The following is a 56,756-nucleotide window of genomic DNA, read 5'->3' on the forward strand; positions in this document are numbered from 1 at the left end:
ATCGAATTGCCGAGCATCACCCGGATCGCGCCAAGCAGCGCCTCGCCGCGCTCCAGATAGCGCCCGAGCCAGTAGAAATTGTCCGCCACCCGGCTCGGCAACGTGCCCGGATTGCGGCGGACGTGGAGCGAATCGGGTGCGGTCAGCAGCGACACGGGCGCGACCGGCTCCGCGCCGTAGATGCAGACGTCCGCAGACCAGATCCCTTCGCCCATCACCGCCGCCCGCGCGTCAGGATGCTCGCCAATCCGCGCGAATCCGCCGGGGAGGACGGTCCATTCGCCGTCGCCGTTACGCGCCGCGAACACGCGCAGGGTGAAGGGGCGGGGGACCAGCGCGTCGCCAACGACGACCGGCATGGTCGAGAGTTGGACCAGTTCCTGCCCGACATAATCCTGCGGCCTGTTCGCCATGTCGGCGAGCAGGCGCGTCCGGGCCTCGCCGGTGATGTCTGCGCCGGTGGTCGGGCCGCCGGTCATCCCGAGTGGGCGCGCGTGGAAAGCGGGCCCGATCAGCAGGCGATCGAAATTGGCGTCGACCTGCGCGCGCGCGCCGTCCTGCCCACACCACCACGTCGCGATGTTGGGGAGCAGCAGGTCTTCCCCAAGCAGCGATTTCGCCAGCTGCGGCAGGAACGCCGAGAACGCCGGCGCCTCCAGCACGGCCGAGCCCGGCGCGTTCGACAGCACGACGTTGCCGGCTGCGTACGCGTCGATCAGCCCGGGCACGCCGATCTGCGAATGCGTGTCGAACGCCAGCGGATCGAGCAGCCGCGGGTCGAGCCGCCGCCACAGCGCATCGATACGCTTGAGCCCACCGATGGTGCGGACATAGACCTTGTCCTCGAGCGCGGCGAGATCGGCGCCCTCGACCAGCAGCAGTCCAAGATAGCGCGCGAGGTGTGCCTGTTCGGGATAGCTCGGGTTGAACCGGCCGGGCGTGAGCAGCCCGATCCGCGGGTCGGTCCGCTTGCACATCGCCGCGATCCCGGCGCGGAACGCGGCGAAGAACGGCGCGTGGCGCTGGACGTTGAGCCGATCCTGCAACCCGCCGAGCGTGCGGCTGACGGCGATGCGGTTCTCCAGCGCATATCCCGCGCCGGCGGGGGCGCGGAGGTGATCGGCGAGCACGCGCCACTCGCCGGTCGGCCCGCGGCCGAGATCGATCGCGATGAAATCGAGATGGCGGCCGCCGGGCGGGTCGAGCCCGACCATCGGGCGGAGGAAGAACGGGCTGCCGGTGACGAGCGCGGCGGGGATGTGGCCGTCGGCGACCAGCTTTCCCTCGCCGTAGAGGTCGGCGATCACCGTTTCCATCAGCGTCGCACGCTGGATCACGCCGCGCGCTATGCCGGCCCATTCGCCGGCTTCGATCAGCAAGGGTACGGGCGAGACGGGCCAGGGGCGCTCGTCCGGTTCGTCGGCGATGCGGAAGCCGGTGCCGATGTCGACCGCGTGGCGCTGGACGCGTTCGCGGATGTGGCCGAGGTCGTCCGAAGCGACGGTCGCGAGCTCGGCGAACATCGCCGCCCAGGCGGGGTCGGCGTCTTCGCAGAGCACGTCCGCGCTGGTGCTGCGCGCGCAATAGTCGGCGATCCAGCGCTCGGCGTGGATCATCGCGTCGAAAAGGGGCGCGGTTTGCGTCGCCGTGTCCAATGCCTCAAGCCCCCGAATGCAGGCGGCGGTGTTTCACCTTTCGACGCGGCGGTGCAACATAAATTGTTGCAGAGGCGGATGCGCTTCGCCGTATCGGTTGGACGATCGTAGCCATCCCCACCCGTCGCTCGTCACTCACTCCAGCCCCACCCGTCATCCCAGCGAAAGCTGGGATATTCTGCTTGGCGGACGCGACGCTCGCCCCATGAATATCCCAGCTTTCGCTGGGATGACGGGTGGGGAGGGGGCGCAGCTGGGTAGGGTAGGGCTGGGTAAAAGTGAAAGACTCCCCACGCGCTCAACCACCCCGGTGGAGGCCGGGGCCCAATTGGGGGACGGCGATAATGAAGGGCATCGCGCCGTTACGACTAACTTTCCAATTGGGCCCCGGCCTTCGCCGGGGTGGTTGTGCGTTGGGAGGGGCGGCCGCTCACAAATCCGGTAGAACCTGATCCGCCACACCCCAACCCGCCAACGCCCGCGACCCAGCCCGCGCGATCAACTCCGCCCCATCCCTTACACCCCAGCGCGCCGCCGTCTCGATATCGCGCAACTCGGTCCACGATACCGGTGCCGCTACCGGCGCGCCCGCTCTCGCCCGCGCCGAATACGGCATTACCGCGGTTGCGCCGCGCTGGTTGCGGAGCCAGTCGATGAAGATGCGGCCCTTGCGCTTGGCCTTCGCCATCGTCGCGACGAAGCGCTCGGGCTCGGCGCCCGCCATCGCTCGCGCGAAGCGGTCTGCGAAGTCCTTCACCGCCGGCCATTCGGCGTCAGGCGTGAGCGGCACGACGACGTGCACGCCCTTGCCGCCCGACAGCATCGGGAAGCTGACCAGCCCCAGTTCGGCGAGCTGGTTCTTCAGATGCTCGGCCGCCTTTTTCGTATCACCGAAGTCGAGCCCCTCGTCGGGATCGAGATCGAACACGAGGCGGTCGGGCTTCTCCAAGGTCGCATTCGACGAGCCCCAGCCGTGGAACTCGATCGTTCCCATTTGCACGCACGCGACCAGCCCGTCCGCGTCGTCGACATAGAGATAATCTTCGGTCGAGCCGTCCTTCTCGCGGATCGGCACTTGGTGGACCGCGTCGCCGAAGCTGCCAGCGTCGTGTTTCTGGAAGAAGCACGCGCGCGAGCGGCCTTGCGGGCAGCGGACTAGGCTGACTGGCCGGTTGGCGGCGAACGGCAGCATGATGCCCGAGACTGCGACGTAATAATCCGCCAGATCGCCCTTGGTGACGTCGGACTTGTCGAAGATCACGCGGTCGCGGCTGCTGACCTTTATGTTGGTCTCCGGTGCGGCGGTCTCTTCCACCTCCGGCAGCGGGGCGGGCGTCTCGGCGACGACGTCCTTCGCCGCCTTGTCCTCGCGCAGGCCGATGAAGCTCGAATGGCGCAGCACGCCGTCGGGCGTGACTTCGGCGTAGGCGACCTCCGCGACGAGTTTCGGCGTGACCCATTTCGCACCGCGGACGGCGGCTTTGGGGGCCTCGACGGTCGGCGTCTTGCGATCGAGCGCGTCGAGCTTGTCGCGGATCTCGTCCATCAGCGCCTGGTCGAACCCGGTGCCGACCTTGCCGGCGTACCGATAGCCTTTGCCCTCGCGGACGCCGAGCAGCAGCGACTTGAACCCGCGTTTCTTGTCGGATGGGAGCCAGCCCACGATCACGAATTCCTGGCGGTGCGTGCATTTGACCTTGAGCCACGCCTTGGTACGCTTGCCCGCATAGGGCGCGTCGGCGCGTTTCGAGACGATGCCCTCCAGGCCTTCGCGGCACATCGTCTCGAACAATTGCTCGCCCGCGCCGATGACGTGGTCGGAGTAGCGGAGGCGGTCCTCGTCCTCGGGGATAAGAGGTTGGAGGCGCGCCTTGCGGTCGAGGTTGGAGAGGCCGGTCAGGTCTTCGCCATCGAGGGCGAGCAGGTCGAACGCGAACAGCGTCATGTCGCCGCCCGCGGAGATCGCGTCCTTCAGCGTCGAGAAGTCAGGGTGGCCGTCCTTGAACGCGACGATCTCGCCGTCGATCAGCGCGGATTTTACCGGGAGTTTGGCGGCGGCCTCGGCGATTGCGGCGAACTTGTCGGTCCAGTCGAGGCCAGTGCGGGTGAAGACCTTGGCCTTGGCATTGGCGACGGAGATCAGTGCGCGGTAGCCGTCGTATTTTACCTCGTGCAGCCAGGCGGAGCCGGTGGGGACGGCGTCGACGAGGGTGCAGAGTTGCAGGTCCTGAAATTCCTCCCCGGCACGGGGAGGGGGACCGCCGCGACCTTTCGCGGGGGTGGAGGGGGGCTTGCCGTTGGCGACACCTTTACGGCTGGCGGTACTCTTGCGGCCCGCCCCCTCCACCAGCTTCGCTGGTCCCCCTCCCCGTGCCGGGGAGGATTTGCCTTCTTCGATCTCGATCATCGTGCGGCCGGTCGAGACGCTGGTCAGGGCTTCCTCGACCAGCGTGTCGGTGCCGCCGGCCGCGGCGTCGTCGATCTTGCGGAGGAGCCAGTTCTCGCGCTTCTCCTCTGCGCGGGGCTTCAGGCGGATGAGCAGCCATTCGCCTTTCATCCGCTCGCCATCGAGGACGAAGTGGAGGTGGCCCTTGTCGAGATCCTTCGCCGACTTGCCCTTGATCGGCGACCAGGTGCCGCGGTCCCACAGCATTACCGTGCCGCCGCCATATTCGCCGGCGGGGATCGTACCTTCGAAGGTGGCGTAGCTGAGCGGGTGGTCCTCGGTGCGGACAGCGAGGCGCTTTTCGTTGGGGTCGAGGCTGGGGCCTCGGGTGACCGCCCAGCTTTTGAGGACGCCGTCGATTTCGAGGCGGAAATCCCAGTGGAGGCGGGTCGCGTCGTGCTTCTGGACCATGAACGAATTGCCGTTGCCAGGGGCTAGCGTGCCCGCGGGTTCGGCGGTCTTGGTGAAGTTCCGCTTGGAATTGTAGAGCGCGAGGGGATCGACAGCCATCTACTCCCCTCCCGCAAGCGGGAGGGGCTGGGGGTGGGCTCGCGCCATCGCCAACCGCTCCGTTCGAGGAGAGCGCGAGCCCACCCCCGACCCCTCCCGCTCACGGGAGGGGAGGAGAATAAGGCTATGCACGCTTTTTTGCCGCGACGGGCTTGTTCGCAGCGGCCTTCGCAGGCGCCTTCTTGGCCGGCGTCTTCTTCTCCGCAGCCTTGGCCGGCTCCTTCGCCGCCATCGACTTCTTCAACGCCGCCATCAGGTCGACCACGTTCGAGCCCGTCTTCCCGCCGGTGTCCTTGTCCTCGATGATCTTCTTCCCGTTCGACTTGCGCTTGCGTTCGATCAGATCCTTCAGCGCGTCGACGTAGCGATCGTGGAACTCCTGCGGGTGGAAATCGCCGCTCCGCTTCCCGATCAGCGCCTCGGCCAGTTCCAGCAATTCCTCGGACGGCTTGTCATCAGGGATATCGCGGAAATACCCCTGCGCCTTGTGCACCTCGTCGGCATAGCGCAGCGTCTCCAGCACCATGCCGCGCCCGCACGGTTTCAGGCTGACGACATATTCGCGGCCGCGCATTGCGAGCTGGCCTAGGCCGACTTTCTTCGTCCGCTTCAACGCCTCGCGCAGAACGATGAACGCTTCCTCCGCGAGGTCATCCGCGGGCACCACGAAATAAGGCTTCTCGTAATAGAGCACGTCGATCTCGCTCGCATCGACGAACTGCGTCAGCTCCAGCGTCTTCTTCGACTCGAGCTTCACCGCGTCGATCTCGTCCTGGTCGAGCAGGACGTATTCGCCCTTCGAAACCTCGTATCCCTTCATGATCTCGTCGGCATCGACCGGGCCGACGCCGGTGACCACCTTGTCGTAATGGATCGGCTGGCCCGACGGCTCGTGGATCTGCTTGAACGACACCGCCGCGCCGGATTTCGTCGCGGAATAGATCTCGACCGGGATCGAGACGAGGGCCAGCCGGATCTGCCCCTGCCAATATGCGCGTGCTGCCACTTGGCGTCCCTTCGTTGCGGAAACGATTCGATTACCTGGGTCAATCATCGGCACGGTAGAGTCGTTCCCAAGTTTCGTTCCGCGCCGAATCCCGCTAAGGCGCGCGCATGTCAGACGATCCTTTCACGCTGTTCGATAGCTGGTACGCCGAAGCCAAGCAGTCCGAGCCGAACGATCCGAATGCGGTCGCGCTTGCGACGGCGGATGCCGAGGGGCGGCCTTCGGTGCGCATGGTGCTGTTGAAGGGCCACGGTCCGGACGGTTTCGTGATCTATACCAACCGCGAGAGCCGCAAGGCGGGCGAACTGGCGGCCAATCCGCAGGGTGCGCTGCTGTTCCACTGGAAGTCGCTGCGCCGGCAGATCCGCATCGAGGGGCCGGTATCATGGGCGACCGACGAAGAGTCGGACGCCTATTTCGCCTCTCGCGGTCGTGATTCGCAGCTGGGCGCGTGGGCGTCGGAGCAGTCCCGGCCGCTCGACAGTCGCGAGACGTTCGAGCAGCGCTTTGCCGAAATGACCGCGAAGTTCGAGGGGCAGGACGTGCCAAGGCCGCCGCATTGGGGTGGCTACCGCGTGACGCCGACGCGGATCGAGTTCTGGCAGGACCGCGCGCATCGTCTTCACGAGCGCCGGCTGTTTACGCGTCAGGACGGCGGCTGGAGCGAAGGGCTGCTGTTCCCATGACGCAGGACGAACGTCGCAGGGTCATACCCCTCGCAACCCGCGCGGCGCTCGCCAGCGTCGCGATGGCGTGTTTCCTGCTGCTGCTGAAGGGCTTTGCGGCGTGGTCGACGGGCTCGGTGGCAATGCTGGGGTCGCTCGCCGACACCGCGCTCGACCTGCTCGCGTCGCTGGTCACGCTGTACGGCGTGCGGCTCGCGGCGACGCCGGCGGATCACGACCACCGCTTTGGCCACGGCAAGGCGGAGGCGCTGGCTGCGCTGTTCCAGGTCATGCTGATCACCGCTTCCGCTGTCGGCATCGCTTGGCGCGCGATCCTGGCGTTCGGTGATCCGCAGCCGACCACCGGCGCCGATTTCGGCATCGGCGTGTCGGTGATCGCGATCGTCGCGACGGTGTTCCTGCTGTCCTATCAGCGCCGGATCATACGCCAGACCGGCTCGGTCGCGATCCTCGCGGACAACGTGCATTACCAGTCCGACGTGCTGCTCAACGGATCGGTGATCGTTGCGCTGGTGCTCGATCAATATGTCGGGTGGAGCGGCGCGGATCCGATCTTCGGCATCGTCATCGCGCTGTGGCTCGCCTGGGGTGCGTTCCAGGCGTCGTCGAACGCGATCGACCAGTTGATGGACAAGGAATGGCCCGAGGATCTGCGGTCGCAGTTCCTCGATGTCGCCGCGCGGCAGCCCGGCATCCGCGGTATCCACGATTTCCGCACGCGGCGCTCGGGGAGCCACGACTTCGCGCAGTTCCACATGGAGGTCGCTCGCGACCTGACGGTGGCCAACGCGCACGACATCGTCGAGGCGGTCGAGCGCAATTTGCGCACCGCGTTCCCGAAGGTCGAGGTGCTGATCCATCTCGATCCGGAGGGGCACGTCGATACCGACAATCCGCTGGTCGAGGCGGACGTGACGCCGCACTGGTTCGGCAAGCGGGTATAACCCGCTTGGGGTTCGGTAAGCGGGTATAACCCGCTCGGGGTTCGGCAAGCGGGTCTAAGGGGCTTCAGACATGAGAATACCGTTCGCGCAGATCGATGCGTTTTCCGACACGCCGTTCGGCGGCAACCAGGCGGCGGTGATGCCGCTGTCCTCGTGGCTCGACGACGACGTGCTGTTGAACATCGCGCAGGAGAACAACCTGAGCGAGACGGCGTTCATCGTCGCGTCGGATGACGAAGGCGTCGATTTCGACCTGCGCTGGTTTACGCCGGGGGCGGAGGTTGCGCTGTGTGGTCACGCGACGCTGGCGAGCGGGCATTTCGTGCTGTCGTCGGATACCGCGCTCGACTGCGTGCGGTTCCGGACTCGGCAGGCGGGGATGCTGGAGGTTGCGCGGGCGGATAGCGGGTACACGCTGGAGCTGCCGGCTTGGGGGCCGAGTCCGAAGGCGATCCCGGAGATCGTCGCGGCGTTGAACATTGCATCGCCGGTCGAGACGTTGTGGCACGAGAAGGGGTATGCGCTCGTGATCGTCGAGAACGAGGGCATCGTGCGTGACCTGAAGCCGGACTTCGCGGCGCTGGCGAAGTTCCCGATCGTCGCGATCGTCGCGGCGCGGGGGGAGGCGACCGACATCGTCAGCCGGGTGTTCACGCCGTATTATGCGATCGACGAGGATCCGGTGACGGGCTCGGCGCATGCGGTGATGGTGCCGTATTGGGCGCCTATGCTGGGCGACAGCTTTACCGCGTATCAGGCGAGTGCGCGGGGTGGGAAGCTGTCGTGTCGGCTCGAGGGGGACCGGGTGGTGCTTGGGGGATCGTGCGTTACGACGATCGAGGGCACGTTCCTGCTGCCTTGAGTGCCTAGTGCCCTTTTTTGATCCTCCCCCGCCAGGGGGAGGTGGCTGGCGCTTGCCAGTCGGAGGGGGAGGACGCGAACCCGACGTGATCGCTTACCGCCCCCTCCGTCGCCTTCGGCGCCACCTCCCCCTGGCGGGGGAGGATTGCACGATCGGGACGTCATTTCGGATTACCGCTTGCGCCCCCTGGTCATCGGATCGGGTTTTTTCGGTTTTACCCAGCCTGGCGGCGGCGTCATGCGCTGCTGGCTGGTGCCGAGTCCCATCGCACCCGGTTGTTGCCGGGTCAGCCCAGCCGTGTCCGCGACCTCGCCGCCACCGCGCAACACGCTGATCTGATCGCGCAACTTGCCCGCCGTCTCGAAGTCCATCGCGGCGGCGGCGGCTTCCATCTGGCGGCGCAAGGTTTCGATATCCATGCCGCCTCAACGCGTCAGGCGGCGGCGAGTGCCGCCTCGGTCTCCGCGATCCAGCCACCGCCAAGCACGCGCTCGCCGGCATAGAGCACCGCCGCCTGGCCGGGGGCGACGCCGTATTCGGGCGCATCGAACACTACCCGGTCGCCGACCAGGCGAGCAGGGACGGGTTTGGCCATCGATCGAACCTTCGCAGTGAGCGGCCCGGTGAAGTCGCCGCCCAACCAGTTGATATCGGTCATCCGCGCCGCCCCGACCGCGAGCGCGCGTCGGGGGCCGACGACGACGCGTTTCGTCTCGGGTTCGACGCGGACGACATAGAGCGGCTCGGGACTGCCGCCGATCTCCAGGCCGCGGCGCTGGCCAACGGTGAAGTGGATCAGCCCACGATGCTCGCCGAGCTTCGCGCCGCCAAGATCGACGATGTCGCCCGCGGTCTCGGCCGCTTCGGGCCGCAGCTTCTTCACCAGCCCGGCATAATCGCCATCGGGCACGAAGCAGATGTCCTGGCTGTCCGGCTTGGCGGCAACGCCGAGCCCTAGCTCTGCCGCGATCTCGCGCACGCGTGCTTTCGGCAGGCCACCCAGCGGAAAACGCAGATAGTCGAGCTGCGTCTGCGTGGTCGCGAACAGGAAATAGCTCTGGTCGCGCGCGGGATCCGCGCCGCGGTGGAGTTCGGCGCCGTGCACGCCCTCGACCCGCCGGACGTAATGCCCGGTCGCGAGGCAGTCGGCGCCGAGGTCCCGCGCGAGCTTCAGCAGGTCGGTGAATTTCGGCCCCATATTGCACTGGACGCAAGGGATGGGGGTCCGGCCCGCGAGATATTCGTCGGCGAACTTGTCCACCACCTGCTCGCGAAAGCTGGTTTCGTGATCGAACACGTAATGCGCGATCCCGAGCCGGTCGCACACCGCACGCGCATCGCGGATATCGCGGCCCGCGCAACACGACCCGGCGCGACCGACCGCCTCGCCGTGATCGTAGAGTTGCAGCGTCACGCCGATCGTCTCGGCACCGGTGGCATGCGCCAGCGCTGCGACGACCGAGCTGTCGACGCCCCCCGACATCGCCACGACGATGCGCTTTCCGGCCATATCTGGCCCGAGCTGAAAATCGGTCTGATCCATGCACGTCATATAAGCGGCACGGCATCCGGTTGCAAAAAGATGCATTCGTTAACGTCGATCAAGCCGAAATGGTTGAAAAACGCGACCGGCGATTGGAAAAAAGCGACAAGTTCACGAACTCTTTCGCCGAGTTTTACGGTCCCTTCACCCCCTCGCGCTAGACCGGGCTTCCCAGACGTTGTGCGAGTATCCCGTTGGACCTGAGTTTTTCCCGTTTCGATCGTGACGCAGAGATTACCGCTCTCCCCGGTGATCTGGCCGTCCTGATCGTCGGTATCGCCGCCCGGCAGGCGGCGAGCCCGACCGCGGCGGTACAGGCCGGCTTTGCCCGCGCGACGATTGATCCGAAGCTGTTCGAGCCGCTGCACGGTGCGTTCAATGGGCCGATGGCGGCGGCCTTAACCCGGTGGAAGGACGAATGAAGATGCTGTTTACCGCGGCGTTTCAGCCGATCTTCAAACCCTGCGACTATGTGTCGTGTGTGCGTATCGAGAGGGGGCCCCCCGCCCCGACCAGAGGTTTCAAATGATCGAGAACCAGAAGATTCGTCCCGGCAAGGTCATTGGGCCGCTTGGTGAGCAGCTTACCCTGGACAGCCTGCCGCCGCCGAGCACGACGCGCTGGGTGGTGCGCCGCAAGGCCGAGGTGGTCGCTGCCGTCAATGGCGGTCTTCTCAGCGTCGATGATGTCTGCGCGCGCTACGGCCTGACGGTCGAGGAATTCGCCGGTTGGCAACGCGCGATCGATCGCTCCGGCATGCCCGGTCTCCGGGTGACGCGCATTCAACACTATAAGTCATTGTACGAACGCCAACAAAAGTATTGATCGGCAAAACCTGGACCAGATTCAAAACGCGGGCGGAACAAAAATAACCGCTCGCTCGTCTTTCCGCCATCGCCCGGATACGGGTTCAACGGAGGGAAAATATCATGGGTCTCATTCTTTGGCTGATCATCGGCGGCGTCATCGGCTGGATCGCCAGCATGATCATGCGCACCGACGCGCAGCAGGGTATCTTCCTGAACATCATCGTCGGCATCGTCGGTGCGTTCATCGGCGGCCTGATCCTGTCGGGTGGCTCGATCAACAACGCACCGCTCACGCTGACCTCGTTCATCGTGTCGCTGCTGGGCGCCATCGTCCTGCTCGCGATCGTGAACCTCGTGCGTCGCGGTAGCGTTCGCTAAGAGTTCGCTTCCGACGCGAATTGAAAGGGCCGTCCGGGCAACCGGGCGGCCCTTTTCGCGTGCGCGGTACAGACGGAGCATGGCTCTTCCGTCATGCCGGGCTTGTTCCGGCATCCACCGTTCCGCGCATCCTCTGCCCGTAGATTTCGCGGAACGGTGGACCCCGGAACAAGTCCGGGGTGACGAAGCAAGGGGTCAGTTCAGCAAGAACCGCACCGACAGCGTCACCGTCACGTCCTTCTCGCCCGGCGCGATCTGCGTGCTGTCCTTGGCCATCGCCGCGCGCGCCATGAACATCGGCTGCGGCGAGCCACCCGCATCCTGGCCCGACTCGGCAATCGACACGATCCGCGACACGCGCAGCCCCGCTGCTTTGGCGTAGAGGTCGGCGCGACGCTTGGCCTGTGCGATCGCATCGGTCCGCGCTTCGTCGAGTGCCGCCTCGGGCTTGTCGATCGACAGGTTCGGCCCGTCGATCTGGTTGGCGCCCTCCGCCACCAGCGCATCGAGGATCGTGCCGGACTTGGCCACGTCGCGGAACCGGATCGAGACGGTGTTTGTCGCCTGATATCCGGTGATCACCGGCGGCTGATTGTCCGCATAGCGATATTGCGGCGCCAACTGCACCGAGGACGTGGCGATATCGCGCGGTGCAACGTTGGCACGCTTCAGCGCGGCCAGCACCTTCGCCATATGCTGCGCATTGTCGGTGAGCGCGGCGGCGGCAGTCGTCGACTGCGAGACGACGCCGGCGCGAATCGTCGCCAGATCGGGGACGCGAGTCGTACGGCCCTCGGCGGTGACGTCGAGCACGGTGCCGGCGGCCGGGACCATCGGCTCGACAGTCGTCGGCGCGGTCTGGGCGATGGCGGCGGCGCCCGGCAGCGCGACGGCGGCAAGCGCGGTAAGGAACACGGCGGTCTTCATGGATATCTCTCCCGGGGAACGATGCCACCGCGTGTCGCGCAGATGACGTCAACGCAAGCTGAACGGTCGCGGAAACCTGTAGCCCTAAACGCCGGCCGAAACTCTTCGAACATCATTGCGAATGGATCGGATTCGAAGCATGTCTCCGGCCTGCGTTGGTCGGGGGGCTTGAGCACGGTGACTTATTCAGATAACACAGCTTGCGAACGATGGTGCGGGTCGAGACAAGACCGGTCGAAATTGGGATTGTGACGCGCATGAATTACGAGACGAAGATGGCCGGTCACAGTGGCGCCAGCGAGAGCGACGACCAGCTGGCGCTGCCCGACTATAGCGTACCGTCGCATCGTCGCCGCACTATCATCATCGCCGTCCTGGTCGTGCTGGCGATCGCCGCCGCGGTGTTCGCGTTCAAGTCCGGCAAGAAGGATGCCGCGGCCGGCCCGGTGGTCGAGCAGGTGCCGACCGTCTCCGTAGTCGTGCCCGGTCGCAAGACGATCGATCGCACGATTTCCGCCACCGGCACGATCGCGGCGCGTCGCGAAATGCCGGTCGGCGTCGCGGGCGAGGGCGGGATGATCACCCGCGTGCTGGTCGAGCCGGGCCAGTGGGTATCGGCCGGCCAGGTGCTGGCGACGGTCGACCGCTCGGTCCAGACCGAGACCGCGGCGTCGCTGGCCGCCTCGGTCAGCGTCGCACGTTCGGACGAGACGATCGCACAGGCCGAACTCGATCGCGCCCAGCAGCTGGTCGATCGCGGGTTCATCTCGAAGGCCGATCTCCAGCGCAAGGCGGCGACTCGCGATGCCGCCGCGGCGCGCGTGAAGGTGGCGCAGGCGACGCTCGGCGAGGCGCGGGCGCGCAACGGCCGGCTCGATATCCGGGCGCCCGCCGCGGGGCTGGTCCTCACGCGCGGTGTCGAATCGGGTCAGGTCGTCGGCGCGGGCACCGGCGTGCTGTTCCGCATGGCGGCGGACGGCCAGATGGAGATGCGCGCGCAATTGAGCGAGGCGGATCTTGCAGGGCTCCATGCCGGTGCGCGCGCGACCGTGGTGCCGGTCGGCACGACGCAAGGGTTTCCCGGCCAGGTATGGCAGGTGTCGCCGGTGATCGATCCGCAGAGCCGCCAGGGCATCGCACGGATCGCGGTGGCCTATGATCCGGCGCTGCGGCCGGGCGGTTTCGCCGCGGCGACGATCGTCGGTGGTGCGAGCCAGGCACCGCTGCTCCCCGATTCGGCGCTGCAGAGCGACGAGAAGGGCAGTTTCGTGTATGTCGTCGGCGCAAATGACAAGGTGGTCCGGCGCGATATCATGATCGGCCAGGTTTCCGATGCCGGCGTGACGATCCTGGGCGGGCTCGACGGTACGGAGCGCGTGGTATTGTCCGCGGGCGGCTTCCTCGCCCCCGGCCAGAAGGTGAAGCCGGTCACGAAGTCCCTCCCGCAAAAGGCGAGCTGAGGTCATGAACTTCCGCAACATCTCGGCCTGGGCGATCCGCAACCCGGTGCCGCCGATCGTGCTGTTCCTCGCGCTGACGCTGGCGGGTGTCGTCAGTTTCATGCGGATGGACGTGAACAACGATCCGGACATCGATTTCCCGATCGCCATCGTCGTCATCAACCAGCCGGGTGCGGCGCCGACCGAGCTCGAAACGCAGGTCACGCAGCGCGTCGAGGCGGCAGTGCGCTCGATCCAGGGCATCGACGAGATCAATTCGACGGTCACCGAAGGCCAGTCGCAGACCGTCGTCCAGCTCAGCATCGGCACGCCGATCGACCGCGCCGTCACCGACGTCCGCGACGCGATCGCGCAGATCCGCAGCGACCTGCCCGAGGGCATCCTCGAGCCGCAGGTGTTCCGCGCGAACACCACCGACAACGATCTCGCCAGCTACTCGGTGATCGCCAAGGACATGACGGTCGAACAGCTCAGCTGGTACATCGACAACAACGTCGCCAAGGAACTGCTGTCGGTGCCGGGCATGGCCGCGGTCAATCGCAACGGCGGCGTCAGCCGCGAAATCCGCGTCATCCTCGATCCGCTCAAGCTGCAGAGCCAGGGCCTCACCGCGAGCCAGGTCAACGCCCAGCTTCGCCAGGTCAATCTGAACGCCGCGGGTGGCCGCGCCGAGATCGCCGGCTCCGAACAGTCGGTCCGCGTGCTCGGCAACGCCAAGGACGCGGTCGCGCTCGCGCAGACTCAGATCAACGTCGGCAATGGCCGGACGGTACGACTGGCCGACATCGCGCAGGTCCGCGATCTCTACGCCGAACAGCGCAGCCGTGCCGCGATCGACGGTCGCCAGACGATCAGCTTCGATTTCCAGCGCTCCAAGGGCTCGTCGGACGTCACCGTCTTCAACGAGGCGGTGAAGAAGCTCGCGGCGATGGAAAAGCGCAATCCGAACGTGCATTTCGTGCTGCGCTCGAACAGCGTCAAATACACCGAGATGCAGTATGAGAGCGCGATCCACGCGATGATCGAGGGCGCGGTGCTCGCGGTGATCGTGGTGTTCCTGTTCCTGCGCGACTGGCGTGCGACGGTAATCTCGTCGCTCGCGATCCCGCTGTCGGCGATCCCGGCGTTCTGGTTCATGGACCTGCTCGGCTTCAACCTGAACCAGATGACGTTGCTTGCGCTCAGCCTGGTCGCGGGCGTGCTGGTCGACGACGCGATCGTCGAGATCGAGAACATCGTCCGGCACATGCGGATGGGCAAGTCCGCGTACCAGGCCTCGATCGATGCCGCCGACGAGATCGGTCTCGCGGTGCTGGCAACCACCATGGCGATCGTCGCGGTGTTCCTGCCGGTCGGCCTGATGCCGGGTATCTCGGGGCAGTTCTTCAAGAATTTCGGCCTCACGGTCGTTGCCTCGGTGCTGATGAGCCTCGCGGTCGCGCGCCTCGTCACACCGATGCTCGCCGCCTATTTCCTCAAGTCCGCGGGGCCTGCGACGCACGGCGAAGGCGTGTTGATGGACGGCTATATGGCCACGCTGAAATGGACGCTGGAAACGGGCAAGGCCAAGGCTTCGGCGGCGCGCGGCGGGTTCCACCGTTTTACCGGCCGGTTCCGTGACCACCGCTTCTGGGTGCTGGGGCTCGGCGTGTTCGCGTTCCTGATGACGATCGTGATGTTCGGCGTGCTGCCGATGACGTTCCAGCCGGCGCAGGACAACGACACCTCGATGGCGGTGATCGACATGGTGCCGGGCACGACGCTGTCGCAGACCGAAGCGGTGGTGACCAAGGTCGCCGCGCTGATCGGCTCGCAGCCCGACGTGCAATCGGTCTATGCACGCAGCGGAGCCAACGGGTCGGTCAATTCCGGACGCGTCACTGCGACGCTGAAGGACGATCGCAAGATGAAGAGCACGGAGTTCGAGCGTAATCTCGCGCCCCAGCTCGCCGCGATCCCCGATGCACGCGTCTCGTTCCGTTCGCAGAATGGCTGGGGCGGCAGCACGCGCGACATGAGCGTGACGCTTGGCGGCGACGATCCCAAGCTGCTCGATGCGACGGCGCAGAAGATCGTGACCGAGATGTCGCGCCTGCCGAGTCTGGTGGCACCGCGGGTCGCGGGCAATCTGCAGCGCCCGGAAATCGTGATCAAGCCGCGCTTCGATCTCGCCGCGAACCTGGGCGTGACCACGCAGGCGCTGTCGTCGGCGATCCGCATCGCGACCCTGGGTGACATCGACCAGAATTCCGCGCGGTTCTCGCTCTCCGATCGCCAGATCCCGATCCGCGTGGCGCTCGATCAGGGTGCGCGCAGCGAGCTTTCGACGATCCAGAACCTGCCGGTGTCGACCGCGTCGGGCGGATCGGTGCCGCTCAATCTGGTGGCGGAGATCACGCTCGGCTCCGGCCCGACCAAGATCGATCGCGTCAATCAACAGCGTCAGCTGACGATCGGTGCCGATCTCGCGCCCGGCATCGTCTCGGGTGTCGCGCAGAAGCAGATCGATGCGCTGCCGACGATGATGAACCTGCCGACCGGTGTGAACAAGCTCGTGCTCGGCCAGTCGAAGTTCCAGGCGGAGATGATCAACAATTTCATCCTCGCCGTGATCGCCGGTACGTTCCTCGTCTTCGCGGTGCTGGTGCTGCTGTACCGCCGCGCGCTGCCGCCGTTCGTCAACATGGGCTCGCTTCTGCTGGCGCCGCTTGGCGGATTGCTGGCGCTGTGGGCGACCGGAAATCCGGTGTCGATGCCGGTGTTCATCGGTATCCTCATGCTGCTCGGCATCGTCGCCAAGAATTCGATCCTGTTGATCGACTTCGCGCTGGAGGAGATGGGCAAGGGCATCGACGTCTGGACCGCGGTGGTCGATGCCGGCCACAAGCGTGCGCAGCCGATCGTGATGACCACGGTGGCGATGGTCGCCGGCATGATCCCCACCGCGCTGTCGATCGGCGGCGATGGATCGTGGCGCGCGCCGATGGGCATCGTCGTGATCGGCGGGCTCGTCCTGTCGACGATCCTGACGCTGCTGATCGTCCCGGCGGCGTTCAGCCTGGCGGTCGGCATCGAACGGTATATCGGGCCGCGGCTCGGCAGCCGGCTGCTGACCTATCGTCCCGGTGACGATGGCAGCGAGGTTATCGGGCTGGCGGGACCATCGGGGCCCCGGCTCGGGCCGGCAACGCCCAAGCTTGGCGACGGCACGCAGCCGGCGGAATGACGCGCTTTCCCCGTTCGTGCTGAGCGCCGTCGAAGCACCCCGGTTCGGGGCGACCCTTCGACGTCATGCAGCGCGAACGGGCTTGGTCGAATCGCACTTGGTGCCGGCGCGACTGAACTATCCCCGCGCTCGCGGATTGTTTCGGGTATGACTGTTTCTTCCCGTACGCGCCCGGTCGGCGAAGCTGCCCCGGCCGCGCTGGTCCGCATGCGGGTAGTTGCGACCGGACTGCTCGTGTTCATGGCGGCGACGTTTTTCGTCAGCCGTGCGCTGGTGTCGGTCCACCCCGCATTCGCCTTTATCCGCGCATTTGCCGAAGCAGCGATGGTCGGCGGTCTGGCCGACTGGTTCGCGGTAACGGCGTTGTTCCGTCACCCACTCGGCCTGCCGATCCCCCACACCGCGATCGTGCCGCGCAACAAGGATCGGATCGGTGATACGCTGGCGCAGTTTCTCCGCGATAATTTCCTGATTCCCGTCGTCGTTGCCCGGCGGACCCGCCGGCTCGACGTGGCCGGCGCGATCGCGCGCTGGCTGACCGATCCACCGGAGGGAGCAGGGGGCCGTTTTCGCCAGGGCGCATCGCGGCTGGTGGCGCAGGTCTTGGAAGGGCTCGATCCGGCGCGGTTAGGCGGCATGGTGAAGGCCGGCATCGGCACGCGCCTGCGCCAGACCGAAGTTTCGCCGATTCTGGGACAGCTTCTGAAGGCTGCGATCGCTGAGCGCCGCCACGCGCCGTTGCTCGAAAGCGCGATCCGCTGGGCGGCGAAGACGCTGGCGGCGAACGATCACCTCGTCCGCGCAATGGTCCATGACAAGGCCGGTTCGATCCTGCGCTGGACCGGGCTCGACACGACCGTCGCGGACAAGCTCATCAGTGGGTTCGACCGACTGCTAGCGGAGATGGCGGAGGATCCCGAACATCCGCTGCGGCTGAAAGCGGAGGAGGGGCTCGATCGGCTTGCCTGGGACCTGCAATATGACCGCCGCATGCGCGAGCGTGTCGAGACGATGAAGAACGAGCTGCTCGACAATCCGGCGATGCAGCGCTGGCTCGATGGGTTGTGGGAACAGGCACGCGGCGCGCTGCTCGCGATCGCGCGCGATCCGGAGCGGGCGATGGCGGGCAAGCTCGGCGACATCCTCCGCCAGCTCGGCGAGACCTTGCAGCACGACCCGCGCATGTCGCGGACGATCAACCGCTTCGTGCGTCGCGCGGCGGTGGGAGCCGCGGCGGATTACGGCGACGGCATCGTCAAGCTCGTATCGGAGACGGTACGCAGCTGGGATGCGAACACGATCACGCGGCGGCTGGAGAATGCGGTCGGGCGCGACCTGCAATATATCCGCGTCAACGGGACGATCGTCGGCGGGCTGGTGGGGTTGGTGATCCACAGTGTGGATGTGCTGCTGTAGGCGCGCGTCTCCCTCTACCCTCCGGGGAGAGGGAAGGAGGAGCCGTAGGCGACGGGAGAGTGAGGGGTGGTTGGGCGCGCGCCATAGCCTCAAGCCCCTCACCCTCCCACGCGCAAGAGCGCGCGGGCCCCTCCCTCTCCCCGGAGGGTAGAGGGGAAGGGTGCCTTGTCGCGTTCGCGGGAGAACACAGCGGTGCGGCCTCTGGCTCAAGTTCACCACCCCGGCGAAGGCCGGGGCCCAATTGGCAAGGTCACAGTAACGGCGCGCAACGATTATCAGTACCGTTTCCCAATTGGGCCCCGGCCTCCGCCGGGGTGGTGTTGGTGCAACGTGTCCGAAATTGCGATCCTATTCCTGTCGCAGAAGCAGACGCTGCACCTACCGCTCCCAATCCGGCATCGCCCAACCCTTGGCCTTCGCCAGCAACCGCAAAGGCCCATGCGCATTCACCGCAAACGGCTCGTCCGACCACGCAAAGGTCGGCGCGTCCGAAACATGATCGGAGTAGAACCGCACATGCGCCGCGCTCCGGTCGATCTGCTCGCGCGCCATCCACGCCTCGATCATCCGCAGTTTCGCCGGGCCGTAGCAATTCTCGCCCTCGATCCCCGCCAGCAGGACGCCGTCCGCGTCGCGCACGCTCTCCGTTCCGATCACCGCGTCGAAGCCAAGTCGCTCGGCGATCGCCTCGACATAAAACCGGTACGACGCGGTCGCCATCACGAGGCGGTACCCCGCGGCACGGTCCGCTTCGATCTGCGTCCGCGCACTCGCGAACACGCCGTCGCGCATGATCCGGTCGGCGAATGCGTCCGCCGCGCGCCGTTCCTCGGCCAGCGACATGCGTTTCCCCAGCATCATCCGTTGCATCACATATTTCAGGCGTCCCCGGCTGATCAGCTTGCCGACATAACCGAGCGCCGCAACGCCCGCGAAGGGTACCAGCGCCAGCCGCCACGGAGCGCCGCCGCGCCGGGCCGTATGGAGCAGGAACGGCGTCCAGGTCGGCGCATGCGTGATGGTCTTGTCCATGTCGTAGATCGCGAGACGGACCAGCGACGCGTTTGGCCGGGAGGGCGATGGCGGGGCGTCTGCGGCAGAAGGGGGGGGTGAAGAAAAAGTCATCATCGTTGCTTACGCCGCATTCATCTTGCCGATCCAGTCACTTTGCCGCAAAGGGGAACCCGATGAGCGCGATGGCCGATTTTCAGCAGGACGGTGCCGATACCGGCACGCTTCGCTTTACCGGCGATCTGTCGCTCGCAAAGATCGGCAATTTGCCCGATCGGCTCGAGGCCGTCGATGCGTCTTCGGTGAAGCATGTCGATCTCAGCGGTGTCGACCGGATCGATACGATAGGCGCCTGGGTCGTCCACCGCTTCGCCGCCCGCAATGACGCGACGATCGCCGGGCTCGACGAGGATGGGCAGGCGCTGTTCGACCAGGTCGTCGCTTCGGATCAGCCGGTTGCCGTCCGACCGGTCAAGGTGAACGCGATCAGTCGCGTGGTCGGCGAGATCGGCGATGCGGTGGTCATCACTGGCAAGACGATGCTCGGCCTGCTCGCGTTTCTGGGTTCTACCACGATCGCGTTCGGCAGCGTCATCCGTCATCCGCGCCGTTTCCGGTTCAACGCCGTCGTCCAGCGGTTCGAGGTGGTCGGGGTGGCCGCGCTCGGCATCGTCGGGCTGATGAGCTTCCTGATCGGCATGGTCATCGCGCAGCAGGGCGCGGTCCAGCTGCGTCAGTTTGGCGCCGAAGTGTTCACGATCAACCTCGTCGGCCGCCTGACGATCCGCGAACTCGGCCTGCTGATGACCGCGATCATGGTCGCGGGGCGTTCGGGCTCGGCGTTCGCGGCACAGCTCGGCACGATGAAACTGACCGAAGAGATCGATGCGATGCGGACGATCGGCGTGTCGCCGATGGAGGCGCTGGTGCTGCCGCGCGTGCTGGCCGCGATCGTGATGATGCCGCTGCTCGGCTTCTACGCGTCGGTGATCGCGATCATCGGCGGTGGCCTGCTCTGCTGGGTCCAGCTTGGTATACCGCCGGTCACCTTCATCGCGCGGATTCGCGAAGTCGTGCCGATCACCGATCTCTATATCTCGCTGATCAAGGCGCCGGTGTTCGGCGCGATCATCGCGATCGCCGGCTGTTTCCAGGGAATGCAGGTCGAATCGGACGCCGAACAGGTTGGCCTGCGCACCACTTCGGCGGTGGTTCAGGGCATCTTCCTGGTGATCGTCCTCGACGCGTTCTTCGCGGTATTCTTCACATGGCTAGGCTGGGACTGATGCCCCGCAAGGACGACACCAAGGCCGACGACTTCATCATCTCCGTGAAGGGGCTGAAGAACGCGTTCGGCGACTCCGTGGTGCACGAGGGGCTCGACCTCGACGTGCGGCGCGGCGAGATCCTCGGCGTGGTCGGTGGCTCGGGTACCGGCAAGTCGGTGCTGATGCGCTCGATCATCGGCCTGCAGACTCCGGTCGCGGGTGAGATCACGGTGTTCGGCGAGCCCAATATCGGCCGTGAAGAGACCGAGGCGACCGAGATCCGCAAGCGCTGGGGCGTGCTGTTCCAGGGCGGTGCGCTGTTCTCGACGCTGACGGTGGCCGAGAACGTCGAAGTGCCGTTGCGCGAATTCTATCCGGATTTGTCGCCGGCGCTGCTCGCCGAGATCGCGTCGTACAAGGTGGTGATGACGGGCTTGCCGGCGGATGCGGCAAACAAGTTTCCCGCCGAGCTTTCGGGCGGCATGAAGAAGCGTGCCGGCCTTGCCCGCGCGCTCGCTCTCGATCCGGAGCTCCTGTTTCTCGACGAGCCGACCGCGGGGCTCGATCCGATCGGTGCTGCTGCGTTCGACGGGCTGACCCAGTCGTTGCAGAAGACGCTGGGCCTGACGGTGTTCCTGATCACGCACGATCTGGATACGCTGTACGCGATCTGTGACCGGGTGGCGGTGCTGGCCGACAAGAAGGTCATCGCGGTTGGCACGATCGACGAACTGATCGCGCTCGATCACCCGTGGATCGAGGAATATTTCAAGGGGCCCCGCGGCCGTGCCGCGGTCGCGACGCAGGAGGCGCACGAGCGCGCCGACGAGCAAGCAGCCCGACACCCTACTGAGGTCCAGTCCAAGCAGTCCGCGCCGGACGACGCCGACGCGACATACGCCGAGAAAGAAGCAAGGACGCGCTGATGGAAACCCGTTCGAACCACGTCCTAGTCGGCGCCGTCGTGCTGATCCTGCTGGCCCTGCTGGCGCTGTTCACCGTGTGGATCGCGCGGATCGGCGGCAAGGAAGAGAAGGAATACGACATCTTCTTCCGCCAGTCGGTCGACGGGCTCGCGCGCGGCTCTGCCGTGACGTTCTCGGGCGTGCCGTCGGGACAGGTAAAGACGATCTCGCTGTGGAAGAACGATCCGCAGTTCGTCCGCGTCCGGATCAGCGTCAACGACGAGACGCCGGTGCTGCAGGGCACGACCGCGTCGATCTCGGGCGTCGGCTTCACGGGCGTCAGCCAGATCTCGCTCGATGGCGCGCGCAAGGGTGCGCCGGCGATCGGCTGCCCCGAAACGAAGACGCCGACCGAATGCCCGTATGGCGTGCCGGTGATCCCGACCAAGCTGGGCGGGCTGGGTGCGATCCTGAACTCGGCCCCGCAGCTGCTCGAGCGTCTGTCGACGTTGACGGAGCGCCTGACCGGCTTGCTGACCGACAAGAACCAGGCGTCGATCGCCGGGATTCTCGAGAACACCAACCGCCTGACCGACGCACTTGCGGACCGTGGTCCCGAGATTGCCGCGACGCTGGCGCAGACCCGCGTGGCGATCCAGCAGGCGGGCGATGCCGCGCAGCAGTTCGGCGTTCTGGCGCAGACCACCAACGGTGTGCTGTCGGAAGAGGTAAAGCCGGCGATGGCGAACCTGAACAAGGCGATCACGTCTGCACAGCAAAGCGCCGAAACGCTGAACGCGGCGATCGGCGATGCGCGTCCGGGCCTGCAGGCGTTCTCGAAAACGACCATCCCCGAGGCCAACCGTCTGGTCCACGACCTGCGGACGACCGCGGCGGCATTGTCGTCGGTCGCCGAGAAGGTCGACCAGCAGGGTGCAAGTTCGCTGATCGGGCAGCAGAAGCTCCCGGATTACAAGGGTAAGTGAGGCACGCCATGAAGACACCGCTCATCCTGATCGCGATGCTGCCACTTGCCGGGTGCATCAGCTTCGGCGCGAAACCGCCGCCCACGCTGCTGACGCTGACGAGTTCTTCGTCGGTGCCGGTCGGCCAGAACCAGGATTCGGCGACCGCGAAGTCGATCACGATCCAGGTGCCGGTCGTTCCGCAGTCGCTCGCGACCGCGCGCGTGCCCGTGCAGGCGACGCCGACGTCGATCGCCTATGTCACCGACGCGCAATGGGCGGAGCCGCCGGCGCGGCTGTTCGCACGGCTCGTGTCGGACACGGTCGCGTCGCGGACCGGGCTGGTCGTGCTGTCGACGGCACAGTCGATCGGCGATCCGGGCGGGTTGCTCGGTGGCGAATTGCGGTCGTTCGGGCTCGATGCGACGACCCGCGAGGCTGTGGTGACGTTCGATGCGTCGCTGACCCGGGTCGGCAAGACGTCGGTCGAGAAGCGCCGCTTCGAGGCTCGCGTGCCGGTGTCGGCGATCGATGCGACGTCCGCCGCGGCGGGGATCAACCAGGCGGCCAACCAGGTCGCGACCGAAGTGGCGGACTGGATCGGCCGCTGAACGTCGTGTCGGCCTGAGCGTTGAGGCTCTCTGACGAGGAGAGCTGCGATGCCACAGGGCGACAAGGACGCGTATACCGACAAGCAGAAGCGCAAGGCCGCGCATATTGCCGACGGCTATGAAGCAAAGGGTGTTCCCGAGCCTGAGGCCGAGGCGCGTGCGTGGGCTACGGTGAACAAGGATTCGGGCGGGGGCAACAAGTCCGGGTCGGGTCGGGGGAAGCCCGATACGCAGGCGTCGGCGCGGAGTGGCGATCGGTCCGCGGCGGCAAGGAAGGGTTGGGAAACCCGACGGAAGAAGGCTTCGGGCTAGCCCGCGTCTTCCTGTCCTTCTCCCCTTTGGGGAGAAGGTGGCGCGGCAGCGTCGGATGAGGGGCTTTTCCACGACACCCCTCACCCTCCCAACTGCCAAGCGGCAGTCGGGCCCTCCCTCTTCCGCAAGGGGAGAGGGGTTACAGGGCCAGCACTGCTTCCGCCTCGGCCAGATGCAGTCGCTCGACCATCTGGCCATCCAGCCGGATCGCGCCCTTGTCCGCGTTCTCCGGCTTGGCGAAGGCCGCGACGATCGCCCACGCCCACGCCAGTTCGTCGTCGCTGGGACCAAAGCCGGCATTCGCCGCGTCGATCTGCGACGGATGGATCAACGTCTTCCCCTCGAACCCCAGCATCGCCCCTTGCGCACATTCCGCACCAAACCGCGGCGGGTCGTCGAGCGCATTACAGACGCCATCGAGCGCAACTATCCCAGCCGCCCGCGCCGCGATCACGATCGATGCGAGCGCCGGGATCAGCGGCGTGCGATCCGGGCCGAGACGACACCGCATTTCCTTGGCGAGATCGTTGGTGCCGGCGATCAGCGCCGTCAGCCGCGTAGTTGATGCCGACTGGGACAAGGCCGGCAGCGAGAGGATTGCGGCACAGGTCTCGATCATCGCCCAGATCGGCGGGCCTGCTTCGCCCAGCGACGTGCGGATTTCCTCCAGATCGGACGGGTAGGACACTTTGGGCACGAGCACGGCGTCGATGCCTGTGCCGCGTAGCGCAGCGATGTCGTCATTGTACCACGGCGTGCCGAGGCCGTTGATCCGCACCACGAGTTCGCGCGCGCCGAACCCGCCTTCGCGCACCGCCTCGACGACGCGGTCGCGCGCGGCGGCCTTCTCGTCCGGCGCGACCGCATCCTCCAGGTCGAGAATGACGACGTCGCAATCGAGCGTCCGGGCCTTGGCGATGGCGCGCGCGTTCGATGCCGGCATGTAGAGCGCGCTGCGGCGGCGGCGCGTCACGGGCGGCTCTCCATAAGCGCCCGCGTGACCCCGTTGGTCCAGCCGAAGCCGTCCTGGTTGGGATATTCGCCGCCGCCGCCCGGCTTGCGCTCGACCACGTCGTATTTCTCGAGCAGCTTGCCGCTTGCCTGATATTCGCGGTCGACCGAGGCGAGCCAGGCCTTGGTGATCCGGTCCGCAAGCGCAGTCTCGCCGTAGCTGGCCAGACCTTGGATAGCGATCCATTGGAGTGGGGCCCAGCCGTTCGGGTCATCCCATTGCTGGCCGCTGCCGATCAGGGTCGTTCGCACGCCACCTTCGCCGACGAACGGGGCGAGCGCGGTGGCGGTCGTCTTCGCCTGAGCCGGTGTCGCTACCTTGGCGAACAGCGGGAACGCCATTGCGGCGCTCGCGAAGTCGTTCGGGCGGTTCGTGTCGAGGTCATAGTCGGCGAAGAACCGGTCGTTCCACAGATGCTGGCGGATCGCGGCGGCGCGAGCGGTCGCCTGCGCCGTGTAGGACGTCGCGCAAGCGGTGTCGCCGAGCGTCCGGCAGTTACCGGCTATCGCCTGCTCCATGCCGACCATCAGGCTGTTGAGGTCGACCGGTGCGAACCGCGTGGTGCGGATCGTCGCGAGCGTGCGGCCATCCGCCAGCCAGCGGGACGAGAAGTCCCAGCCGCTTTCCGCCGCCGCCCTCAGGTCGCGAAAGAGTTCTCCGCGGTTGCGTGACGGCGTACGGTCGGCGAGCTCCGCGTCCTCGCGGTAGCTTTCGTCGCGGGGATCGTCGCGGTCGTCCCAGTAGCGGTTGAGCAGCGCCCCGTCGGGGAGGCGGACCGCGCGGCGCGATTGCTGGCCGGGCTTGAGCGTCTCGGCGCCGGCCATCCAGAACGCGTGTTCGGCGCGGAGCTGGCGGGTGCGGGTAGCGAGTGTCTTTCGATCGCGCGAGAGGCCGGCGATCAGGTAGAAGAACGGCGGTTGCGAACGGCTGAGATAGTAGGTGCGCGTGCCGTTGGGGATGTGGCCGTAGCGATCGATCAGGCTGCCGAAATCGACGATCATGTCCTCGACCAGATCCTGCCGCCCGGAGCGCTGGACGCCGAGCATCGTGAAATAGCTGTCCCAGTAATACATCTCGCGGAAACGGCCGCCGGGGACGACGTAGCGCTTCGGCAGGGTCAGCGCAGAGGAGCCTGCGGGGACACTCGTCTGGGTGCGTGTGAGTTGCGGCCAGAGCGCGTCGATATGGGCCTTCAGTGTCAGCCGCTCGGACGATGGCGGCGCGGCGGGCGTGGTCGGGATCGTGAAGTTCGCCGCGACGAACTGCCGAAGCGCCGGATGTGTATCGCAGCGGCATTTCGCATAGTCGGCGATGATGGCCTTCGCCGGCCGCTTGGGCGTCGCGTCGGCGAAGGTCTTCGAATCCGGGAACAGCCCGCGCATTTGCACCGCCTTGTAGAGCGGGCCGAATAGTTGCGCGGGGGACCGCGGCGCGGGCGAGGCCGCGACCAGCAACGACGAGAGCGCGAGCAGGCCGTAACGACGCATCAGGTGACGACGTCCGGCGCGGTGCGGCCGGTGTGCTCGGCGATGCCTGCGATCGTTTCCGCGGCGGCGACGATGCTGGCGAGCATCTCGCCGGTGTCGCGGTCAAGGTCGCCGCCGACCGGCTCGTAGCGTTCGAGGTAGACGCGCAGTGTCGCGCCGGTGGTGCCGGTGCCCGACAGGCGGAACACGACGCGGCTGCCGCCTGCGAACAGGATGCGGACGCCCTGGTTGCGGCTGATCGAGCCGTCGGTCGGGTCGGTATAGGCGAACTCGTCCGCGGTCTCGACGGTGAGGTCGCCGAACTGCTGGCCGGGGAGGGTGGCGAGGCTTGCACGAAGCGCGGCCATCAACGCGTCGGCGCGCGGGGTCTCGACGCCTTCGTAATCGTGGCGGGCGTAATAGTTGCGGCCGAACTTCGCCCAGTGATCGCGCGCGATCGTGTCGACGCTGTCGCCGCGGACCGCGAGGATGTTGAGCCACAGGAGGACCGCCCACAGGCCGTCTTTCTCGCGGACATGGTCGGAGCCGGTACCGGCGCTTTCCTCGCCGCAGATCGTCGCCATGCCGGCGTCGAGCAGGTTGCCGAAGAACTTCCAGCCGGTCGGCGTCTCGTGGGCTGGGATGCCCAAGGCCTCAGCCACGCGGTCGGCGGCGGCGCTGGTCGGCATCGAACGGGCGATGCCCTTGAGGCCGCCTGCGTAACCGGGCGCGAGGTGCGCGTTGGCGGCCAGCATCGCGAGGCTGTCCGAGGGGGTGACGAAGCGGTGCCTGCCGATGATCAGGTTGCGGTCGCCGTCGCCATCCGAGGCCGCGCCGAAATCGGGGGCGTTGGGCGCCATCATCGTCTCGTACAAGGCGTGGGCGTGGACGAGGTTGGGATCGGGGTGGTGGCCGCCGAAATCGGGGAGGGGTTCGCCGTTGCGGACCGTGCCCGCCGCAAAGCCGAGGCGGCGTTCGAGGATCTCGGTCGCGTACGGCCCGGTGACTGCGCTCATCGCGTCGAATGCCATCGTCAGCTTTGCCCCGCGGATCGCGTCGAAGTCGAACAGCGTTTCCATGAGCGCGGCGTAGTCCTCGACCGGATCGACCACCTCGACGGGCATCGCGCCGACGGTGACTTCGCCGTCGATGTCGAGGTCGATATCGTCGGCATCGACGGTCAGCCAGCGATCGATCTCGAGCGTGCGTGCGTTGATCGCGTCGGTCACGGACTCGGGGGCGGGGCCGCCATTGGCGGTGTTGTACTTGATCCCGAAATCCTCGTCGGGACCGCCGGGGTTGTGGCTGGCAGAGAGGACGAGGCCGCCGATCGCGCCACGCTTGCGGATCATGTGGCTCGCGGCGGGGGTCGACAGGATGCCGCCGCGGCCGACGATGACGCGGCCGAAGCCGTTCGCCGCGGCCATGCGGATCGCGACCTGGATGACTTCGCGGTTGAGGAAGCGACCGTCGCCGCCGATCACCAGCGTCGCGCCGGTCTTGTCCGCCACCACGTCGAACACGCTCTGGACGAAATTCTCGGCGTAGTTGGGCTGCTGGAAGACCTTCACTTTCTTGCGCAGACCGGACGTGCCGGGCTTCTGGTCGGTGTACGGCGTGGTCGAAACGGTGCGGATCATGCGGGTTCCAGGAGGCTTGAATAGAGGTTTGCGTAGCGGCGGCCGCTCTCGTCCCACGAGAAGTCCGCGCGCATCGCGTTGCGCTGCAACATGGCCCAGCGATCGGGGCGTGCATAGAGCGCGATCGTTCGGCGCAGCGCGTGGCTGAGCGCTTCCGGCGTGACGCCGTCGTGCTGGATGCCGGTGGCGACGCCCGCGGCGATCGCGGCTTCGTTGGCGTCGATCACGGTGTCGGCAAGACCACCGGTGCGCGCGACGACGGGAATGCAGCCGTAAGCGAGGCCGTAGAGTTGCGTCAGGCCGCAGGGTTCGAACCGCGACGGGATCAGGATCGCATCGGCACCGCCTTGCAGCAGGTGCGAGACAGGCTCGTCATAACCGATGCGGACGCCGATCCGACCGGGGTGGCGTTCGGCGGCGGCAAGGAAGGCGAGTTCCAGGGCGGTGTCGCCCGAGCCGAGCAGCGCGAGACGGCCGCCGAGTGCGACGAGTTCGTCGAGCGAACCGGCGAGGACGTCCATGCCTTTCTGCCAGGTGAGGCGGCTGATGACGGTGAAGATCGGGCCGTCACCGGTGTCGAGGCCGAACAGGGTTTCAATCGCGCGCTTGTTGGTGCGGCGGCGGGCTAGCGTGCGGGCCGTGTAGCGGGCGGGGAGGGACGCGTCGGTCTCGGGGTTCCAGACGGCGGGATCGATGCCGTTGACGATCCCGGTGACGCGGCCGGCGCGGTCGTTGATGAGGCCTTCGAGGCCCATGCCGAACTCGCCGCGGCGGATTTCTGCGGCGTAGGTCGGGCTGACGGTGGTGATCGCGTCGGCGGCTTCGAGCCCGGCTTTCAGGAAGCCGACGCCGCCGTAATATTCGACGCCGTCGAGCGCGAAGGCTTCGTCGGGGAGCGCGAGGTCGGCGAAGATGTCGTGGCCATAGCGTCCCTGGAACGCGATGTTGTGGATCGTGACGACCGTCTTGGCGGGTTTGGCGGGGCCGGGGGCGTAGCGGAGGTAGGCGGGGGCCATCGCTGCCTGCCAGTCGTGCGCGTGGAGGATGTCGAATGCGTAGCCGGGGACGGCGCCAGAGGCGAGATCGGCGGCGGCGCGGCTGAACGCGGCGAAGCGGCGCCAGTTGTCGGACCAGTCCGCGCCGGTCGCGTCGCCGTACGGGCCGCCGCCTCTGGCGAACAGCGCGGGGGCGTCGAGGACCAGCAGGGGCTGATCGCCGATTTTCGTCTTGAGGATGCGGGCTTCGGTGCCGAGCAGGTCTGTGTAGCGGTGGACGACTTTCGCGCGCTTGGTGACGGCTGCGAGGGCGGGGTAGCCGGGGAGGAAGGTGGTCAGCATAACGTCATGCGGCGCTAGCGCGGACGGGAGCGCGCCGACCACGTCTGCGAGACCGCCGGTTTTTATGAGGGGATAGGCTTCGGAGGCGACGGACAGGACGCGCATCAAATCCTCCCCGGCACGGGGAGGGGGACCATGCATCGCATGGTGGAGGGGGGCTTCCGCAAACGGTACGCGCGCGGTTGCAGACGGTATGCTCGAAGGCGGTACGCTTGCGGTCGCACCCGGTGCGCTCGCGGTGAGCCCCTTCCACCCTTCGCCGATGGCGAACGGTCCCCCTCCCCGTGCCGGGGAGGATTTGTGTTCGTCATCACGCGGTTAGCCGGTCGATCATGGATTTGGTTACGAGCACTACGCCGTTGTCGGTGCGGCGGAAGCGTTGGGCGTCGGATTCGGCGTCCTCGCCGACCACCAGGCCGTCGGGAATTTCCACGCCGCGATCTACCACCACCTTCGACAACCGCGCGCCGCGGCCAATCACGCAGTGCGGGAGGATCACCGCTTGATCCAGCATGGAATAGCTGTGCGCGCGGGTGCCGGTGAAGATCAGACTGCGGTGGATCGAGGAGCCGGAGATGATGCAGTCGCCCGAGACCAGCGACGACACCGCCTCGCCGCGGCGACCGTCGTCAGCGTGGACGAACTTGGCCGGTGGCGTGACCTCCGAATAGGTCCAGAGCGGCCAGCTTCGGTCGTAGAGGTCGAGCTTGGGCACGACATCGGTGAGGTCGATATTCGCCTCCCAATAGGCGTCGACCGTGCCGACATCGCGCCAATAGGCCTCGACCTCGAGCCCCGAGCGCACGCAGCTGTCGGAGAAGCGGTGCGCGACCGCCTTGCCGTGCTTGACGAGGTACGGGATGATGTCCTTGCCGAAATCGCGCGACGATCCGGGCGTTTCCGCATCGCGGCGGAGTTCGTCGAACAGCAATTTGGTGTGGAAGACATAGATCCCCATCGACGCCAGCGCGATGTCCGGGTTGCCGGGGATCGCGGGCGGATCGGCGGGCTTCTCGACGAACGCGGTGACGTTGTCGTGTTCGTCGACGGCCATCACGCCGAAGCCGACCGCCTCCATCCGCGGCACTTCGAGGCAGGCGATCGTGACGTCCGCGCCGGTCTCGCAATGCTGTTGCAGGATCAGCTCGTAATCCATCTTGTAGATGTGGTCGCCGGCCAGGATGACCATGTATTCGGGCGCGTGGCTCTCGATGATGTCGATGTTCTGGTACACGGCATCCGCGGTGCCCTCGTACCATTGGAATTCGCTGATGCGCTGCGAGGCGGGCAGGATGTCGAAGCTCTCGTTGCGTTCCGAGCGCAGGAAGTTCCAGCCGCTCTGCAGATGGCGGATCAGCGAATGCGCCTTGTACTGCGTCGCGACGCCGATCCGGCGGATGCCCGAGTTGATCGCGTTGGACAGCGCGAAATCGATGATGCGCGCCTTGCCGCCGAAATACACCGCGGGTTTCGCGCGCGTATCGGTCAGTTCCATCAGGCGACTGCCGCGGCCGCCGGCCAGCACATACGCCATCGCGTCGCGCGCCAATGGCTGTCCCCGCCGTTCCACCATGTCCGTCTCTCCCGTTGTCCGTCTTGTTCGTCGCTATAACTCCCCGTCACCCCGGACTTGTTCCGGGGTCCACCGTTCCGCGTATTTTCAGACCGTTGATTTCGCGGAACGGTGGATGCCGGAACAAGCCCGGCATGACGGGTGGATGGGCTAGGTCACTCTTCAAATTCCAGCATGATCGTCGCCAGCGGGGGCAGCGTGACCCAGGCCGCGCCATCCTTGGCCACGACGCCGCCGAGATTGCCGAGGCCACTGCCCCAATAGTCGCGCGCATCGCTGTTGATGATCTCGCACCAGCGGCCGTCATGCGGCAAGGGTATGCGATAGGGTGCGCGGGCGATCGGCGTCATGTTGGCGATGATCGCGATCGGCTTCGCACCGGGCGCCTTGCGCAACCACGCGAATACCGAATTGGCGGCATCGTCGGCGATCAGCCATTCGAAGCCTTCGCCTTCGCAATCGCGCGCGTGCAATGCCGGCTTCTCGCGGTAGACGGTGTTCAGGTCGCGGACGAGGTTGCGGACCCCCTCGTGGCTGCGACTGTTGCGCAGGCACCAGTCGAGTGCGCGCGCTTCCGACCATTCGCGGCGCTGCGCGAATTCCTGCCCCATGAAGAGCAGCTTCTTGCCCGGATAGCCCCACATGAACGCGTAATAGGCGCGCAGGTTGGCGAATTGCTGCCAGTCGTCGCCGGGCATCTTGGTCAGCAGCGAGCCCTTGCCGTGCACGACCTCGTCATGGCTCAAGGGCAGGACGAAATTCTCGCTGAACGCATAGACGAGCCCGAAATTGATCTCGCCGTGATGATGCTTCCGGTGCAGCGGATCGCGCGCCATGTACTGGAGCGTGTCGTGCATGAAGCCCATGTTCCATTTGAACCCGAACCCGAGCCCGCCGCTCTTGCCGTCGTCGCTCACCGGCGCCGAGACGCCCGGCCATGAGGTCGATTCCTCGGCGATCGTGAAGACGCCGGGGTGCTGGCCGTAAATCTCGCGGTTCATGTCGCGAAGGAACGCGACGGCTTCCCAATTCTCGCGACCGCCGTCTGCGTTGGGGATCCATTCGCCGTTTTTACGCGAATAATCGCGGTACAGCATCGACGCGACCGCATCCACGCGGAGGCCGTCGATGTGATAGCGCTCGGCCCAGAACAGCGCGTTGTTGACGAGGAACGACGCGACTTCGCGCCGCCCGAAATTGTAGATCGCGGTGTTCCAGTCGGGGTGGAACCCGAGCCGCGGATCCTCGTGTTCGTAGAGCGCGGTGCCGTCGAACTTCGCGAGCCCGAACGCGTCGGTCGGGAAATGCGCGGGGACCCAGTCGAGCAGCACGCCGATCCCGGCCAGATGCGCGCCGTCGACGAACCGCGCAAAGCCATCGACGTCGCCGAAGCGGGCGGAGGGCGCATAGAGGCCGGTGGTCTGGTAGCCCCAGCTCGGGTCATACGGGTGTTCGCTGATCGGCAGAAATTCGATGTGCGTGAAGCCCATCTCGACGACATACGGGATCAGGCGATCGGCGAGCGCGTCCCAGGTCAGGAACCAGCCGTCGGCGTCGCGGTCCCATGAACCCGCGTGGACTTCGTAGATGCTGATCGGCACGCGACGCGGATCGACCGACGCCCAATGCTTGCGGTGATCGGTGTCGGCCCAGTCGTGCGCGAGTTTTCGCGTGATCGAGGCGTTGGCGGGACGGAGTTCGCCCGCGAAGGCGAATGGGTCGGCCTTGAGCGGCTGCAACTGGCCGTCGGGCCCGACGATCTCGAACTTGTAGGCGCGATATTCGGCGATGTCGGGGATGAAGATCTCCCACACGCCGACGTCGCCGCGCTTGCGCATCGCGTGGCGGCGGCCGTCCCAGTCGTTGAAGTCGCCAACCACCGACACGCGCTGTGCGTTGGGGGCCCAGAGCGCGAAGTGGACGCCGTGCGCGCCTTCATGCTCGATCAGGTGTGCGCCCATCTTGTCGTGGAGGCGGCGGTGCGTCCCCTCCGCCATGAGCAGGTCGTCGATCGGGCCGAGTACGGGGCCGAAGCTGTAGGGGTCGGTGACCCACCACGACGTGTCGCCCGCCTCCGCATGGTATTTGACCGGCTGTTGCATGCCGTCGATCGGACCCTCGAACAGGCCGCGATCGTCGATGCGGGGGAGCGTGCCGAGCGCGGTGCCGTCGAGTGCGTGCGCCTCCGCCGTGTCCGCGCCGGGCAGCCAGACGCGGGCGAACACGCCGGTCGGGCCGCTGTGGACGCCGAGCAGCGAGAACGGATCGTCGTGACGCCCTTCGAGGAGGGCAACGATGGCGCCTTCGGGTGGCTTCACATCACCGTCCAGATCTCGCGTGCGTACTCGCGGATCGTGCGGTCGGACGAGAACCAGCCGACGCGCGCGACGTTGCGGACGGTCGAGGCGACCCATGCGTCGCGGTCGTTCCAGCGGGTGTCGACCGCGCGCTGGGCGGTGGCATAGCTGTCGAAATCGGCGGCGAGCATGAACCAGTCGCCTTCGTACAGCCCGCCCATCAACCCAGCATAGCGCGTCTTGTCGTCGGGCGAGAACACGCCGGACGCGATCGCGGACACCGCCTGGCGGAGTTCGTTAGAACCGTCGATGACGCTGCGCGGGTCACAGCCGTTGGCGCGCTTCGCCTCGACCTCGTCCGCGGTCATGCCGAAGATGAAGATGTTGTCGTCGCCGACCCGGTCCTTGATCTCGATGTTCGCGCCGTCGAGCGTGCCGATCGTCAGCGCGCCGTTCATCGCGAACTTCATGTTGCCGGTGCCCGACGCCTCGAGTCCGGCGGTGGAGATCTGTTCGCTGAGGTCGGCGGCGGGGATGATCTTCTCCGCCAGCGACACGTTGTAATTGGGCAGGAACGCGACCTTGAGCAGGCCACCGACGGAAGGGTCCGCGTTGATCCGGCGCGCGACGTCGTTCGCCAGTTTGATGACGAGTTTGGCGTTGTGATAGCTCGACGCCGCCTTGCCCGCGAACAGTTTCACGCGGGGCGTCCAGTCGCGCTCGGGATGGCTGCGGATCTGGTCGTACAGCGCGACCGTCTCGATGATGTTGAGCAGCTGGCGCTTATACTCGTGGATGCGCTTGATCTGCACGTCGAACATCGCGTCCGGGTCGACGCGGAGCCCCATGCTCTCCTTGATGTGATTTGCCAGTGCCACCTTGTTCGAACGCTTCACGCTCGCAAAGCGCTCCCTGAAACCGGAATCGTCCGCGAAAACATCCAGATCGACGAGCTTTTCGGCATCGTCGAGGAAGCCGTCGCCGATCGCATCGCGGATCAGCGCGGTAAGGCCGGGGTTGCACTGCTGGAGCCAGCGACGCGGCGTGATGCCGTTGGTCTTGTTGTTGATCCGCGTCGGATACAGCTTGTGGAGATCGGCGAAGACCGTCTTCTTCATCAGCTGCGTGTGGAGCGCGGCGACGCCGTTGACGCTGTGCGACCCGGCAAAGGCGAGGTTCGCCATCCGCACGCGCCGCTCTCCGCCCTCATCGATCAGGCTGATCGCGGCGATCGCGCGGTCGTCGATCCCCTCCGCGCCGCGTGCCTCGCGCAGCAGCTTGGCGTTGATCGCGTAGACGATCTGCATGTGGCGCGGGAGCAGCCGTTCGAACAGCGGCAGCGGCCAGCTCTCCAGCGCCTCGGGCAACAGCGTGTGGTTGGTGTAGCCGAAGGTGGCGCGGGTGATCTTCCACGCCTCGTCGAACGCGAATTCGTGGTGGTCGATCAGTAGGCGCATCAGTTCGGCGACCGACACCGCAGGATGCGTATCGTTGAGCTGGATCGCGGCCTTGTCGGGCAGCGTGCGGATATCGCCGAAATACTGGATATGGCGGCGGACGATGTCCTGGATCGACGCGGACGAGAAAAAATACTCCTGGCGGAGACGGAGTTCCTGCCCCGCCGCGGTGGAATCGTTGGGGTAAAGGACGCGGGTGAGCGTCTCGGCGCGCGTCTGATCGGCTAGCGCACCCGAAAAATCGCCGGCGTTGAAGCGGTCGAGCTTGATCGGATCGAACGCGCTGGCGGTCCAGAGGCGGAGCGTGTTGACGTGCTTGCCGCGCCAGCCGACCACGGGGGTGTCGACGGCAGTGGCTTCGACCGCCTCGGACGGGCTCCAATGGACCTGACCGTTATCTGCCACGGTGACTTCACCGCCGAAGCCGACGAAATAGGCGCTCTCGCGGCGTTCGAACTCCCAGGGGTTGCCGTGCGCGAGCCAGTTCTCGGGCATCTCGACCTGCCAGCCATCGTCGATCCGCTGGCGGAACATGCCGTTCACGTAGCGGATGCCGTAGCCGTAAGCCGGCAGCGCTAGGCTCGCCATGCTCTCCATGAAGCAGGCGGCGAGCCGGCCCAGGCCACCATTACCGAGCGCCGCGTCGGGTTCGATCTCTTCGAGTTCGGCGAGGTCGACGCCGTGGAGCGCAAGCGCTCGCGTGACTTCGTCGTTGCGCTGGAGGTTGGTCACCGCGTCGCGCAGCAGCCGGCCGATCAGGAATTCGAGGCTGAGATAATAGACGCGCTTGGCACCGGCCGCGTGCGCCGCCTTGGTCGACGCCATCCAGCGCTCGACGATGTCGTTGCGGACGGTGAGAATCGTTGCCGCGAGCCAGTCGTGCGGCCTCGCGGCCTGCGCATCCTTGCCGATGCGGTGGACGAGCGTGTCTAGGATCGAGTCGGCGAGATCTTGGGCGGGCTGCTGTACGGCGGGGTCTGAGGTCACGCGGCTTCCGAAATCGTTACGGTCGCCGTGATCCTAGCTGCCCGCGAGCCGATGTCACGCGGACTTCCTTCCCGTGATGGAAAAGAAGATTGCCGATCAATGCTTTGAATTTGGTATGATCCATCACCGCGCTGGGGCGGTGGTGGACAGGGTAGGGTTCGAACCTACGTAGGAGAAACTCCGGCAGATTTACAGTCTGCTGCCTTTAACCACTCGGCCACCTGTCCAGGCCGCTTTTGCAAGCGCCGCTCTTTCAAGCGAGGCGGCTCAATGGCGAAGCGCGCTCGGTGTGTCAACGCAGGTTTTGCGAAGTTTCGTGGTTCATAGTTGCCGCGGGAGCGGAATGCCGACAAGGACGCGGCATACACAGACACGATAGAGAGCGAATATGGCACGCAAGGGACACAGGCCGAGCAAGGCACCGGCAGGCCGCCCCCGCTTCTGGGGCAAGCACGCGGTGGGCGCGGCGCTCGCCAATCCGGAGCGCACGGTGCGCAAAATCCTCGGCACGCGCGAGGCGCTGGCCGGGTTCGACCTGCCCGCCGACGTGCCGGTGACCTATGCCGAGGCGATGGATCTGGCGCGGCTGGTGCCGGGCGACGCGCCGCACCAGGGCGTGGTGATCGAGGTCGAGCCGCTCGAGGACATGTGGCTGGCCGACCTGCTCGAGCATGGCAAGGACGACAACCGCCCGCTGGTGATCCTCGACGGGGTAACCGATCCGCATAACGTCGGCGCGATCTTGCGCTCGGCGGCGGCGTTCGACGCGCTGGGGATTATTACGCCGGATCGGAATGCGCCGCCGGAGTCGGGGACGATCGCTCGGGCTGCTTCGGGTGCGCTTGAGTCGGTGCCTTGGATTCGGGTGGTGAACCTGGCGCGCGCTCTGGAGGAGATCGCTGCGGCCGGGTTCTGGCGGATCGGGCTGACCGGCCACGCGACGCAGACGCTGTCGGAGGCGATGGGCACGCAGCGGATCGCGATCGTGCTCGGCGCCGAGGGCGAGGGCATGCGGCAGAATACCGAGCAGCATTGCGACGAGCTGGCGAAACTGCCGATCTCGGAGAAGGTGGAGAGCCTGAACGTGTCGAATGCGGCGGCGATTGCGTTGTACGCGATCACCACGCGGTGACCTGAACTCCCTCGCCCCTCCGGGGAGAGGGAAGGGGCCCGCCGCCCTTGCGGTGGGAAGGGAGAGGGGAGTGAGGCTCGGGACCTGGATCCCAACAGCCCCTCACCCTTCCGGCGCAAGCGCGCCTCCCTCCCTCTCCCCGTAGGGGCGAGGGACAGTTAGTCTTCCGCTGCGATCTTTACCTTCAGGCCATCGAGTCCCTCGGTCAGCTCGATCTGGCACGACAGACGTGAAAACTCATCCCGATCACTCGTCGAATCGAGCAGATCATCCTCGTCCGGCCCCATCGGCTTCAGTTTGGCCGCAAAGTCCGGGTCGACATGGACGTGGCAGGTGGCGCACGAGCAGCAGCCGCCGCACAGCGCCAGGATCTCGTCGATCCCGGCGTCGCGAATGACTTCCATCACCGAAAGCCCCGCCTCGCCGATGATCTCGCATTCTTCCCCTTCGCGCGTCACGACGATAAGCTTGGGCATGTCATTCTCCGAAAAACTTCTGCGCGTTCATGCCGTTGCGCGCGCCAGGGATCAAGCATCATGGGCCTGAGCGCAGAGCAACTCGAAACCGCTATGGCGGCGTTGTGCGAGATCGAGCCGGCGTTCGCGGTCGCGGTGGGCAATGCGGGTCACCCCGCGCCCCGGATCAGCGAGCGCGGCTTTGCGACGTTGTTGCGGACGATCGTCGGCCAGCAGGTGAGCGTCGCCTCGGCCGCGGCGGTCTGGAACAAGCTCGACGCGGTGGTCGGTGGCGCAGGCGACCCGGCAAAGATCGCCGCCGCCAGCGACGAGTTGCTAAAGAGCGCCGGACTGTCGCGCCAGAAGCTCGGCTATGCCCGCAGCCTCGCCGACGAGGTGACGAGCGGGCGGCTCGACCTGGCCAACCTGCCCGAGGACGACGAGGAGGCGATCGCCGCACTGGTCCGCGTGAAGGGGATCGGTCGCTGGTCGGCGGAGATCTACCTGCTGTTCGCGGAAGGGCGGACGGACATCTGGCCGGCCGGTGACCTCGCGATCCAGATCGAGGTTGGGCGTATATTGGGCCACGAGACGCGCCCCAGCGAGAAACTGACGCGTGAGGTGGCGGAGGCCTGGCGCCCGCATCGCGGCGCGGCAGCGATCTTCGCGTGGCATCATTACCAGGCGGACATGAAGGTCATTTGAGGCGGGGACGGCTCGTGACTGCGGACGCGCTCCCTCGTACCGCGTTAACCCGATACTGTCGCCTCGGCCGTATTGCGGCGGAAATCAGGAGTCGCGATCATGAAATTCATCGAACTGAAGTCGCATGGCGGCAACTACTACGTCGTGGCGGCGAACGTCGCCTATCTGCGCAAGGACGAGAATGGGCAGACCAAAGTCGGACTCGTCGGCGGCGACTCGCTGATGGTGTTGGGGAGCATGGAGGACGTCGCGGCAAAGCTGCTGGCGGGCTGACCCGAACGCCGCTGTAGGGGGATACATGTGCCGACGATGCGCTTGTTCCCCAAGCGCCCTTCCGGCAAAGCGGCCGGCGATGCCAGCACCGACCTCAGCCTTCGCCAACTCGCTCGCCGAGAGCCACCGCACCGTCGTCGTTCCCGAAGGCGCGTCGTTCTGGCGGCGGCTGTTCGCGTTCGTGGGGCCGGGGTATCTCGTCGCGGTCGGCTATATGGACCCGGGCAACTGGGCGACCGACATCGCCGGCGGCTCCGCGTTCGGCTACACGCTGCTGTCGGTCGTGTTGCTGTCGAACCTGATGGCGATGGTCTTGCAGGCGCTCTCCGCCCGGCTCGGCATCGTCGCCGGGCTCGACCTCGCGCAAGCCTGCCGCGCGAATTATTCGAAGCCGGTCTCGGTCGCGCTCTGGTTCCTGTGCGAGATCGCGATCATCGCCTGCGACCTTGCCGAAGTGCTCGGCACGGCAATCGCGCTGAAGCCGCTGTTCGGCCTACCGCTGGTCTACGGCGTCATGCTTACCGCGCTCGACGTGTTCCTGATCCTCGCGCTGCAACGCTTCGGGTTTCGCAAGCTGGAGGCGTTCGTCGTCGCGCTGCTCGTGATTATTGCAGGCTGCTTCATCTTCGAGCTGTTCCTCGCGCGACCTGACATGGCGGGCGTGCTCGGCGGCCTCGTCCCGACGACGCAGATCGTCACCAACCCGGCGATGCTCTATATCGCGATCGGCATCCTCGGCGCGACCGTCATGCCGCATAACCTCTATCTCCACTCGTCGATCGTCCAGACGCGCGCGTTCGCCAAGGACGCCGCGGGCAAGCGCGATGCTATCACGATGGCGACGATCGACGGCACGGTTGCTCTGGGGCTCGCCTTCTTCATCAACGCCGCGATCCTGATCCTGGCGGCGGCGACCTTCCACGTCGCCGGGCGCACCGACGTCGCGGAGATCGACCAGGCCTATGAACTGCTGGCGCCCATGCTGGGCATGGGCGCGGCGAGCGTGTTGTTCGCGGTCGCGCTGCTTGCGTCGGGGCAGAACTCGACGGTGACGGGCACGCTCGCCGGCCAGATCGTGATGGAGGGGTTCCTCAACCTGCGCATGCCTGTGTGGGCGCGGCGGCTGGTGACTCGGTTGCTGGCGATCGTGCCTGCGGTGTTCGTCGTCGGTGCGTCGGGGGATGCGGGCGCGACGAAGCTGCTGGTGTTGAGCCAGGTCGTGCTGAGCCTGCAACTCCCGTTTGCGGTCGTGCCGCTCGTCAAGTTCACCGGCGACCGCACGATCATGGGCGATCTGGTCAGCCCGGCTTGGCTGAAGATCCTCGCTTGGGCGATTGCCGCGGTAATCATCGGGCTCAACGGCACGCTGCTGTACGGGATGCTCTAGGCGACCGGCGAGCCTGCGTTGGGCAAGGCGGCTTCGTCCGCCTTGGGCTTTTTGGCGAACAGCGCGCGGTCGGCGGGGCCGAACGCGTATTTCCACAGGATGTAGAGATAGGTCGCGGCGATCGCGGGCTCGCCGATCGCGAGTTCGACCCATTCGTAGCGCTTGGGCAGCGCGGTGAACGCGCCGCCGACGACGATCGCGGCGCCGGCTGCCCAGACCAGCGGCCAGCGCCACGGCGAGACCTTCGCACCGAGTAGGTGGCCGAGCAGTTTCGACTTGATCACCGAGGTCAGCGCGACCGACAGCATTAGCGCGATGGCGGGACCGGCCGCCTGATAGTTGATGGGATAGCCTAGGGCCCGGATCGCGAAGATCAGCGCGAAGCTGAGGCCGACCTGGAACGCGAGCATCGCCGCCGAGATCATCAGGTTACGGTGGCGGGCGATGTAGACGAGCGCGGATTCGCTGACCGCGCCGGTCGAGGCGAGCACTTCGGCGGTGAGCAGGAAGGCGAGCGCGGCGGTGCCGGCGACGAACTGCGGGCCGACCACGCCCATCACCGCTTCGCCGGGGATCGAGCCCATCAGCGCGAGGCCGCCTTGCGCGGCCATGATCCAGAACGCGACTTGGCGCACCTGATTGGCGATCGCGGCGCGGTCGTTGATCGCGAGGCTGTGGGTGATGACGGGGCCGAGGATCGGGTCGAAGCTGGTCTTGAGCTTCTGCGGGAGGCTCGCGACCTGCTGTGCCATGTAATAGATGCCGACGACCTTGGGCTCGAACATCACGCCGAGGATGAAGCGGTCGACGTTGCGGCTGCCCCATTCGAGGATGTCGGCGCCGGCCAGCGGCACGTTGGCGCGGGCGAGCGCGTAGAGCGGGCGAAGGTGCGGCGACCAGCCGCGCGGGATGCCGTAGCTGCGCAGGAACGGCACGAGGCTGGCGATCAGCGCCGCGGTCATCGACGCGACGTAGCTGAGCACGAGGCCGTCGCGGATCGTGAAATAGGAGAACGCCCAGGCGGCGATCGAGATCGTCCACGGCTCGACCACCGCGCGTGCCGTCACCGCGGCCTTGACGTTGAGGCGGTAGGCGAGCGCCGCGAGGCTGACGTCAGACCAGGCGATCGCGACGATGATCAGCGGCAGGAACCGGTCGAGCCCGGTGATCGCGCTGTTCGGGTACATGATCTGCGGGAACGTACAGAGCACCGCGCTGGCGATGAGCGAGGCGACGAACGCGACCGCCATGGCGTCCCACACGACGTTGGCGTGGGGGCGGTCGGCGCTGCTGAGCGCTTGGGCTAGGCCGCGTTTCAGGCCGAGCGTGGCAAGGAGCGCGGCGAGTTCGACCACCACGACGGCGATCGCGAACCGGCCGACGAGGTCAGGGCCGTAGATGCGGCCGGCGATGAACAGGAACGGGATGCGCGCGGCGAGGCGGAGGACGAAGCCGGCGATGTTGGTACGACCACCCTTGGCGAGCGTGTCGATATCCTGCGTGGCCTCGGTCACGCGCTCAGGCCTCCGTCACCCCGGGCTCGTTCCGGGGTCCACGGTCCCGCATACTCACGGGCCGGCGAGTACGCGGAACGGTGAATGCCGGAACAAGCCCGGCATGACGGGGGGGGCTGGATCAATGCGCCGCGCCCCAGCTGAGCCCGGTACCGATTTCGATGCCGAGTGGGACGTCGAGCGTAACCGCAGGCAGTGCCGCCGTCGCCATGACGCGTTCGATCACGGGCTTGGCCGCTTCGACGTCACCTTCCGGTAATTCGAACACGAGTTCGTCGTGGACCTGGAGGAGCATGCGGACGTTCGGCAACCCGGCTTCGAGCAACGCCGGCCCCATGCGGACCATCGCGCGCTTGATGATGTCGGCGCTGGTGCCCTGGATCGGCGCGTTGATCGCGGCGCGCTCGGCGCCCTGGCGTTCGTGCTGGATCTTCGAGCGGATGCGCGGGAAGTGCGTTTTTCTTCCGAACAGCGTGGTGGTGTAGCCGGTCGCGCGGACGCTTTCGGTGGTTTCGACGATGTAGGTCGAGATGCCGGGGAAGCGGTCGAAATAGCGGTCGATCATCGCCTGCGCCTCGTCCGCCGAGACGTCGAGGCGACCGGCTAGGCCCCAGCGCGAGATGCCGTAGAGGATCGCGAAGTTTATCGTCTTCGCGCGGCCGCGGGTGTCGCGGTTGACCTCGCCGAACAGTTCCTGCGCGGTGAGGCTGTGGATGTCGTCGCCGTTCGCGAACGCGGCCTTCAGCGCGGGGACGTTGGCCATGTGCGCGGCCAGGCGCAGCTCGATCTGCGAGTAATCGGCGGCGAGGATGACGTTGCCGGGCTCGGCGACGAACGCGTCGCGGATCTGGCGGCCGATCTCGGTGCGGATCGGGATGTTCTGGAGATTCGGATCGGTCGACGACAGGCGTCCGGTCTGCGCGCCGGTGAGGCTGTACGAGGTGTGGACGCGGCCCGTTGCCGGGTTGATCTGCGCCTGCAACGCATCGGTGTAGGTCGATTTCAGCTTCGACAACTGGCGCCAGTCGAGCACTTTCCGCGCGATCACCGCGCCGGGGGAATCCTTGTCGGCGGCGATCCGTTCGAGTTCGGTGACGTCGGTCGAATAGACGCCGGACTTGCCCTTGCGGCCGCCCTTGATGCCCATCTTCTCGAACAGCACGTCGCCTAATTGCTTGGGGCTGCCGATCGTGAAGGGCGCGCCGGCGAGCGCGTGGATCTCGGTTTCGAGGCTCGCCATCTGGCTGGCGAACTCGGTCGAGAGTTTCGAGAGTTTCGCGGCGTCGACCTTGATACCGTGCATTTCCATCTGCGCGATGACGGGAACGAGCGGGCGGTCGACCATTTCGTAGACGCGGGTCGAGCCTTCCGCGGGGAGGCGGCGCTTGAACCGGCGCCAGAGGCGGAGCGTCACATCGGCGTCCTCGGCGGCGTAGCGCGTGGCGGCCTTGAGGTCGATTTCGTTGAAGGTCCGCTGCGTCTTACCGGTGCCGACGACGTCCTTGAACGCGATGCAGGTGTGCGAGAGGTGCGTGGCGGCGAGTTCGTCCATGCCGTGGCCGTGCAGCCCGGCGTCGAGATCGAAGCTCATCACGATCGTGTCGTCGAACGGCGCGATCTGCACGCCGCCGGTCGAGGTGTAGGCGCGGCCGAGCACGATCATGTCGTATTTGAGGTTGTGGCCGATCTTCAGGACGCTCGGATCCTCCAGCAACGGCTTCAACTTCGCGAGCACGATTGCGGACTCGAGCTGAACCGGGTTTTCCGCGAGCAAATCCGTTCCGCCATGCGCGATAGGTACGTAGCAAGCGAGGTTCGGATGCAGCGCCATGCTGACGCCGACCAGGTCCGCGCGCGTTGCGTCGATGCCGGTGGTCTCGGTGTCGATCGCGACCCAGCCCTGGTGCTTGGCGACGGTAATCCAGCGATCGAGTGCGGCTTCGTCGACGACGGTTTCGTAGTCGTCGTGCTTGCAGGGTTCGTCCGCGTCGAGATCGGCGGTGCTGGTGGGTGCCTCGACGGGGGCTTCGGCGACCGCGGAGAGCTTGGCGATCAGCGACTTGAAGCCGTGATGTTCGAGGAACGCGCGTAGCGGCGCGTCGGGAATGCCCTTGAGTTCGAGATCCTCGAGCGGCTCGGGTAGCGCCACGTCGCATTTGAGCGTGACGAGCACCTTCGACAGCCGCGCCATCTCGGCATGCTCGATCAGGTTATCGCGGAGCTTGCCCTTCTTCATGCCGTCGGCGGCCGCCAGCACGGATTCGAGATCGCCGTGTTCTAGGATCAGTTTTGCCGCGGTCTTGGGGCCGACACCGGGGACGCCGGGGACGTTGTCGACGCTGTCGCCCATCAGCGCGAGCACGTCGCCGAGCTGCGCGGGGGTGACGCCGTGGAATTTCTCCGCGACATGCTCCGCGCCGAGCCGGCGGTTGTTCATCGTGTCGTACATGTCGAGCCCGGGCTCGATCAGCTGCATCAGATCCTTGTCGGAACTGACGATCGTGACTTCCCAGCCCTGCGCGAGCGCGGCCTTCGCGTAGCAGGCGATGATGTCGTCGGCTTCGAGTCCCTCGGTCTCGATGCAGGGGAGGCTGAACGCGCGCGTGGCGTCGCGGATCATCGGGAACTGGGGGACGAGATCCTCCGGCGGCGGTGGACGCTGTGCCTTGTACTTGTCGTAGAGATCGTTGCGGAAGGTCTTCGACGATTTGTCGAGGATGACCGCCATGTGCGTGGGGCCGTCTGCGGCGTGAACCTCGTCGGCGAGCTTCCACAGCATCGTCGTGTAGCCGTACACCGCGCCGACCGGCTCGCCGTGCTTGTTGGTGAGCGGCGGCAGCCGGTGATAGGCGCGGAAGATATAGCCGGAGCCGTCGACGAGATAGAGATGGGGCATCGCGCGCGGTCTAGCGGATGCGGGCGCGGGGACCAATGGGCGAAGCGTGGTTGTTGGGTATCAGGTGGGGAGAAAAGCGGTGGGGGGACAGTGACCTTCCCCAAAATGGGTACCACCCCGGCGAAGGCCGGGGCCCAATTGGAAAGGTGATCGTAACGGCGCGCTGCGCTTCGTTATAACCGTCCCCCAATTGGGCCCCGGCCTTCGCCGGGGTGGTGGTGAGGTGGAAGATACCTGACCCAACAAGCTCCTCAATTGTTCTCCCGCGAAGGCGGGAGCCCAGTCTGGATCCCCGCCTTCGCGGGGAAACATGCTTCTTTGGTTCGAGAGAAGCCGGGAATCAGGGCGGTGAAAGGTCTCCTACTTCTTGATCAGGCCGATCTCGACAAGCCGCTCGTACAGATAGTCATGCGCGGTGATCGGGTTCGGATAGCGGTTCGCATTGTCCGGCGTGATCGTGCCGGGCAACGTCTCGATCAGGAAGTCCGGTGCCGGATGTAGGAAGAACGGCATCGAATAGCGCGAATGGCCGCGGCGTTCGGGGGGCGGGTTGACGACGCGGTGCGTGGTCGAGGGCAGCACGTTGTTGGTCAGGCGCTGGAGCATGTCGCCGACGTTGACGACCATCGCACCCTCGGGCGGCTTGATCGACAGCCAGCGGCCGTTGGCGCGGTCGAGCAGTTCGAGGCCGGCTTCCTCGGCGCCGAGCAGCAGGGTGATGAGGTTGATGTCCTCATGTGCGCCGGCGCGGACGCCTTCCGCATCGGCGGGGATCGGCGGGTAATGCAGCAGACGAAGGATGCTGTTGCCGTCCTTCACCGCCGGGTCGAACCAGTCGGGCTTGAGCTTCAGGTGGCGCGCGATCGCGGACAGGAGCTTGTCGCCGGCGCGGTCGAACGCGGCGAAGAGTTCGAGGAAGACCGGTTTGAAGCCCTCGGGCCGCGTCGGCCAGACGTTCGGCGCCATCGTGTCCGCGTAACGATGACCCTCAGGCAGTTCGCGACCGACGTGCCAGAATTCCTTGAGATCGACGACCTTGGCGTCCTTGGCGATCTCGGTCTTGAACGGCGTGTAGCCGCGCGCGCCGCCGCCGCCGGGGATGTGATAGCCGCGCTTCTCGTCCTCGGGGAGGTCGAACAGGAGCTTGGTCTCGGCCCAGGCGCGCTCGATCAGGTCGGCGGGGATGCCGTGATCGGCGACGATCGCGAAGCCGTACCGCTCGAACGATTCGCCGAATGCGGCGGCGAAACCATCGGGGTCGGTGTCCTGCGTTGCGAGGCTGAGCGTCGGGACCTGGGCGGCGGGGGTGTCGAGCATGGGGTGCGTGTCCGGATTGGGGGACGCCCGATATAGCGGGTCGGGGGCGGCGTGCCAAATGCTTGGGGTGGGGTTGGTTTAGATCTTTCACGATCCTCCCCCGCTAGGGGGAGGTGGCGCGAAGCGACGGAGGGGGAGGGCGCGGAGCAGACGTTACCCTTACCTCCCCCTCCGTCTGGCAAGTGCCAGCCACCTCCCCCTGGCGGGGGAGGATTGCAGTCCGCCGCTCTGTAACCCGGACGTGTTCCGGGGGGCACGGTTCCGCGTCATCGCGCCGCTGGCTTTGCGGAACGGTGGATGCCGGAACCAGCCCGGCATGACGGAGGGGACGTTACCCGCTGATGACGATCGTGCCCGTCGCCTTGTCCGCGCCGTCGGGGGCGAGTTCCAGGCGGAAGGGCTTGTTCTCGTCGGTCGTGCCGATCAGGTTCGCGCCTTCCGGACGCACCTTGTAGCCGACCTTGCCCAAGCGCTCGGCGAACCAGTCGCGGACGGTGGCGGGAGTCGCCGGGCTGGCGAAGGCAACGCGAAGGCCGCTGCCAGTGTCGTGACCGTTCTTTTCGTTACCGACGATGTTGAGATTCTTGATCGACGACCCAGGGTACAGCCGCACCCCGTTCAGATCGAAATTGCCCGAATCGATCTGGATCTTCGGCAGCTTCACCGAACCCCGAAAGCCGGGCACGTCGATCTTCATCTCGCCGGTCTCGCCGTTGATCGCGCCCAGCACGTTGCCGCCATCGGCATTGATCGACACCGTCGTGCCTTCGTCGGAGCGGTTGCAGGCGGAGAGTGCGAACGCGCTTAAGAGGCCGACGGACGCGAGGAGGAGGGGGCGGTGCATGGTGATCTCCCGAGTGTGTTGCCGTTACAATACAGATAGAGCGTTCGGTCGGGTCGTTCAATCGCGTCGCGACCGTGCATGCGTTGCGGGTTTCGCACCGAGGGCCGAACGGGTAAAGGCGCAGGCATCATGCAGACCCAGGAACCACAGTCCGACGCGCCGGCGATGCGGGGCGCGCCGATCGGCTTCGTCGAATTCGTCGCGCTCGTCGCCTCGCTGATGTCGCTGACCGCACTCGGGATCGACTCGATGTTGCCGGCCTTGCCCGCGATCGGCGCCTCGTTAGGGGTTGCGTCGGCGAACAGCCGACAGTTCGTCGTCACCGCGTTCGTGATCGGCTTCGGCGTCGCGCAGTTGATCCATGGTCCGCTCGCCGATCGCTATGGACGGCGCACCGTGCTGCTCTGGTCGCTCGGGCTGTACGCACTCGCGAATGTCGCCTGTGCGGTCGCGGGAAGCTTTACGCTGTTGCTTGCCGCGCGGGCACTCGGCGGCGCGGTGATCGCTGCCGCTCGCGTCGCGACGATCGCCTTGGTCCGCGATTGCTATCACGGGCGGGCGATGGCGAGGGTCATGTCGATCGCATTCATGGTATTCATGATCGTACCGATCCTGGCGCCGACGTTCGGCTGGACGGTGCTCCAGTTCGGCGACTGGCGGGCGATCTTCTGGACGATTGCGGTGCTGACGATCGGCGTGTTCGTCTGGTTCTATCTGCGTATGCCCGAGACGCTGGCGCCCGAGAACGTCCTGCCGATCACGCCTGCGCGGATCCTGGCCGACTGGCACCAGACGCTCGGCGATCGCCTGTCGCTGGGGTATACGCTCGCGTCGACCGCGCTGATGGCGGCGCTGTACGGGTATCTCAATTCGATCCAGCAGATCATGGCCGACGTGTTCCACCAACCGACGCTGCTGGCGCTGATCTTCGCGACAACGTCGGTGACGATGGCGGCGTGCAACCTGCTCAATTCGCGGATCGTGATGCGGCTGGGGACGCGGTTGATCAGCCACGGGGCGCTGACGCTGCTGGTGGCGGTGTCGGTGATGCACCTGTTCGCGATCGAGGTCGGGTTCGAGACGCTGGTGAGTTTTGCGATCTTCCAGGCGCTGACGCTGGGCTGCTTCGGGCTCGCCACCTCCAATTTCTCGGCGATGGCGATGGAGAATATGGGGCGGATCGCCGGCACTGCATCGAGCGTGCAGGGGTTCCTGAGCGTCACCGTCGGCGCGGTGTTTGGGGCGCTGATCGGGCAGGCGTTCAATGGCACGACGGTGCCGCTGGTCGGTGGGTTCCTGCTTGCCGGTCTGGTCGCGCTGGTCGCCGTTCTGGTGACCGAGCGCGGGCGATTGTTCCGTCCGGCATCGACCGCGCCCAGTCGCGCTTGAAGGAACCACCGCGCACGTCCACCGTTCGCATCCGGTAGGCCTGCATCATGCGGGCACCCTGGATACGAGGAGTGTGACGATGGGCGGACATCAGGTGCCGAGTGCCGGATCGGGCGACGACGGGTACGACGAAGAGGGCTATGACGAGAGCCAGCGCGCCGAAATCCTCGAAGCGACGCGCAACGGGCCGACCGATGGCGTCATCCTGACCGATCTCGATCCCGACCTCGGCGAAGACGACAAGGACGACGAGTCGATCGACGAGACCGCGATGGATTCGGAAGAGGTCGGCGAGAGCGACGCCTCCGTCACCATGGACGAAGACGACATGGACGAGGACGACGTCCAGGATGAACTCGACGATGGCAGCATCGACGACGACGAAGACCTGAAAGACGCCGACGATGTCGCACTGAAGCCCTGATATAGAAGCGACGCGCCCCCGATGGGCGCGTCGCCATCAGCCGCCGGCGTTGGCGAGCACCGCGAGATCGTGGGCATCGAATGCCGCACCGGTAGCATCGATCGGTTGCGCATCGACATTTCCCGACGCCGCATTCGTGGCCGGTTCCGGCGCATCGTTGGCAACGTCATAGGCTGTCCACAGGATGCCGGCCGACCAGAACAACGCCGCCCATCGACTGCGGAAAAGACGTGAAAACCCCATTCATGCTGCATTGCACACCGCATATCACCAGTGTGTGAACAGACAGCGTTACCAGCAGCGCCGACTGTTTTTTGCCACTTTTCCGCTGTATTTTGCCTGCGTCCAAGGCGTTTACGCCATGGTTCGTTCATCGAACTGACAGGAACCGTTGCTGTAACGCAACACCGCGGAAGAGTTCCCGGAATGTGACGTTTTTTGTGCAACCATGTGCCTGCCGACCTGTTTCGACAGGCCTGGACCAACCGGCGCACCGTGCAGCCGGGATCCACGCAAAACGGTATAAGGTCAAACTCATGCGTAAGCTTTCCCTGGCAATCGCCCTCGCCGCCGCAACGGTCGCAGTTCCCGCCTTCGCGCAGGACATGTCGGCACCGGCACCCGTCGACAACAGCGCACAGCCCGGCGAAGCCGCCGCTCCGGACGGTTCGAAGGCATTCGGCATCGAGCCGTACTTCGGCGTGATGGGCGGTTGGGAGCAGTTCGATAACGAGCGCGGCCACGGCATCCCGCAGGCGCTGAACGCCGACAACTCGCTCCGCCGCGGCTACAAGCCATCGGGCTCGCTGGTCCAGGGCGTGCTCGGCGTGAACGTGCCGCTCGGCCCGGTCTTCGTCGGCGCAGAAGGCAACGTGATCAAGGGCATCGATGGCAACATCGATTGGGAATATGGCGCAGCAGGCCGCTTCGGTTTCCGCGCTGGCGACAGCGGCCTGATCTACGGCAAGGTCGGCTACCAGTGGGTCAACTTCGACCATTTCTCGGCACGTTCGACCAACGGTGGCGACACCGGTCGTGACTACAGCGCGATCACCTACGGCATCGGCGCAGAAGTCGGTCCGCAGAGCATTGGCCTGAAGGGCATCACCGGCAACGCAGGCTTCCGCATCCGCGCCGAGGTCAACACCTTCGGCGACGCGCAGAGCTTCCGTCCGATGCTCGGTATCATCACGCACTTCTAAGCCTTTGCCTCGCAAGAGGTTCAAGCTGGACGCGTAACGGGGGCGGGGAGTGGCTAGGGCCATTTCCCGCCCTTCGTGTGTCTGGCGTTTCCAGTGGGTTGGCGAGTGAAGTATAGGAAGTGCAGACGCTCGCGCGATGATCGCGGGAGGGTGCGCAGGGCGCGCGGGGGCGGGGAGTGGCAGCACTTTCCGCCCTTCGCGCGTCTGGCGTTTCCGGCGTGTCGGGCGAGTGAAGTACAGGAAGTGTAGACGCTCGCACGATCGTCGCGGGAGGGCGCATGCTGGACGCATCGCGGGGTGCGTGCACGCTGCGCTGGACTGGAGTGAGGGCTGGCATGCGTCGAACTGGGCATGTCGGCGCCGTGTAGGACAGCGAAATCTCGGGCGTCTGCGAGACGGGGTACCGCCGATCCTATTCATCCGTGACCTGACATGCGCAATGTTCACGATGCGTTCGCCTCGTTTCCGACTCCGCTCGCCGCAAGACCGGGGCGCGCCAAGGTGACTTCCGCGCGCGCGCGCGTAGGCGCGAGCGATGATGGAGTATGTGTTTGATTTCATGCGGTTGCTCGGCGGCGACCGCGCTGGCGCCACGCGTGGCCGTGGGGGCTCGGCGCGCGGCACCAGGCCGGGAGTCCTGCTGCAGTTTCGCCTGGTGTTCTACGGCGTGCTGCTCGGGCTGATGATGCCGGTGATTCGCCAGATCGACTGGTCCGCGCTGGTACCGCCGGGATTGAAGATCGAATGGCCGACCGGGTTCGGCATCGCCTGGCCTGCCGGGCATCTGCGCGTGCCGGGTGGCTGGGGTTGGGGGGCGGATGCGGCCAAGGCGGAGGCGTCGGCCGCGGCTGCTGCCGGAGCGGCGACCACGGCCGGTGCCGCCACCACCGCCACTGGCGCGCTGGCGACCGCGGCGGGTGTCGCCAGTGCGGCGACGACAGTGGCGGCGGCGGCGTCCGCGCTGTCGGGGGGCAAGGCGGTCTCCGCGCGCTTCACGATCTGCGGCCACGCCAAGCGGATCGACTGCATGGTCGACGGCGACACGTTCTGGATGGCGGGCACCAAAATCCGCATCGCCGACATCGACACGCCAGAGACCCACCCGCCCCGCTGCGCCCGCGAAGCACGGCTGGGGCAGGCGGCGACGCTGAAGATGCAGGCGCTGCTCAACGGCGGCCCCTTCACGCTGACCCCGATCAAGCGCGACGTCGACCGCTACGGCCGGAAGCTGCGGATCGTCGAGCGGGGCGGGGAGTCGCTGGGCGCGGTCCTGGTCCGCCACGGACTCGCTCGCCACTATGGCGGCGGCAAGCGTTCGCCTTGGTGTGGATGGGGTTAGCGTACCGGAAAGCCGATAATGCGTTATGATCGATCCATGGCCACGCACGTCGATGAGTTCGAAAAGCTGGAAGCCGATCACGGTACGGTCGAACATGGCTATGAAAGCTGGAAACGCGCTAAGATCAAGCGTGGCCTGAGGCAGTCACAGGATCGGTCGTCGATGATCCCGGTCGAACAAGTGCTACGAGACCTGACCTCTAGCCGGTAACTCCAGGCATAGACACAACATGACCGTTATCGGCCCTACTTTCATGTGGGACTTAGCTACGACAGGTTTGCCGAAACCAATTCAGAATGTCATCGGCTAAAAGCCTCCGACGCGGTCAATCTTAGCGCTTCAGAAAATTGCTGGTGCGTGCACGTCGACGTTAGATTTTGGATGTATCCCTCAAACTGATCCGGGCGCCAAAATTTCGACGAAAGCTGAGAATGACGAGGTTGCCCGTTCCAACAATCCACGCCGCTCCAATGCGACGAACGTCGCGCAAGAGCGGGCTTGGCAGTTGATCGAGCGCTCTGGATTAAATTCGATATCGGTGAACCCAGCGCATTGATTTAGCCTTAATAGCCAGTCCCGATGGGGAAACAGGGCTTTGATATACAACCAGTCGTAAAATGCGGTGGGTGGCGAGAGAGGAAAGTCCCGCCCCTCGAAATGAAAGCCGATCAGTCTACCCGATTCTTGGAGGCGAGGATCGCGTTTTGCTTCCAGACTCGTAACCCAATAAAGGTCGGTGAACGGTCCCCCCCCCTCAAAAACCTTGCTACCCTGAAAGACGCATTCAAGGGTCGTTAATTGATTATCTATTTCGACCTTGAGCTGAAATGCGCTGAGCTTTTGTCCAACTTCCCGCTCGGATTTGCTAGAAATTTCGAGAATTGGCGAAAGTCCGCGCGCAGCAGCTTTATCGTGCAATTCGACAACGTTTCGTTTTTTCTGAACCGCTGCCATTCCCGAATGCCACCGGAACTCGACCGGCACTGCATGAACGAGTGCCGCGCCGCTTTCTGCGGGAACAAAAACGGGACGTTGAGCCATGATCAGGCTATAATGTAATCACGAGCAATAGATATGGGAACGAGTATCTCGTATCGCTCCACGATTCTGAAACGAGCTTGGATTGCAGGATCTTTCCACTCGTGCCTATTATAAATGACATCTAAATCCAGACTATCAAGCATCTGTGCGATCGGAAGGGGCGTGATATCGCGCTGGTTTGCAACGTCGTCAGATACGAGCACACCGGGCTCGGAGGCAACGGCCGGATCAATTTTCAGCCACTTCAGACTTTCGATGCGGCCGTCTTGCGTTGCGGCATAGGCCATAGGTTGGTTGTCTCGAAAACAGAGATGCACATAAGCATCCATCCCACAGCCGATATCTGCATCCAGACTCCATTGGTTGCCACCGGTAGTTACTGGAATTCCGCGTTTGCGCAATTCAGACATACTCAAAAGGCCGTTGGCGGAAATGGACGCGATATTTTTGGCGTCGGTAAAATGGAAAAAGCTTCTAAATACGGGCCCCTGGCGGACACGGTTTACGAATGACTCTATTGGCATTGCAATTTCAGACCCCCGGGATTTTCCCGAAGAAAACCTGCTAGATATTTATTTTATATCATAGATCAATTTGGTCGGATCTGAATGCATTCTGAATTTCAGCGATTAAAGACCTAATGTTGGGTGGTTTGCGCGTCTCTGCCTCGCAGGCATTAGACGCGCACCCTCGTTCATTCAGCCGCCACCGAGTCGCTGAACATGTCCCGAACTTCACTCAGGTCCACATTCGCAGCCGGCCCCTTCTTCGCGGTCTGGCGCTTGTCGAAGCTATCCCAGACGTCGTTCCACTGGCCCTTGGTCGCGGCCTTCGAATACTCCGTTGCGCGCTGTTCGAAGAAGTTGGCGTGCTCGACGCCGTTGAGCATCGGGGCGAGCCAGGGCAGCGGGTGCTCGTCGATCATGTAGATCGGCTTCAGGCCGAGCTGCGTCATGCGCCAGTCGGCGATGAAGCGGATGTACTTCTTGATCTCCTTGGGGGTCATGCCGTTGACGGGGCCCATCTCGAAGGCGAGGTCGATGAAATTGTCCTCGAGGCGGATCGTCGTCTGGCAGACGTCGGCGATGTCGTCCTTCACCGCCTTGGTCAGGCACTGGCGCTCCTGACAGAAGGTGTGGAACATCTTGATGATGCCCTCGCAGTGGAGGCTCTCGTCGCGGATCGACCAGGTGACGATCTGGCCCATGCCCTTCATCTTGTTGAAGCGCGGGAAGTTCATCAGCATCGCGAACGAGGCGAACAACTGGACGCCCTCGGTGAAGCCGCCGAACATGGCGAGCGTGCGGGCGATGTCCTCGTCGTTGTCGACGGTGAACTTCTGCATGTAATCATGCTTTTCCTTCATCTCGGCATATTCGAGGAAGGCGCCATACTCGCTCTCGGGCATGCCGATGGTGTCGAGCAGATGGCTGTAGGCGGCGATATGGACCGTCTCCATGTTGCTGAACGAGGTCAGCATCATCTTGATCTCGGTCGGCTTGAACACGCGGCCGTATTTCTCGTGGTAGCAGTCCTGCACCTCGACGTCGGCCTGCGTGAAGAAGCGGAAGATCTGCGTGAGCAGGTTGCGCTCGTGATCGCTGAGCTTCTGCGCCCAGTCGCGGCAATCCTCGCCCAAGGGCACTTCCTCGGGGAGCCAGTGGAGCTGCTGCTGGCGCTTCCAGAACTCGAACGCCCAGGGGTATTCGAACGGCTTGTACTGCTTGGAGGCGTGAAGGAGGGACATGGGGTAAGCCTTTCGGGGAATGGGTTTTATATCGGGAAACTGGGGGATCAGGAGGGCGGCGTCATGTCTCTGTGCTCCATTGCCACATCGCGGCGGCAGACATGGCTAGGACGATCGCGCCCGAGGTGAGCATGATGCCGATCATCCGGAACGCGTAGGTCTGCGGTTCGGTGATGTCCGGCGAGCGGAGGCGCATAAGAAGTGCGATTCCGACAAGACCGAGCACGCCGGCGACCGCAAACATGATAGCGCTGCCGTACGTCATGCGACCAACTCGCGCGGCGCGCGTTCAGCACCCGAACTCAACACAGGAGAACGACCATGGTCGATGCAACCCAGATCCAGGAACATGCCGAAGTCATCGGCGCGGACGGCGTCCATGTCGGCACCGTCGACAAGGTCGAAGGCAACCGTATCAAGCTGACCAAGAAGGACTCGGGTCCGCAGGTCGTCGAGGGCACGGGCAGCCATGAAGGGCATCATCACTTCATCTCGCTCGGGCTGGTTGCGGATATCGAGGACGGGAAGGTCCGGCTTTCCGCCAACGCCGACGTGGCGGTGACGTTCGAAGAAGAGGCCTGAACTCTTAGCGGTGCGTTCGACACGCGCCGCATAGCCTGCCCGAACCCCGGTCCGCTTCGCGCGGGCCGGGGTTTTTCGCGTCAGGCGCTCCCCGGTCCGCGTGTCACGGGCCGGGGTCACGCTTGAACGCCAAGAAACCTTACTGGCAGGCAAGGCACTCATCATAGTCCTTCGACTCGACGTCGATCTGGCGCAGGTCGATGGTGTTGTCGGCCTCGACCCCGCCGGCGAAGCCCGCGCGCTGGACCGACTTCGAGCGCAGGTAATAGAGCGACTTGATCCCCAGTTCCCACGCGCGGAAGTGGAGCATGAGGAGGTCCCACTTCTCGACGTCGGCGGGGATGAACAGGTTCAGCGACTGCGCCTGGTCGATATAGGGCGTGCGATCCGCGGCCAGTTCGAGCAGCCAGCGCTGGTCGATCTCGAACGACGTCTTGTAGCAGTCCTTTTCCTCGACCGAGAGGAAGTCGAGATGCTGGACCGAACCGCCCTGCTCCAGGATCGAGTTCCAGACCGCGTCGCTGTTCTTCGACTTCTCGCTCAGCATCTTCTCGAGATACGGGTTCTTGATCGAGAAGCTGCCCGACAGCGTCTTGTGCGTGTAGATGTTCGCCGGGATCGGCTCGATGCAGGCCGACGTGCCGCCGCAGATGATCGAGATCGACGCGGTCGGCGCGATCGCCATCTTGCAGCTGAACCGCTCCATCGCGCCGACGTCGGCGGCATCGGGGCAGGGGCCGCGCTCGATCGCGAGCTGCATCGAGGCTTCGTTGGCCTGGCTGCTGATGTGCTTGAACATGCGCAGATTCCACGACTTCGCCATCGCACCCTCGAACGGGATGCCGCGTGCCTGGAGGAACGAGTGGAAGCCCATCACGCCGAGCCCGACCGAGCGCTCGCGGCCGGCGGAGTAGGCGGCGCGTTCCATGCCGGGCTCGTGGCGGTCGATGTAATCCTGCAGGACGTTGTCGAGGAAGCGCATGACGTCCTCGATCAGGCCCTTCTCGTCCTTCCACTGATCCCACGTCTCGAGGTTCAGCGACGACAGGCAGCAGACGGCCGTACGCTCGTTGCCGAGGTGATCCTTGCCGGTCGGCAAGGTGATCTCGGAGCACAGGTTCGAGGTCGAGACCTTGAGGCCCAGCTCGCGGTGATGCTTCGGCATCGCCTTGTTCACGTGATCGGCGAAGACGATGTACGGCTCGCCGGTCTGGAGGCGGGTCTCGACGAGCTTCTGGAACAGCGAGCGCGCGTCGACGGTGGCGCGGATCGCCTGGTCCTTCGGCGAGCGGAGATGCCATTCCTCACCGTTGCGGACGGCTTCCATGAAGGCGTCGGTGATCAGAACGCCGTGGTGGAGGTTCAACGCCTTGCGGTTGAAGTCGCCCGAGGGTTTGCGGATTTCGAGGAATTCCTCGATCTCGGGGTGCGAGACGTCGAGGTACACGGCTGCCGAGCCGCGGCGCAGCGAACCCTGGCTGATCGCGAGCGTCAGCGAATCCATGACGCGGACGAACGGGATGATGCCGCTGGTCTTGCCGTTGAGGCCGACCGGCTCGCCGATGCCGCGGACGTTGCCCCAATAGGTGCCGATGCCGCCGCCGCGCGACGCGAGCCAGACATTCTCGTTCCAGGTGTCGACGATGCCGCCGAGGCTGTCGGGGACCGAGTTGAGATAGCAGGAGATCGGCAGGCCGCGACCGGTGCCGCCGTTCGAGAGAACAGGGGTGGCGGGCATGAACCAGAGCTTCGAGATCGCGTCGTACAAGCGCTGCGCGTGGCCGGCGTCATCGGCATAGGCCGACGCGACGCGAACGAATAGGTCCTGGTAGCTCTCGCCCGGCAGCAGATAGCGATCCTTGAGCGTGTCCTTGCCGAATTCGGTCAGCAGCGCGTCGCGGCTGTGATCGACCTCGACCGGGTAGATCTGCGCGCGCACGGAATGGCTGTCCTGCGCCTGGCGCGGCGCCTTGGGGGCCTCGGCGGCTGGCGTGGCGGTGGTCTGTTCGATCGTGTCTGTGGTCATGTCGCTATCCCGGCTGCTGTCTCTGAAATCCATCGAAACCGCTCCTAGTGTTCTGTATTCGTTCGAATCGGCGTCATGTCGCCATGCTACCATCGGACGGGCTCAAACGGGAGAACAAAAAGTGACCATCGCGGCGGTGGAAGGCGCGCTTACGGTCATATCGCATATGGCTATGCGAGGGTTGTTCTACCAGCGATTGGGTCCGCCCCCGAACGCAACCCCAAGAGATTGTGCCAAAGCGCGATGAGACGCAAGGGGGTGCGGGGGGTGCGAGGGGCTCGGTTCGTCGCGTTCGTCGCGGGGTTGAGCGAGCGGGGGATTCGCGACGCGTGGAGTTCTGCGGGGTTCGCGATGTGCAAGGGAACGGGGCGGGAACGAAAAATTATTTCGGAGGTCGAAGTGGCAAATGTTGCTTTGGTTTAGGGGAGGGCGTGGGGCGACATATGGGGTGTGTCCCTAACGATCCTCCCCCGCCAGGGGGAGGTGGCTGGCACTTGCCAGACGGAGGGGGAGGAAAGGGTAACCTTTGTTCCGCGTCCTCCCCCTCCGTCGCCTTTGGCGCCACCTCCCCCTGGCGGGGGAGGATCGAAGTATGGTTGGCGATTCATCGATGCCTCGTCCGACGGCACCACCCCGGCGGAGGCCGGAGCCCAATTGGGGGACGTCGCCAACTGAGCGCGGCGCGTCGTTACTGCGACCTTTCCATTTGGGCCCCGGCCTTCGCCGGGGTGGAAGGGGAGGGTCTCCTACCTCAGCCCTCGATGATCGTCCGGATCTGCGTCGCCAGCGCTTCCATCGCGAAGGGCTTGGTGATCATCGACATCCCCGGTTGCAGGAAGCCCGATGCGAGCGCAGCGTTTTCCGCATACCCCGTCATGAACAGCACGCGCAGCCCCGGGCGCATTGCCCGGCCGGCATCGGCGACCTGGCGACCGTTCAACCCCGGCAGGCCAATGTCGGTGACGAGCAGGTCGATCCGGTCCATCGTTCGCAACCGTTCGAGACCGGTCGGACCGTCATGCGCCTCGACTGCCTGATACCCCAACTCGCCGAGCACCTCGACGATCAGCGCGCGGACGACCGAATCGTCCTCGACCACCAGTACGATCTCGCCCGCGTCGGTGGCGTGATCCTGCGTCAGGCCGGGGAGCGCCTCGTCGATCTCCGCTTCGCCGTAATGGCGGGGGAGATAGAGCTTGATCGTCGTGCCCAGGCCGACCTCGCTGTAGATCTTCGCATATCCTTCCGACTGGCGCGCGAAGCCGTAGATCATCGACAGGCCGAGCCCGGTGCCCTGTCCGAGCGGCTTGGTGGTGAAGAACGGCTCGAACGCCTTGGCGATGGTATCGGCGGACATGCCGGTGCCGGTGTCGGTCACGCAGATGCAGACATAATGGCCGGGCCGCACGTCGCGCTGGCTGGCAGCATAATGGTCGTCCAAATGCGCGTTGCAGGTCTCGATCGTCAGTTTGCCGCCATCCGGCATCGCGTCGCGCGCGTTGATGACAAGGTTGAGCAGCGAATTCTCGAGCTGGTTGGGATCGCAGAGCGTGGTCCAGAGACCGGCCGCGAGCACCATCTCGAAATCGATCTGCTCGCCAGTGGTGCGACGGAGTAGATCCTCGAGCGAGGCGACCAGCGGGTTGACCTTCACAGGACGCGGATCGAGCGGCTGGCGGCGCGAGAAGGCGAGCAGGCGGTGCGTCAAGGCGGCGGCCCGGTTGGCGGCGGTCGTCGCGCCCGAGATGAAGCGATCGAGTTCACCGACGCGGCC

50 protein-coding genes and 1 tRNA gene (2 of these 51 only partly in view) are annotated in these 56,756 nt (G+C 65.6%); 24 read left to right on the plus strand and 27 right to left on the minus strand.

From position 1 onward, the window contains the following. The 3 genes from AC3D24_RS16505 to ku form a co-directional block, all read right to left on the minus strand. Window positions 1-1,616: the 5' portion of a circularly permuted type 2 ATP-grasp protein gene (locus AC3D24_RS16505; RefSeq protein WP_489033190.1), read on the minus strand. 823 nt of this gene lie to the left of the window's left edge; 1,616 of the gene's 2,439 nt are visible here — the first part of the coding sequence; its start codon is at window positions 1,614-1,616; its stop codon lies beyond the left edge, outside the window. 469 nt (window positions 1,617-2,085) lie between these two features. After that, window positions 2,086-4,611, minus strand: coding sequence for a DNA ligase D (gene ligD, locus AC3D24_RS16510; RefSeq protein ID WP_489032233.1), 2,526 nt, complete (start codon window positions 4,609-4,611; stop codon window positions 2,086-2,088). A gap of 124 nt (window positions 4,612-4,735) precedes the next feature. Beyond that, the gene (ku, locus tag AC3D24_RS16515) at window positions 4,736-5,617 is read right to left on the minus strand and encodes a non-homologous end joining protein Ku (protein ID WP_489032234.1); all 882 of its coding nucleotides are present in this window, start codon (window positions 5,615-5,617) and stop codon (window positions 4,736-4,738) included. Between the two features lie 107 nt (window positions 5,618-5,724). Between ku and pdxH the strand changes: the two genes are divergently transcribed. From pdxH to AC3D24_RS16530, 3 genes are all read left to right on the plus strand, one after another. Continuing rightward, the gene (gene pdxH, locus AC3D24_RS16520; RefSeq protein WP_489032235.1) at window positions 5,725-6,303 is read left to right on the plus strand and encodes a pyridoxamine 5'-phosphate oxidase; all 579 of its coding nucleotides are present in this window, start codon (window positions 5,725-5,727) and stop codon (window positions 6,301-6,303) included. Continuing rightward, on the plus strand, window positions 6,300-7,247 hold the full coding sequence (locus AC3D24_RS16525; protein ID WP_489032236.1) for a cation diffusion facilitator family transporter: 948 nt from the start codon (window positions 6,300-6,302) through the stop codon (window positions 7,245-7,247). Before pdxH ends, AC3D24_RS16525 begins: the two co-directional genes overlap by 4 nt. Before the next feature lie 70 nt (window positions 7,248-7,317). Continuing rightward, on the plus strand, window positions 7,318-8,109 hold the full coding sequence (locus AC3D24_RS16530; protein WP_489032237.1) for a PhzF family phenazine biosynthesis protein: 792 nt from the start codon (window positions 7,318-7,320) through the stop codon (window positions 8,107-8,109). 170 nt (window positions 8,110-8,279) lie between these two features. Here AC3D24_RS16530 and AC3D24_RS16535 read toward each other — a convergent pair whose 3' ends face one another. Both AC3D24_RS16535 and mnmA read right to left on the minus strand, forming a co-directional pair. Beyond that, a complete protein-coding gene (locus AC3D24_RS16535; protein WP_489032238.1) occupies window positions 8,280-8,528 on the minus strand; it encodes a UvrB/UvrC motif-containing protein in 249 nt (82 codons plus the stop codon). Window positions 8,529-8,542: 14 nt separating this feature from the next. Continuing rightward, a complete protein-coding gene (gene mnmA, locus AC3D24_RS16540) occupies window positions 8,543-9,652 on the minus strand; it encodes a tRNA 2-thiouridine(34) synthase MnmA (protein WP_489032239.1) in 1,110 nt (369 codons plus the stop codon). A 194-nt stretch (window positions 9,653-9,846) separates the two neighbouring features. On the opposite strand from mnmA, the gene AC3D24_RS16545 reads away from it, so the two are divergent. The 3 genes from AC3D24_RS16545 (at window position 9,847) to AC3D24_RS16555 (ending at window position 10,839) form a co-directional block, all read left to right on the plus strand. Next, a complete protein-coding gene (locus tag AC3D24_RS16545) occupies window positions 9,847-10,074 on the plus strand; it encodes a hypothetical protein (protein ID WP_489032240.1) in 228 nt (75 codons plus the stop codon). 103 nt (window positions 10,075-10,177) lie between these two features. Continuing rightward, on the plus strand, window positions 10,178-10,477 hold the full coding sequence (sciP, locus tag AC3D24_RS16550; RefSeq protein ID WP_056061087.1) for a CtrA inhibitor SciP: 300 nt from the start codon (window positions 10,178-10,180) through the stop codon (window positions 10,475-10,477). 104 nt (window positions 10,478-10,581) lie between these two features. Further along, on the plus strand, window positions 10,582-10,839 hold the full coding sequence (locus AC3D24_RS16555; protein WP_056484797.1) for a GlsB/YeaQ/YmgE family stress response membrane protein: 258 nt from the start codon (window positions 10,582-10,584) through the stop codon (window positions 10,837-10,839). A 195-nt stretch (window positions 10,840-11,034) separates the two neighbouring features. On the opposite strand, the gene AC3D24_RS16560 is transcribed toward AC3D24_RS16555, so the two are convergent. Further along, window positions 11,035-11,766 carry an SIMPL domain-containing protein gene (locus tag AC3D24_RS16560; RefSeq protein WP_489032241.1) on the minus strand — a complete coding sequence of 244 codons (732 nt, stop codon included), beginning with the start codon at window positions 11,764-11,766 and terminating at the stop codon, window positions 11,035-11,037. A 257-nt stretch (window positions 11,767-12,023) separates the two neighbouring features. On the opposite strand from AC3D24_RS16560, the gene AC3D24_RS16565 reads away from it, so the two are divergent. The 3 genes from AC3D24_RS16565 to AC3D24_RS16575 all read left to right on the plus strand — a co-directional run bounded on the left by AC3D24_RS16565 (window position 12,024) and on the right by AC3D24_RS16575 (window position 17,868). Beyond that, complete coding sequence (locus tag AC3D24_RS16565) at window positions 12,024-13,226, plus strand: efflux RND transporter periplasmic adaptor subunit (RefSeq protein WP_489032242.1); 1,203 nt, start codon at window positions 12,024-12,026, stop codon at window positions 13,224-13,226. Window positions 13,227-13,230: 4 nt separating this feature from the next. Beyond that, on the plus strand, window positions 13,231-16,452 hold the full coding sequence (locus AC3D24_RS16570) for an efflux RND transporter permease subunit (RefSeq protein WP_489032243.1): 3,222 nt from the start codon (window positions 13,231-13,233) through the stop codon (window positions 16,450-16,452). 147 nt (window positions 16,453-16,599) lie between these two features. Then, window positions 16,600-17,868: a DUF445 domain-containing protein gene (locus tag AC3D24_RS16575; RefSeq protein WP_489032244.1), complete on the plus strand. Its 1,269-nt coding sequence runs from the start codon at window positions 16,600-16,602 to the stop codon at window positions 17,866-17,868. Window positions 17,869-18,246: 378 nt separating this feature from the next. Here the strand turns inward: AC3D24_RS16575 and AC3D24_RS16580 are convergent, their stop codons facing one another. Next, window positions 18,247-18,993, minus strand: coding sequence for an HAD family hydrolase (locus tag AC3D24_RS16580; protein WP_489032245.1), 747 nt, complete (start codon window positions 18,991-18,993; stop codon window positions 18,247-18,249). Between the two features lie 62 nt (window positions 18,994-19,055). Between AC3D24_RS16580 and AC3D24_RS16585 the strand changes: the two genes are divergently transcribed. The 5 genes from AC3D24_RS16585 to AC3D24_RS16605 are packed head-to-tail and all read left to right on the plus strand — an operon-like array spanning window position 19,056 to window position 22,940. Further along, window positions 19,056-20,165, plus strand: a complete 1,110-nt coding sequence (locus AC3D24_RS16585; protein WP_489032246.1) for an ABC transporter permease — start codon at window positions 19,056-19,058, stop codon at window positions 20,163-20,165. Beyond that, entirely contained in the window at window positions 20,165-21,073 is a 909-nt protein-coding gene (locus tag AC3D24_RS16590; protein WP_489032247.1) for an ABC transporter ATP-binding protein, read from the plus strand. The genes AC3D24_RS16585 and AC3D24_RS16590 overlap by 1 nt, the downstream gene beginning before the upstream one ends. After that, window positions 21,073-22,038 carry an MlaD family protein gene (locus tag AC3D24_RS16595; protein WP_489032248.1) on the plus strand — a complete coding sequence of 322 codons (966 nt, stop codon included), beginning with the start codon at window positions 21,073-21,075 and terminating at the stop codon, window positions 22,036-22,038. The genes AC3D24_RS16590 and AC3D24_RS16595 overlap by 1 nt, the downstream gene beginning before the upstream one ends. 8 nt (window positions 22,039-22,046) lie before the next feature. Further along, complete coding sequence (locus AC3D24_RS16600; RefSeq protein ID WP_489032249.1) at window positions 22,047-22,628, plus strand: ABC-type transport auxiliary lipoprotein family protein; 582 nt, start codon at window positions 22,047-22,049, stop codon at window positions 22,626-22,628. Between the two features lie 48 nt (window positions 22,629-22,676). Continuing rightward, window positions 22,677-22,940, plus strand: coding sequence for a plasmid stabilization protein (locus AC3D24_RS16605; RefSeq protein ID WP_489032250.1), 264 nt, complete (start codon window positions 22,677-22,679; stop codon window positions 22,938-22,940). A gap of 139 nt (window positions 22,941-23,079) precedes the next feature. Here AC3D24_RS16605 and AC3D24_RS16610 read toward each other — a convergent pair whose 3' ends face one another. The 8 genes from AC3D24_RS16610 to AC3D24_RS16645 all read right to left on the minus strand — a co-directional run bounded on the left by AC3D24_RS16610 (window position 23,080) and on the right by AC3D24_RS16645 (window position 34,936). Beyond that, window positions 23,080-23,913 carry an HpcH/HpaI aldolase/citrate lyase family protein gene (locus tag AC3D24_RS16610; protein WP_489032251.1) on the minus strand — a complete coding sequence of 278 codons (834 nt, stop codon included), beginning with the start codon at window positions 23,911-23,913 and terminating at the stop codon, window positions 23,080-23,082. Then, window positions 23,910-25,439 (minus strand): alpha,alpha-trehalase TreA, encoded by a 1,530-nt coding sequence (gene treA / locus AC3D24_RS16615; RefSeq protein ID WP_489032252.1) that lies wholly within the window; start codon window positions 25,437-25,439, stop codon window positions 23,910-23,912. The genes AC3D24_RS16610 and treA overlap by 4 nt, the downstream gene beginning before the upstream one ends. Then, a complete protein-coding gene (locus AC3D24_RS16620; protein ID WP_489032253.1) occupies window positions 25,439-27,058 on the minus strand; it encodes an alpha-D-glucose phosphate-specific phosphoglucomutase in 1,620 nt (539 codons plus the stop codon). Before AC3D24_RS16620 ends, treA begins: the two co-directional genes overlap by 1 nt. Next, complete coding sequence (gene glgA, locus AC3D24_RS16625) at window positions 27,055-28,500, minus strand: glycogen synthase GlgA (protein WP_489032254.1); 1,446 nt, start codon at window positions 28,498-28,500, stop codon at window positions 27,055-27,057. Before glgA ends, AC3D24_RS16620 begins: the two co-directional genes overlap by 4 nt. A 205-nt stretch (window positions 28,501-28,705) precedes the next feature. Then, window positions 28,706-29,965 carry a glucose-1-phosphate adenylyltransferase gene (glgC, locus tag AC3D24_RS16630; RefSeq protein WP_489033192.1) on the minus strand — a complete coding sequence of 420 codons (1,260 nt, stop codon included), beginning with the start codon at window positions 29,963-29,965 and terminating at the stop codon, window positions 28,706-28,708. Between the two features lie 158 nt (window positions 29,966-30,123). Then, on the minus strand, window positions 30,124-32,286 hold the full coding sequence (gene glgB / locus AC3D24_RS16635; protein WP_489032255.1) for a 1,4-alpha-glucan branching protein GlgB: 2,163 nt from the start codon (window positions 32,284-32,286) through the stop codon (window positions 30,124-30,126). Next, on the minus strand, window positions 32,283-34,709 hold the full coding sequence (locus AC3D24_RS16640) for a glycogen/starch/alpha-glucan phosphorylase (RefSeq protein WP_489032256.1): 2,427 nt from the start codon (window positions 34,707-34,709) through the stop codon (window positions 32,283-32,285). The genes glgB and AC3D24_RS16640 overlap by 4 nt, the downstream gene beginning before the upstream one ends. Window positions 34,710-34,849: 140 nt before the next feature. Further along, a tRNA-Tyr gene (locus tag AC3D24_RS16645) sits at window positions 34,850-34,936 on the minus strand. Window positions 34,937-35,097: 161 nt separating this feature from the next. Here AC3D24_RS16645 and rlmB point away from each other — a divergent pair. Continuing rightward, window positions 35,098-35,841, plus strand: a complete 744-nt coding sequence (rlmB, locus tag AC3D24_RS16650; RefSeq protein ID WP_056055070.1) for a 23S rRNA (guanosine(2251)-2'-O)-methyltransferase RlmB — start codon at window positions 35,098-35,100, stop codon at window positions 35,839-35,841. Window positions 35,842-35,999: 158 nt separating this feature from the next. On the opposite strand, the gene AC3D24_RS16655 is transcribed toward rlmB, so the two are convergent. Next, entirely contained in the window at window positions 36,000-36,317 is a 318-nt protein-coding gene (locus AC3D24_RS16655) for a 2Fe-2S iron-sulfur cluster-binding protein (protein ID WP_489032257.1), read from the minus strand. Between the two features lie 60 nt (window positions 36,318-36,377). Between AC3D24_RS16655 and AC3D24_RS16660 the strand changes: the two genes are divergently transcribed. From AC3D24_RS16660 to AC3D24_RS16670, 3 genes are all read left to right on the plus strand, one after another. Continuing rightward, window positions 36,378-37,001, plus strand: a complete 624-nt coding sequence (locus AC3D24_RS16660; protein ID WP_489032258.1) for a DNA-3-methyladenine glycosylase family protein — start codon at window positions 36,378-36,380, stop codon at window positions 36,999-37,001. A gap of 99 nt (window positions 37,002-37,100) precedes the next feature. After that, a complete protein-coding gene (locus tag AC3D24_RS16665) occupies window positions 37,101-37,274 on the plus strand; it encodes a hypothetical protein (RefSeq protein ID WP_489032259.1) in 174 nt (57 codons plus the stop codon). 79 nt (window positions 37,275-37,353) lie between these two features. Further along, window positions 37,354-38,661 carry an Nramp family divalent metal transporter gene (locus tag AC3D24_RS16670; RefSeq protein WP_489032260.1) on the plus strand — a complete coding sequence of 436 codons (1,308 nt, stop codon included), beginning with the start codon at window positions 37,354-37,356 and terminating at the stop codon, window positions 38,659-38,661. Here AC3D24_RS16670 and AC3D24_RS16675 read toward each other — a convergent pair. The 4 genes from AC3D24_RS16675 to AC3D24_RS16690 all read right to left on the minus strand — a co-directional run bounded on the left by AC3D24_RS16675 (window position 38,658) and on the right by AC3D24_RS16690 (window position 45,232). Next, window positions 38,658-40,175 carry a lipopolysaccharide biosynthesis protein gene (locus AC3D24_RS16675; RefSeq protein WP_489032261.1) on the minus strand — a complete coding sequence of 506 codons (1,518 nt, stop codon included), beginning with the start codon at window positions 40,173-40,175 and terminating at the stop codon, window positions 38,658-38,660. The genes AC3D24_RS16670 and AC3D24_RS16675 overlap by 4 nt on opposite strands. A 121-nt stretch (window positions 40,176-40,296) precedes the next feature. Then, window positions 40,297-43,071, minus strand: a complete 2,775-nt coding sequence (gene polA, locus AC3D24_RS16680; RefSeq protein WP_489032262.1) for a DNA polymerase I — start codon at window positions 43,069-43,071, stop codon at window positions 40,297-40,299. A gap of 360 nt (window positions 43,072-43,431) precedes the next feature. Then, entirely contained in the window at window positions 43,432-44,388 is a 957-nt protein-coding gene (locus AC3D24_RS16685) for an isopenicillin N synthase family dioxygenase (RefSeq protein WP_056055084.1), read from the minus strand. A gap of 331 nt (window positions 44,389-44,719) precedes the next feature. After that, window positions 44,720-45,232 carry a hypothetical protein gene (locus tag AC3D24_RS16690; protein ID WP_489032263.1) on the minus strand — a complete coding sequence of 171 codons (513 nt, stop codon included), beginning with the start codon at window positions 45,230-45,232 and terminating at the stop codon, window positions 44,720-44,722. Between the two features lie 129 nt (window positions 45,233-45,361). Between AC3D24_RS16690 and AC3D24_RS16695 the strand changes: the two genes are divergently transcribed. Together AC3D24_RS16695 and AC3D24_RS16700 are read left to right on the plus strand one after the other, a co-directional pair. After that, window positions 45,362-46,621 (plus strand): multidrug effflux MFS transporter, encoded by a 1,260-nt coding sequence (locus AC3D24_RS16695; protein WP_489032264.1) that lies wholly within the window; start codon window positions 45,362-45,364, stop codon window positions 46,619-46,621. Between the two features lie 79 nt (window positions 46,622-46,700). Beyond that, window positions 46,701-47,045: a DNA primase gene (locus AC3D24_RS16700; RefSeq protein ID WP_489032265.1), complete on the plus strand. Its 345-nt coding sequence runs from the start codon at window positions 46,701-46,703 to the stop codon at window positions 47,043-47,045. 36 nt (window positions 47,046-47,081) lie between these two features. On the opposite strand, the gene AC3D24_RS16705 is transcribed toward AC3D24_RS16700, so the two are convergent. Further along, window positions 47,082-47,288 carry a hypothetical protein gene (locus AC3D24_RS16705; RefSeq protein WP_489032266.1) on the minus strand — a complete coding sequence of 69 codons (207 nt, stop codon included), beginning with the start codon at window positions 47,286-47,288 and terminating at the stop codon, window positions 47,082-47,084. A 293-nt stretch (window positions 47,289-47,581) separates the two neighbouring features. Between AC3D24_RS16705 and AC3D24_RS16710 the strand changes: the two genes are divergently transcribed. From AC3D24_RS16710 to AC3D24_RS16720, 3 genes are all read left to right on the plus strand, one after another. Further along, the gene (locus AC3D24_RS16710) at window positions 47,582-48,247 is read left to right on the plus strand and encodes an outer membrane protein (RefSeq protein WP_480954847.1); all 666 of its coding nucleotides are present in this window, start codon (window positions 47,582-47,584) and stop codon (window positions 48,245-48,247) included. 535 nt (window positions 48,248-48,782) lie between these two features. After that, the gene (locus AC3D24_RS16715) at window positions 48,783-49,586 is read left to right on the plus strand and encodes a thermonuclease family protein (protein ID WP_489032267.1); all 804 of its coding nucleotides are present in this window, start codon (window positions 48,783-48,785) and stop codon (window positions 49,584-49,586) included. A gap of 36 nt (window positions 49,587-49,622) precedes the next feature. After that, window positions 49,623-49,796 carry a hypothetical protein gene (locus tag AC3D24_RS16720; RefSeq protein WP_489032268.1) on the plus strand — a complete coding sequence of 58 codons (174 nt, stop codon included), beginning with the start codon at window positions 49,623-49,625 and terminating at the stop codon, window positions 49,794-49,796. A 180-nt stretch (window positions 49,797-49,976) separates the two neighbouring features. On the opposite strand, the gene AC3D24_RS16725 is transcribed toward AC3D24_RS16720, so the two are convergent. The 4 genes from AC3D24_RS16725 to AC3D24_RS16740 form a co-directional block, all read right to left on the minus strand. Then, on the minus strand, window positions 49,977-50,627 hold the full coding sequence (locus tag AC3D24_RS16725; protein ID WP_489032269.1) for a DarT1-associated NADAR antitoxin family protein: 651 nt from the start codon (window positions 50,625-50,627) through the stop codon (window positions 49,977-49,979). 2 nt (window positions 50,628-50,629) lie between these two features. After that, window positions 50,630-51,151 carry a DarT ssDNA thymidine ADP-ribosyltransferase family protein gene (locus AC3D24_RS16730; RefSeq protein ID WP_489032270.1) on the minus strand — a complete coding sequence of 174 codons (522 nt, stop codon included), beginning with the start codon at window positions 51,149-51,151 and terminating at the stop codon, window positions 50,630-50,632. Window positions 51,152-51,321: 170 nt separating this feature from the next. Then, window positions 51,322-52,374 carry a ribonucleotide-diphosphate reductase subunit beta gene (locus tag AC3D24_RS16735; RefSeq protein WP_187502158.1) on the minus strand — a complete coding sequence of 351 codons (1,053 nt, stop codon included), beginning with the start codon at window positions 52,372-52,374 and terminating at the stop codon, window positions 51,322-51,324. A gap of 61 nt (window positions 52,375-52,435) precedes the next feature. Then, a complete protein-coding gene (locus AC3D24_RS16740; RefSeq protein WP_489032271.1) occupies window positions 52,436-52,639 on the minus strand; it encodes a hypothetical protein in 204 nt (67 codons plus the stop codon). A gap of 56 nt (window positions 52,640-52,695) precedes the next feature. On the opposite strand from AC3D24_RS16740, the gene AC3D24_RS16745 reads away from it, so the two are divergent. Continuing rightward, entirely contained in the window at window positions 52,696-52,956 is a 261-nt protein-coding gene (locus AC3D24_RS16745) for a DUF2171 domain-containing protein (RefSeq protein WP_380782046.1), read from the plus strand. 139 nt (window positions 52,957-53,095) lie between these two features. On the opposite strand, the gene AC3D24_RS16750 is transcribed toward AC3D24_RS16745, so the two are convergent. Together AC3D24_RS16750 and AC3D24_RS16755 are read right to left on the minus strand one after the other, a co-directional pair. Next, a complete protein-coding gene (locus tag AC3D24_RS16750) occupies window positions 53,096-54,982 on the minus strand; it encodes a ribonucleoside-diphosphate reductase subunit alpha (protein WP_489032272.1) in 1,887 nt (628 codons plus the stop codon). Between the two features lie 751 nt (window positions 54,983-55,733). Then, window positions 55,734-56,756, minus strand: the final stretch of a protein-coding gene (locus AC3D24_RS16755) for a hybrid sensor histidine kinase/response regulator (RefSeq protein WP_489032273.1). The gene runs 1,086 nt beyond the window's last position; only the last 1,023 of its 2,109 coding nucleotides appear in the window; its start codon lies off the right edge, out of view — the gene reads right to left on this strand; its stop codon occupies window positions 55,734-55,736.

This window comes from Sphingomonas sp. SL1004 (assembly GCF_057815015.1).

Coding starts and splice junctions, on each gene's coding strand:
- ligD (WP_489032233.1), bottom strand. CDS start 4,611: ATGGCTGTCGATCCCCTCGCGCTCTACAATTCCAAGCGGAACTTCACC.
- pdxH (WP_489032235.1), top strand. CDS start 5,725: ATGTCAGACGATCCTTTCACGCTGTTCGATAGCTGGTACGCCGAAGCC.
- AC3D24_RS16525 (WP_489032236.1), top strand. CDS start 6,300: ATGACGCAGGACGAACGTCGCAGGGTCATACCCCTCGCAACCCGCGCG.
- AC3D24_RS16530 (WP_489032237.1), top strand. CDS start 7,318: ATGAGAATACCGTTCGCGCAGATCGATGCGTTTTCCGACACGCCGTTC.
- AC3D24_RS16535 (WP_489032238.1), bottom strand. CDS start 8,528: ATGGATATCGAAACCTTGCGCCGCCAGATGGAAGCCGCCGCCGCCGCG.
- mnmA (WP_489032239.1), bottom strand. CDS start 9,652: ATGGATCAGACCGATTTTCAGCTCGGGCCAGATATGGCCGGAAAGCGC.
- sciP (WP_056061087.1), top strand. CDS start 10,178: ATGATCGAGAACCAGAAGATTCGTCCCGGCAAGGTCATTGGGCCGCTT.
- AC3D24_RS16555 (WP_056484797.1), top strand. CDS start 10,582: ATGGGTCTCATTCTTTGGCTGATCATCGGCGGCGTCATCGGCTGGATC.
- AC3D24_RS16560 (WP_489032241.1), bottom strand. CDS start 11,766: ATGAAGACCGCCGTGTTCCTTACCGCGCTTGCCGCCGTCGCGCTGCCG.
- AC3D24_RS16565 (WP_489032242.1), top strand. CDS start 12,024: ATGAATTACGAGACGAAGATGGCCGGTCACAGTGGCGCCAGCGAGAGC.
- AC3D24_RS16570 (WP_489032243.1), top strand. CDS start 13,231: ATGAACTTCCGCAACATCTCGGCCTGGGCGATCCGCAACCCGGTGCCG.
- AC3D24_RS16575 (WP_489032244.1), top strand. CDS start 16,600: ATGACTGTTTCTTCCCGTACGCGCCCGGTCGGCGAAGCTGCCCCGGCC.
- AC3D24_RS16580 (WP_489032245.1), bottom strand. CDS start 18,993: ATGACTTTTTCTTCACCCCCCCCTTCTGCCGCAGACGCCCCGCCATCG.
- AC3D24_RS16585 (WP_489032246.1), top strand. CDS start 19,056: ATGAGCGCGATGGCCGATTTTCAGCAGGACGGTGCCGATACCGGCACG.
- AC3D24_RS16590 (WP_489032247.1), top strand. CDS start 20,165: ATGCCCCGCAAGGACGACACCAAGGCCGACGACTTCATCATCTCCGTG.
- AC3D24_RS16595 (WP_489032248.1), top strand. CDS start 21,073: ATGGAAACCCGTTCGAACCACGTCCTAGTCGGCGCCGTCGTGCTGATC.
- AC3D24_RS16600 (WP_489032249.1), top strand. CDS start 22,047: ATGAAGACACCGCTCATCCTGATCGCGATGCTGCCACTTGCCGGGTGC.
- AC3D24_RS16605 (WP_489032250.1), top strand. CDS start 22,677: ATGCCACAGGGCGACAAGGACGCGTATACCGACAAGCAGAAGCGCAAG.
- treA (WP_489032252.1), bottom strand. CDS start 25,439: ATGCGTCGTTACGGCCTGCTCGCGCTCTCGTCGTTGCTGGTCGCGGCC.
- AC3D24_RS16620 (WP_489032253.1), bottom strand. CDS start 27,058: ATGATCCGCACCGTTTCGACCACGCCGTACACCGACCAGAAGCCCGGC.
- glgA (WP_489032254.1), bottom strand. CDS start 28,500: ATGCGCGTCCTGTCCGTCGCCTCCGAAGCCTATCCCCTCATAAAAACC.
- rlmB (WP_056055070.1), top strand. CDS start 35,098: ATGGCACGCAAGGGACACAGGCCGAGCAAGGCACCGGCAGGCCGCCCC.
- AC3D24_RS16655 (WP_489032257.1), bottom strand. CDS start 36,317: ATGCCCAAGCTTATCGTCGTGACGCGCGAAGGGGAAGAATGCGAGATC.
- AC3D24_RS16660 (WP_489032258.1), top strand. CDS start 36,378: ATGGGCCTGAGCGCAGAGCAACTCGAAACCGCTATGGCGGCGTTGTGC.
- AC3D24_RS16665 (WP_489032259.1), top strand. CDS start 37,101: ATGAAATTCATCGAACTGAAGTCGCATGGCGGCAACTACTACGTCGTG.
- AC3D24_RS16670 (WP_489032260.1), top strand. CDS start 37,354: ATGCCAGCACCGACCTCAGCCTTCGCCAACTCGCTCGCCGAGAGCCAC.
- polA (WP_489032262.1), bottom strand. CDS start 43,071: ATGCCCCATCTCTATCTCGTCGACGGCTCCGGCTATATCTTCCGCGCC.
- AC3D24_RS16685 (WP_056055084.1), bottom strand. CDS start 44,388: ATGCTCGACACCCCCGCCGCCCAGGTCCCGACGCTCAGCCTCGCAACG.
- AC3D24_RS16690 (WP_489032263.1), bottom strand. CDS start 45,232: ATGCACCGCCCCCTCCTCCTCGCGTCCGTCGGCCTCTTAAGCGCGTTC.
- AC3D24_RS16695 (WP_489032264.1), top strand. CDS start 45,362: ATGCAGACCCAGGAACCACAGTCCGACGCGCCGGCGATGCGGGGCGCG.
- AC3D24_RS16700 (WP_489032265.1), top strand. CDS start 46,701: ATGGGCGGACATCAGGTGCCGAGTGCCGGATCGGGCGACGACGGGTAC.
- AC3D24_RS16705 (WP_489032266.1), bottom strand. CDS start 47,288: ATGGGGTTTTCACGTCTTTTCCGCAGTCGATGGGCGGCGTTGTTCTGG.
- AC3D24_RS16710 (WP_480954847.1), top strand. CDS start 47,582: ATGCGTAAGCTTTCCCTGGCAATCGCCCTCGCCGCCGCAACGGTCGCA.
- AC3D24_RS16715 (WP_489032267.1), top strand. CDS start 48,783: ATGATGGAGTATGTGTTTGATTTCATGCGGTTGCTCGGCGGCGACCGC.
- AC3D24_RS16720 (WP_489032268.1), top strand. CDS start 49,623: ATGGCCACGCACGTCGATGAGTTCGAAAAGCTGGAAGCCGATCACGGT.
- AC3D24_RS16725 (WP_489032269.1), bottom strand. CDS start 50,627: ATGGCTCAACGTCCCGTTTTTGTTCCCGCAGAAAGCGGCGCGGCACTC.
- AC3D24_RS16730 (WP_489032270.1), bottom strand. CDS start 51,151: ATGCCAATAGAGTCATTCGTAAACCGTGTCCGCCAGGGGCCCGTATTT.
- AC3D24_RS16735 (WP_187502158.1), bottom strand. CDS start 52,374: ATGTCCCTCCTTCACGCCTCCAAGCAGTACAAGCCGTTCGAATACCCC.
- AC3D24_RS16740 (WP_489032271.1), bottom strand. CDS start 52,639: ATGACGTACGGCAGCGCTATCATGTTTGCGGTCGCCGGCGTGCTCGGT.
- AC3D24_RS16745 (WP_380782046.1), top strand. CDS start 52,696: ATGGTCGATGCAACCCAGATCCAGGAACATGCCGAAGTCATCGGCGCG.
- AC3D24_RS16750 (WP_489032272.1), bottom strand. CDS start 54,982: ATGACCACAGACACGATCGAACAGACCACCGCCACGCCAGCCGCCGAG.